Source organism: Pseudomonas sp. S35 (assembly GCF_009866765.1).
Classification (GTDB): Bacteria; Pseudomonadota; Gammaproteobacteria; order Pseudomonadales; family Pseudomonadaceae; genus Aquipseudomonas.
This window is the reverse complement of record NZ_CP019431.1, coordinates 974,932-1,032,602: the sequence shown is the minus strand read 5'-3', so window position 1 is coordinate 1,032,602 and position 57,671 is coordinate 974,932. Positions and strand designations below refer to the sequence as shown.

Sequence of the window (57,671 nt, the reverse complement as noted above, 5' to 3'; positions counted from 1 at the left end):
GCATCGAAACAAGCCAGCGAAATCTACCTTGCAACAGACCCGGATCGTGAAGGGGAAAGCATCAGCTGGCATATCCAACAGGTGCTGGGCATCAAGGACTACCAACGCATCACCTTCAACGAAATCACTCTGAAGCGTGTTGAAGAAGCCCTGGCCAATCCGCGCAAAATTGACCTGAACAGGGTCGCCTCACAAGAGTGCCGGCGTGTACTGGACCGTCTGGTGGGTTACCTGGTGACACAGGAGCTTCGCCGCCTCATGGGCAAACCAACTTCAGCGGGACGAGTCCAATCACCGGCTGTATACCTGGTGGTGTTGCGCGAGCGCGAGATTCGCACCTTCCGCGTTATCAATCACTTTGGCGTGCGGCTCAACTTCCAGGGACCAATGGGGGACTGGTACGCAGACTGGCAACCCGTGCCTGACTTCGCGACCAAGGATTTCCCCTACGTCCAGGACGGGAATCTGGCGCAGCTCGTTGTCGGCACACGCAATGTCGTTGTCGAATCCTGTGACGACCGCAAGGCCGAACGCAACCCTCCTGCCCCCTTCATCTCTTCCACACTTCAGCAAGCGGCGAGCAACGCCTTGAAATGGGACCCGGATAAGACCATGCAGGTCGCCCAGCGGTTGTACGAGCAAGGCGTCATCACCTACCACCGGACGGACAACCCCAACGTTCCAGACGAAGCCATGGAGGATATTAGAACCGTGGCCAGATCTATCGGGGTGGAGGCTGTCGACGTGCGACGTACATTTAAGTCCGCCGAAGGTGCTCAGGAAGGCCACCCCGCAATTACACCGACGCATTGGGCTGATGCCAAGGCTGGTGAAAACGACGAGGAGCTCGCCCTGTACAAGTTGATATGGGTCCGGGCTCTTGCCAGCCAGCTTGAAGCTGCAGTGTTCGATGTGCGTACCGTAAAACTGCTCGCGGTTGGCCCAAATGGTAAGCCGCTGCGATTCAATGCAACAGGTGAAACCCTCTTCCATCCTGGGTGGCGAAAACTGCTGAAAGGCGATGACACTGACGATGAGGAAGATGCAACAGCCAGCAACCCAGTGCCTGCACTCTCACCTAAACAGATTCTCGCTGTGCACAACGGAGAACTGCTGCAGAAGGAAACCCAACCGCCTTCGCGCTACACGAAGGCCAGTTTGATCAAGGAAATGGAGCGCCGCGGTATTGGCCGTCCCAGTACGTTCGCCTCGATCTTGAAGAACATCACCAGCAAAGGCCTGATCGAGGAAAAAAGCCGCAAACTAGTACCGGCCCCACTTGGTGAGGAAACAATCGCCAAGCTGGAAGGTTTCTTCAGTTTCGTGGAGCTCGATTTTACGCGGGAGCTGGAGCGCGATTTGGACAAAATCGCCCAGGGCCAAGACACCTATGGAGCTGTAGTTGCGCGTCTGCATAGGCGACTGGAAGAGGAACTGTCCCAGCAGCGTGGAATGCCGAGTGTGCCCATGGCGTCCGCTCCACGCCCAGACGCTGCAAGTGGCGATTTCAACTGTCCCAAATGCAATCAACCCCTCGCAAGGCGACAGAAGAAAGGGGACGGTGGATATGACTTTTGGGGGTGTACAGGCTTCAAATCGAATGGATGCAGGGTGAGTTTTCCAAACTTAAATGGCAAACCAGATCTCAATAAACCCAGAGGGGTGTGACTTCAGCCATTCCCGATATAAATCACCGTCAACGCCGTTACGCATTAACCCTGGAAGCCCTCCCGCCCTATACCTGACATTCCTCTGCGAAATCGCAGAGGAGGTCATGGGTGAGCGTACAGAAGAGACAATCGGTGTTGGGACTGCGCATCTTAGCGCCGAAGCTCCAGAAGTTCTCAGACCGGCAAATTGAAGTTGCCCAGACCTGGGCTTTGCATTTTAACGTACCGCCCTACCAACTGACGTCATTCATCGATACCTATCTGGGTTCAACCGCACACACGCGGTGCTGGTGCGTCACCCTGCCTTCAACAAGTAATCAAACACGACCAGTTTTGGCCAGAATCGGCGACCACCTCCAGTACTTCGATGGTTATCAGGTGAAGGCCTGCAAAATCACCAGCAAGGACCGCGTCCACAAGAAAAAACCCACCGTATTGGTGGCCCAGCAGCTGCTGCTCAGGTTTGAAAAACGTTGGTATGCAGACGTTCTGCTGACCTCCTTCAGCAAGTCGGCTGGAGAAAGGGCGCAAGCCCTATCGATTGAAGATCTAGGAGGCTTTAATCGCAGAGGCTACGATTCGACGGTGAGCAACAATCGGTATTTCTCTCCTCGAAACCGGTTTTACCTGAAGCAGATTGGCAGCACGCTGAAGCAGTTTTGCCGGTGCCTGGAACAGGAATTACTGTTCGCCATCCGTTCAGCGCAATGCCCCTCCCCCAAGCTCTATAACTGGCTGGCTCAAGGCGACCGCAAACGCCGCATGCAGGCCCTGAAAGCCCAACCGGTACTGATTCCACTTCTGGTACTAGTTGATCAATGGCCGTGGCCGTGGGATGAGCAGCAGCAGGTATACATGACCTGCCCGTGGGACGACCTTCAAGAATGCCGCCCAAACTGGAGCGGGGATGGCTCTTTGATCATCGCGCAAGAGTGCCTGATCGGTCGCATTGCAGATGCAGGCCTTCCGCTTACCGACACGCTGGCGTGGCTGCTACAGACGCCGCGTACTGCAGTGCGCTACTTAGGGCAACAACGGGTATTCGATACCGGCAGTGCATTGACCCGTATCAATCGTGAGGGGCCTGAACGGCCCTGGCATCGACTGCTGCTAGGAGCTTCACTGGGCAATCGACGTCCCCTTAAAAAAGCACACTGGATCACATTCTTCGCCTTGTTGGATAAAATTCCGTATCAACTGCGGGAGCAAACGCAGGACTGGAACAGGCTGCTGTCGGGGTGTCCAACTGATTGGTCGGATCCCAGTTGGTCCAAAATCGCCGACGACTTGCGAGACCTGAACGAGCTCTTCAACAACATAGATGAGAGCTACGGACCTGATGCCTGTGAAGCACTGCAAAAACTCAAAAGCTTCATTGGTACTGCCACCTATCACCAGATCGCCAGCTTGGTGGATGGCTTTCACCTCGCAATGATGGACATACGTGAAGCTCTTGATGCCGCAGATCCCCAAACCAAAACAGACTCTTTAACACCCTGGAGGACGCTGCTTAACTCAAACGACACACTTCTCGTAAGCCCGAATGGGCTGCAAATTGTCGAGCTGAAATGCCCAGCCGATCTTTATGCGGAACATCGAGCACTGGGGCATTGCATTGATGGTTACGACTACAGCGCTTATCGGGGCAACTGCCGTCTTATGTCGGTTCGCGAAAACGGGAAATCGTTGGCCTCTGCCGAAATCCAAATGGATGAGAGCGCATGGGGCGAAACGCTAGCAAAATTGACTCCCAAACACCTGGTGACGATACAACTGAGAGGCCATAAAAATCGTACACCTAAGTCTGGATCCAGGGTTGACCGGGCCTATCAATGGTTTTGGGCAAAGATCAAATCGGGTGAACTCGCCATCAACCTGGAATGGCCAGACCAGACGCTATCCATGTCTCGCTATACAAATCGAAACCGGAAAAAAATGCATGCTCAAGCGTGCGCGAAATGGATCAACCTGCGCCTGAGCAAAACATGAGCCGTCCGCGCCTCATGAATCGCCGGCAGGACCTAGTCGAAAAGGTCATTTTTGACGGCTATGACTTCGGCATTTTGTTGCAGTACGTCGACGGAGCCAATCGGCTGTTTCTCGAACGTGATGGTTTCTACATCCGACGTGCCGAGCATCCCCAGCATCGCTATTGGCGCTTGCCTAAAGGCAAGTTGCTGGATGACCTGGATGTGCTCTTTCACCGTTTAATCGAGTTGTGCGAGAACCGCTTCAACGAAAGCTGGGAGACGTTTTCACATAAAATCACAGCCGCACAGAAAGTCCCAGATCGGCAGGCATTCACTTGGGGGCTGACCTTTCGAATCGCTCCGCTGGTTCAAGGGGGGATCCTACTATCGGGTGACTACCACCCAGGCTTAGTGGCAGTTGCTCGGCGTATGCACGGCGTGTTCCTCGGGCACTCCAAATCATGGCGCATCGATGCCGGTGCGGAGTTGGTGCGAAGCAACCTGATTCTTGAACTTGGTGTGTCAGAGGATCAGTTCGAGATCCTGGACACCATGCAGGAACTGCTGACTGATGGATCCATTGTTCCTGCTGATGAAATCACGCGTATCAGTCTTGGAGGACCTCCCCAAGAACGTTCAGCACAAGCGACTGATGACAGCACCTCAACCGATGTGTATCTCGCGGCCGTGCCCTCCATCGAGCGCACCGAGTTCACCACCGAGCAAATCAATCAGGCCTTGGCTGGATATTCTTTACTGGACCATCAACCGGCGGGCATTCGGCACCTGTTACAGCGAACCAGCGCCTTACTCGCGGATGATATGGGGCTTGGCAAAACACGCCAGGCAATCATTGCAGCTGCTGTCAGAGCCTCTGATAGACCTATCTTGGTCATCACCTTGTCGACGTTGATCATCAACTGGCAACGCGAGATCCAGATGGTGTATCCCAACGCCACAATCGGTCAGCAGGTCTATGATCCATCTTCTCAGTGGATTATCACCAACTACGAACGCCTGGGCGATTTTGTCCTGCATGCAGGCCAATTTGAGGTAATGATCATCGATGAAGCTCACCGCCTGAAAGAGCCTACCGCTGCGTGGACACGTCATGGCTTCGATATTGCTGCCAAGGTGCCGAATCGATACCTGCTGACGGGTACCCCGGTACTCAATCGAGAATCAGAACTTCATACGCTGCTGCGCCTGTCCGGTCATCCTGTCGGAAAGCTGCCCCTTAAAGAGTTCTGCGAACAGTTCGCTGGCAGTCCGGATTTTCGCAAGAATCTTCGCGATGCGATTGGCGATTGGATGCTGCGTCGACGCAAGGATGTTTTACCAGGACTTAAAGGCAAACAGCGGCAAACGTTACCCGTTGAACTCACCATTGAAGAACGCAAGCAATACGATCAGATTCGCCTAGAAGATAGACCTAGCCTCGCCAGGCTGGGATCACTGCGTCAATTACTTGAGCAGGTGAAGGTTCGCGTCGTTATGGATCTGCTGTGCGAACTGGACGCGGAGGACAAAGTTATCTTGTTCTGTGAGTTCAAGGACACGGTAGGAACATTGCGCTCTCGGTGTGAGCAAGCAGAGTACGGGTGCGTTACGGTTGTCGGCAGTGACTCGGTAGGCAAGCGGCAGAAAGCGATCGACAAATTCCAAAGCGATCCTGACACCCGTGTATTTGCCGCTACGACATCTGCTGCTGGCACCGGCAACAACCTCACCGCCGCCAACTACGTCATGTTTTTGGGGCTGCCATGGACACCAGGATTGCAAGACCAGGCAGAGGACAGAGCCTATCGAAACGGTCAGTTGCGCATGGTCGTGGTGAAAATCCCGCTTGTGGAAAACACCATCGACCAGATGCTCTGGCAAATGCTGCTCGATAAGCGTCAGTTAACTCAGGATTTGATTGAACCGGACCTTGCTACAGCTAACAGGGCGGAGCTTTCGGCACATCTGTAATTGCTATATGATGGCACACCTACCGAATCGCAGTCCTGACTTCATTGAAGAGGCTATTAGGTCTATAATGGCAGCTAAGAAAGGCGTCAAGAGGAAGGAACCTATCCTCAAGAAAATTTCGCATACGGATATCATTCCTCAAAAAAAAGGTAATGGTCAGCTGCGAATCGAATACCTGATCAATGAGGCCACTGGTGAGGTTGTCACTTACAGCATGGCCTACATCAATGACTCAATCTGCTCCGTGGATAATGGCCGAGTCATCGGATTTGACAATGCACATGGCGAGCATCATAAACATGTCATGGGCCAATATATCCCCGTCGAGTTTGAGTCTTTTGCAAAAACCATGAAGCTGTTCGAAGACCAATGGCACCAACATCTGGCCAAGAGGAAAAGCAAATGAAGAAAATCATCAGGCACGAATCCCAAACGGATTTTTTCGCCCGTATGAATTCGCTTGCTCACCAGCTTGACCGTGGCGAGTCAGTAGACGCTTGCGAAAGTATCAGCTTTGAAGATGCTGATGAGATGAAAACGTACCAATCAGAACAGCATCGCCAGAAGGTGAAGGCATCTTTAAGCGTAATTCAGGGTGGCGGTGGAGAAAAACAGAAAACCAAGGGTGCGCTCAAGCTGGATTCGAAAGACTTTAAATTTCGTTCACTCGAGTTTCTTGACGCCTCTGTTTTTGAGCGCGTTGCTATGCAGGTATTAAAAGATTATACATTTGCATCAGCTCGCTTGAGAGGCGGCTTAATCGTTAAAGTCTCGCGTGTCGAGGCTGAAAAGACTCAGCCTAAATCACGACAGAAGTGAGTTTCCTCCTTATCAAGCCCACTCAAATGAGTGGGCTTTTTGTTACTTTAGATCGCTGGCAAAAATTACTGATGTGCTATCAGAATCAACATCAATAAATCCTCCCAAGCCGAATAATCTATTTACTGCTGCATCCTAGCTAGCTGCCTGCCACCGTGCCCTCCATCATCAAAGGGGGCCTCTCGGCACATGATCAGGCACGTCACCACGCTCTCGCTGCTCGCGTTAATCGCAAGTTGCACGACCCAAACGGCACAGACACCCAAGCCCGCTTTCGACAGCAGTCGCAATCCGGACATGTTGGCTCCAGACCTCTACCCTAGCGGCGCCGTTCCTGAAAAAGAACCGGTAGTGCGCTATGGCCGCTACACCCTGGTCAGTACCTTGCCAGATTCCGGCCAACGTGACCTGATGGCCCAGATTATCGACATCAGCATCCCTGCCAACATGCACCCAAATGTGCACGATGCAATGCAATACGTGGTGGATCGATCAGGTTATACGCTTTGCTCGGCAGACACTGGGCACGTCAACATCCTTTACACCCGGCCACTGCCAGCAGCTCAGTACAAACTCGGCCCAATGACACTGCGCAACACCCTACAAGTGCTCGCGGGTCCGGCCTGGCAGGTGAAGGTCGACGAGGTCAATCGCCAGGTTTGCTACGTGCTACGCCCTGGTTATCAGCTCCCTGACTCTTCACGGCCTGCATCGACGCATGTTGCTCAACTCAATGCGCACTCCACAGCTCAAACCGTTGCCGCAACCACAGTCAGCAATGATTCAGCCGGCCAAGTAGTAATCGCCGCTGTACCGCAAACAACGCCATTCACAAAGAACACGACGGTCTCTACATCTATAACCAATACATCCTCCCCCAAACCGATGTCCTCTCCTGCTGTGATGCCCAAGGAGGGCGCAACGAAAGAAACGCCTGCGTTGCCGGCGCCCAGTTCTGCCTCGAGCAAGTCCAGCAGTTCGAGTACCAAGTCCGCTGCAGCGGCGACTCCCGCGACTCCAGCCATCGCTGCACCCATTACGGTTACTCCAGCTATTGCAGCCACCGCCGCGGCCAAGCCGCTGGCCCAGATATGGACGGCTTCAACTGGATCATCACTTCGTCAAACCGTAGAAGGCTGGGCTGAAAAAGCGCGCTGGCGACTGATCTGGCAGACCGATGATCTTGATTACCCAATTGACGCACCACTTCGATTCGAGGGCAGCTTCGAAGAGGCCATAAGAGAAATTTTCCCGCTTTATGACTCGGCCCCACGGTCCTTTGTGGTCGACGGCAGTTCATCACAGATGCTGATTTACATTGCAGAGAGGAAAAAATGATGACTGCGCGTCTCTGGATCCGAGGCACAGCAATATCGCTCATTGTGGCTCTAGTGTGTTCCTGCTCTGTTCAGCGAGTGAATGAGTCAGCCAGTCGCGCAGAAAATGATGCGGCGACCGCCTCGCAATACAGCCGGTTTCTGAGAAATCAGCAGCAAGAGCCCGCGCGCGCTACGGTGGTGTTCAGCGACAAACCCTGGGTCTCAAAACAACCGATGGTTACCAAGCGTGGGTTACCGCTGACCATGGATTGCGACATCACCTATCGCCCTGCTTATAACGTTGGAATCGCAGAGATTGCGCGTTACATCACCAGCGAGTGCGGCGTTCCCGTCATCGTAGCGCCTGATGCCATCGATCCAAGCGTCCTTACCAGTGCAACACAAGGGAACCCAGGCCCAACCGCTCCCCCGAGTATGAATCAACCCGACAACCTGTCCAACTTCATGCCTGCTGGTGTTATTGCCAACGTGCCGGGCAATGCACGCTCCATGAATATGGTCGGACAAATTGCTCCCAGCACATTCCCTATCAAGTACAGCGGCAAGCTGTCAGGACTGCTTAATCAATCGACCGCTCAGTTAGGCTTAGCGTGGAGCTATTCCTCCGACGACCGCAGCGTGCATATCACTTACTTCGACACCAAGACGTTCGATGTTTGGGCGTTTGGCGATGACCAGGTCATTGAAAGCACGGTGAAGTCGGGCTTGCTGACCTCATCTGGCAGTGGGAGCTCAGGTGGTGGTGGAGGATCTTCGTCATCAGGTGCGTCGGGTGAGTCCGGCAGTAACCAAAGCACCACTGTCTCAATCAAAACATCACTGATCGGGGATATCGAAAAGAACGTCAAGGCAATGCTGAGCCAGCAACCACCAGGTCGGATGTTCCTTTCTCGATCCACTGGCACCTTGACGGTGAGTGATCGTCCAGAGGTTCTTTCCAACGTTTCGAAATACTTGAACTCGATCAACCGCAGCATCACGCGCCAGGTTCTGTTCAATGTCAAAGTCTTTGAGGTGACCCTCTCTGACAAGGATCAAACAGGCCTGGATTGGTCGGCGGTTTACACCAATCTGAGCAGCAAGTGGGGCTTTTCCCTAAAAAATGCCACCACGGGAGTTAGCACCAATGCGGTCTCGAGCTCGTTCAATGTTTTAGATACTTCAAACTCTCCCTGGGCTGGTTCCAATCTGATTATTAAAGCCCTTTCCGAACAGTACCGCGTCTCAAATGTCCGGTCGCCCTCGGTCACAACTTTGAATTTACAGCCTGCTCCTATCCAGGTCGGGAACGTGCAAAGCTATATTGCATCGAGTTCCACAACCACAACCGCCTCCGTCGGATCGTCCACATCACTGACTCCCGCGACTATCACCAGCGGGTTCAACATGATGTTGCTACCTCGAATTATCGACCAGGACAACCTGCTGCTGATGATCACTTTGAGCATGAGCAGCAGACCCACCTTCACCCCCTTCACCAGCAACGGCTCCAGCGTTCAGACAGTCGATTACGACACCAGGAACCTCTCTCCCAAAGTTCGACTACGCAGCGGTCAAACACTGGTGTTGACCGGTTTCGAGGAGAACAGCGAAAACGCAACCAAGTCAGGTGTAGGTGACCCAGGGTTCTTCGGTTTAGGTGGCAGTCGAATTCGCAGCACAGACCATAACGTGCTGGTCGTGCTGATTACACCTGTTGTCGATAACGACTCCGCAAGCCCTAGCACCCTGAATTTACCGGCTGCCAATGATCCATGGGGTTCTTGCCCTAGCCCAGTACTGCATTGCGCAGGTTTTAAGGGGTAAGCCATGGTTTCGGAAGTGTCTAAAAGCCCGCGCTCTGCTCGCGTCCAGGTACTGCAGCACAGAGGAAAATCGTTTGTCACTGGTCTGCGCTGGCATCCGTTGGGCAGCGTCACCGGTCACATGAAAGAAGCGCGTCAATATGGGCGTGAACACCAGCTAGACATTGTAGCTATTCGTAGAACGCCGGCGATCATTCAGGCAGGTTTTGTAGCGCACAGTGACAGCGTCACCAAGGGCATGTATTCGCTTGCAGCGACCCTGGCTGGACAGTTGGGTGATTCGTGGATTGCGGCCTGGCAGACGGCCCCGGATCTTGACCAGTACGCTTTGGTTGCAGTGTACCAAGGTGGTGTGATTTCAGGCTGTGACATGATCGGTACAGGCGCCGAAGTGCGGCGCAGGGTCGTGCAACAACGCAGTCGCGGCATTCAATTCAGCCATGAGTACCTCCCTCCAGAGTTTGAGATGGGCGGGCATCCTCTGGACGTCGAGGATCTGCTCCAGCCCGAGAAACTCAAACGTGAATATCGACTTCGACCGCTCGTATTTGGGCTCTCCAAGACCGAGCTGGTGCAGCTCTCGATTCTTGCAGCGCTGATCGCAGTCGGCGTCATTGGCTGGGCGCAATGGCAGAGCCATCAGGAGCAAATAGCCAAGGAGGCAGCGTTCCAGGCTGAACAACAACGTCTAGCCGAGTTGGCCAGGCTGCAAAAAGAATCGGGTGTGGAGCAACCTCCCCAAGCGCTTGAACATCCCTGGGCCAAACGTCCCTCTGTTAAAGATTTCTTAGGTGGTTGTAGCAGCGGTATTTATCAATCGCCACTATCCATTAAGGGATGGATGTTCACGAGTGCCGTGTGCGATGGCGCACAGGTCCTGTCCTCTTACACACGCTCGGGCAATAGCACGGCCGACGAACTGATACAGGCCACTCAAGGCCACTATTCTGATAGGCCGGCGTTCTTTGACGAGGGTAATTCGGCCACGTTGAAGCTCGACATTTCCTTACCTGCCGCTGGTGATGAACCGCTTGAAGAAGCGATCGTAATGCTGGCAAACCTATCGTCTTGGCTGCATAGCTTCATGCAGACCCCCACCCTGAAAGAGATGCCGGTTGTTGTGCCCGTTAAACCAGCCATTCCTGGTCAGCCTGCACCACCGCCGCCGCCACCTCCTCAATGGAAGCTATTCGAACTGCGTTACACCTCCGGGCTTACCCCACTGGACTCTTTATCCGGTGCGCCCAGTCAAGGCCTACGCCTGCGTGAAATCAAAACCCAATATCAGGCTGGCCACCTTGTCTGGTCAGTAATAGGTGACCTCTATGCGAAATAAGACGTTGCGCTTGTGGTGTTCAATCCTTGCCTTCGGAGCCCCCATTTGTTGGGCGAGCGAAAACACGCCATCCGGGGTAAACGTCGGCGAGTTGGCCATCATTCAAAGCCAGACGATTCTGTTGAACGCAAAGGCCGAGAAGGCCAAAGCCGAAAGATCCATCAACGGCGAAGACCAAACTGCGACGGCGCAGCCTTCGCCAATGATTTTTTCTCAAGGCTACCTCACGCCTCCGACTTCTGCCTCGGCCCGCAGCGCTGACTCACAGCCTGAGTTGCCTGTTGTAAAAGCCGTCTTCGGCTCAGCAAAGCGTCTACGCGCCACCCTTCTCTACAGCGGTGGGGTTGAGATTGACGCTGATACCTCCTCCAGGGAATTGCCTGGGGGTTACCGAGTGGCAATCCTCACCTTCGACAACGTGACGCTTGAGCGAAGCGGTAAGCGCTATCCCCTCGGTTTTTCCAATACTCCTCCAGTCGTCCCAGGCAACGCCAATAACCCCGCAGTCAGCAACACCGCGTCGGCCCCTGTGCTGCCTGGCTTAATCCCTGGCCAACGCTGAGAGACCAATGCTATGACGATCCCGACCGAAAATCCCCAGGCAACGGAAGTAGGCTCCGACGAGCCTGCTGTGGAAATTCTGATTTCGCACAAAAAGTTGCTGACCGCTACTGGAGGACCGTTTGAACTGAAACCCGAGTTGCGTCAACTGTGTGCGCTGACCAGCGATGGGATTCTGTTTGTGTCTGCCCAACATCAAACGGATGCCTATGTCATGGCATTCGAGGATCAGTTGGAACACGAAAATCATCCTTTCGAAGTCAAGGTCTGCTCCATGAGCACGATCAAGGCTCTGTATCAAGCGAATGAGGATGTAAATGGTAAAATCCTGTCCACCGATACAAAACGCCAAGCCCAGGTAGTACAACTGCTGGGAGAGGCCCACCGGCGCAATGCGAGCGACGTTCATTTTGTCGTTGGCCACGACATCACTCGAGTTTTTTTTCGCATACACGGACTTTTGTGGGAGGCAGAGCAGCATCAGAGCCAGGTGGGCATGGAGCTCTGCTCATCCCTCTACAACAGCATGTGCGATGTAGCTAAGGACCACTATCAGCCGCAGGTGAGCCAGGACGCCAGGGTGAAACGAGCCTATGTCGAACAGCTTGGTCTGTTCGGCGCCCGGGTTGCCACCCGGCCGCTGGTTGACGGCCCCCTGATGGTTCTACGTCTGCTGTACGACGACAAAACCAAAATGACATTTGAGGAGCTCGGTTTTCTTCCCCAGCAGATCGAGGCATTCAGCCGCATCCGTAGTTTGCCTTATGGGGTGAACCTGATTACTGGCCCCACAGGTTCCGGGAAGTCCAAGTCCCAACAAGTCAACCTCAACCTGCTGCATGAAGAATGTGGTGGCACCAAACACATTTTGACCATGGAAGATCCGCCTGAATATCCAATCATGGCCAACCAGTCGCCACTGGGTCCTGGTGAAACCTGGAACGCAGGTATCACCAACACCATGCGGCTGGACCCCGACATTCTGATGTACGGGGAAATCCGGGATCTTGAATCAGCCCAAGCGGCGTTCCGTGGCGGAATGACCGGTCACTTGGTACTTTCGACACTGCACACCAACAATGCCGTAGCCGGCCTGCAGCGTCTGATCGACATGGGGGTGGATCGCTACCTGGTCACTGACCCGGCCTTGATGACCAGCGTCGTGAATCAGTCTTTGCTGCCTGAGCTATGCCACCACTGCCGCATACCTGCATCTGCAAATCTGGACCAGCTCAGCGCTTCACTGACGCAGCGCTTGCAAGACCTACAGGCCATCGAGCTGATTTACCTGAAAGGCCCGGGGTGCCCACACTGCAAAGGTTTAGGCGTCGGTGGCCGCACCGCAGTTGCTGAAACACTCCTTACCGACCTCAAATTTATGCAGGTTTTCAATAAGCACGGTGCGAGTGCAGCACGTCGCCACTGGGTCAAGGAAATGGGCGGCATTACCAAAACTGCCCACACCATAATGAAACTCAAGCAAGGCCTGGTAGATCCGCGCCACGCGGAAATGATGGTAGGCCCACTGGACTTTGATCGACAAACCTTGGAGCTCTCTCATGATGAGTGACTTCAGGGGGATGCTGAATCGTTGGGCAGAAGTCTTCTATGCCAAGCAGTTCGGCAAAAACGAGCGAATCCAATTCTACGAGAGCCTCATGGGAATCCTTGAGGATGGTGTGTCACTTGAGGACGCGCTGCACACGGTCGCCAGAGCGTTCAGCGATAACGGTCAGAAATTGCACCCCGTATCTCTAGCCTGCAGAGACATCGCGCAATCGGTAAAAGACGGAAAATCCCTTAGCATTTCCTGCGAAGGCTGGGTTCCCTACGACGAGAACTCACTGATCGCCTCCGGTGAAGACACGGGCAACCTGGTGCAGGCTTGTCGTGACTGCGTGAGGATCATTGAAGTACGCCAACGGATCAGCAAACTCGTGGCCTCGGCCACCGTGTTCCCATCCGTTGTGTGGAGCGTCATGGCGGCTCTGCTGTATGTGATCGCCGTGTGGATGGTGCCCTCCATGACACGTCGGTCTAACCCCGAAGCCTGGACGGGTGTACCGGCGTTTCTGTACGCCCTATCAAATTTCGTGACCCACTACGGTCTGGTGACCTTGATCGCGGTCGTCGTCTTCATCTTCGTATCGATCATCACCCTACCGGTGTTTTGCGGGCTTCAGATCACGGCGGCCAGCCCGTCATGGAAGCTGCAGTTGAACAAGTTGCTCCAGGTCTTGAGAGTCCGAGCAGAGCGCCTTCCCCCTTGGTCGGTCTACAAGGCACTTCACGGCTCCATCTTTTTGCTCAACATGGCCGTGATGTTGCGCTCCGGCATCAACCAGCTCGATGCACTCACCTCTCTTCAGCGCAATGCTTCGCCCTGGCTAAAGGAGCGGCTGACGGCCATTCATTACGGCGTCAGCGCTGGCAAAAACTTCGGTACTGCGCTGAAGCTCGCGGGTCATCAATTTCCAGACCCCATGGCCATGCATTTTCTTGAAGTACTTGCCATACGCAAAGGCTTCGCAGAGTCGATGGAACGGTTTTCCAACCGCTGGCTGGAGCAAACCCTCCAGCGCGTCGAAGCCATCGCTAAATCGCTCATCGGTGTGTCCTCCATGGCCATGGGGATCATGATGATTCTGGTGGTGATCGGGATCTTCCAGCTGGCCGGCACTGTGACTGAAACGCTTTAACCCAAACTCAAATGAGGTACTGAAAATGCCAAAAAATATTCGCCAAAACCAAAGAGGTTTCCTTTCCCTGGACGGAATGTTCTGGCTGATGCTGATTGCGGTGGCGCTCGGCTTCATCGTCTTTATGGGGTACAGAACGTTCGGCAGCTCGGACGTCACCATCGAACAGAGCAACCTCGGTACGTTGCTCAGCAATACCAAAAGACTGAAAAGTACTACGGGTTACGCCACTGCCGGCACCAACCTGGCGCCCTCCTTAATCAACCTCGAAGCTACCGGCGGCATGAGCATCAACGGCAATGCCCTGTCCAACCGCTGGAACGGTGCTGTGACCGTAGTGAGCAACGGCATGACCTTTACGATCACCGAATCCAACCTCCCGAAAAATGCCTGTATCACCCTCGCCTCAAATATGGCCAAGGACAAACAGACGACGACGGCAATCAACGGTGGTACTGCCATTGCTGGAGAAATCACTGCAGTGGCAGCGGCTACAAGTTGCTCATCGGACGCCAATACCATTGCCTGGACTTCGTATTAAGGAGCCCTGTGTGAGCGTGATCTCCGATGCTGAATTCGTCGACCTGTACCTAGGCGAGGGATTTGCCGATGCCAAAGGTCTTCCTGGGCATGCGCGAAGAGTTGAAGCACCAGTCGAATGGCGTGCGGACCTCGAGCGCTTGCGGCTGCAGTGTCAGGAAAAGCACGCTGCTACTCAGGATCCTGAATTCGCTTTGATTGAAGATGGCGTAGTCCTACGCGTAACCCAACTACTGGATTTGAACGGTAAACCAGTATTCGTCCTGAGCAAGTCATCGGTTCAGATCCGACCATTGGACATGCTAGGCCTGCCAGATTATCTGCAGGATGCATTGATGAGCGACTCTGTACGCGGCCTGATCTTCATCTGCGGAGAAATGGGCACAGGAAAGACTTCAAGCGCGGCCTCCCTTGTAAAGGCTCGCCTTGAGGCCTGGGGTGGAATTTGTGTGGCTGTAGAGGATCCCCCAGAACCCTATCTGAATGGTCGACACGGTGAAGGGCGCTGTATTCAAGTTCCAGTTTCTCGCCGTATGGGAGGCTACGAGGAGGCGTTGATATTGGCGCTGCGCACGAGAGCTGACTTGCTGTTTGTCGGGGAAATTCGCGACAGCTCGACCGCGGCTCAAGTCATCCAGGCATCAATAAATGGTCATCTCATTATTTGTACAGGCCATGCTGGCAGCGTCACTCAAGGCATTGAAAGAATCTCGGCCTTGGCCCAGCCCTTGCTGAATAACGCCCGAGAGTTGCTTTCCAAAGGCCTAGTAGCGGTCATTCACCAGTCTCTGTCTATGGGGACTGATGGGAGCCGTCGACTTACGTTGCAGAGTCTGCTTTTCACTGACCCTGACGGACCGGGCATTCGAGAAAAAGTCCATGCAGGGAAGATCACCCTACTCGAACAAGACATCGCTCACCAATCCTCTAGGAGCCTCTGGAATGACCAGTAAAAACAAACAGCGGGGGTTCTTGAGCCTGGATATGGCAATCGGATTGATCGTCTTTTCCGTCGTCGTCACCTTGGCGACAATATGGCAAATCAGGCAAATGGACGGTCAGGATTACCGCATTGCCGCAGATCAACAGAGAACCATCTCTGAAGCAGTGGCAAAATACATGAAGGACAATTTCAATGCCTTATTGAACAACGCTACAGCGACCGTACCAGCGCAAATTACCGTTCCGATGCTGATCAACACCAGCTATCTTCCTGCAGGTTTTAGCTCCACCAATACCTTCGGGCAGACCATTCTCGGCCTGGCCCGGAAGCCTAATCCCAACCAACTGGAGGTGATCGTCGTCACCACAGGTGGGCAAACAATCCCAGAAATGGGCATTCGTGTCATCGCTGAAAATCTAGGCGGACCTGGTGGTTTCATTTCTTCAACCAACCCTAACATCGTTCAGGGTGTACGCGGGGGCTGGCAGGTAGCGCTAAGTAATTACTCTATCAACCCTGGTCCAGGTCATACCGCCAGCGCATTGTTCCTGATGGATGGCCAACTCGCCAATGACTACCTATATCGCAACGCGGTGCCGGGACATCCCGAGCTCAACACCATGAACACCGACCTCAGTTTAGGCGGCCACAATATCAACAATGCGGCTGCAATTACGGCTACCGGCAATGTGACCACAGGCGCTGACGTCAATGCTCGAAATGTGACAGCGACGAACACTGTATCCGCAGCAACTGCGAACGTCACTGGCGAGACCTACACAGGGGGCTGGTTCAGAACTCGAGGTGATACTGGCTGGTACAGCGAGAAATGGGGTGGAGGCATCTACCAGTCCGATTCTGACTGGGTGCGTGTCTATAACAACAAAGGGCTCTCTACAGGTGGGACAGTTGCTGCTGGACAGGTCACCTCGACCGGCACCATTAGTGCCAACGGCCGTCTCTCGACCAATGAATTTCTATCGATCGGTGGCCAAGCGACAGAGGGAGCAGCGTGCAATGACAACAGGCTCATGGCAAAAAATGCGGCGGGCATACCACTTTCGTGCCAATCCGGGGTGTGGACTATCACCGGGGCAAAATTCAAAAACTACATCTCCGGCGCCTGCCAGGGTTACGGCGGATGGAATCCAAACGTTTGTGCTATTGCTGACTCAACTTGGACTATATGTACTCTCTCTGGTGCTGCGGCCGTTGGTCAAGACGAGTCCGGTCAAGTGTATCGGGACGGAGCTGGGAACTGGTTTCTTTACGCGGTCAGAGCTGGTTGGGCTGGGGTATTTTATTGGCAGTGCCTAAAATAGTGTTTGCACGAATACTTTTGCGTTTTGTTTGTTGATATTCATTCATATGCGTTGAGATCTGGTCGTAAAACCAATTTTCCTATGCTGCTGACAGGTACTTGCTTGATGGACCACCTTGAGAATGGCACTGAATATAATGATCATCAGCTGCAAGCATGGCTAAATTCTAGAAGCCGGATTTGCTCAAGCGCATTATGGGCTCCGGCCCTTAAGGGCTTAGAAGCCTTCGAGGTAGGAGATCACACCTATCGCCTTACCCCATTAGGATCAGGACGATATAGAGTTATATGCGTAAAAACCTCTGATATTATTTCAGCAGCCCACAAAGTAAGAAAGACCACTTCCTTTGCAGATCGACACCCTTTGAAACTTACAGCAATAATTATAACTACCTGCATTATATTATATTACTCTTTACTTTTAGCTCGGCAAATACGAGCTTAGCTTTCGAACTCTGAGGGCCTGACTATTGTCGTCAGCCGACTATAGTCCGAAGCAGCAAAATCTGTTGTAGCCCGACCTCGTATTTTCCCAAGACGATCTGGTTGAGCTTCGGTGACAATTACGTCTGACACTCTTGAGGCTCAGTCATGTCGCTAAATTGGGCAGTTCTCACAATCCTGCTGATCGCTGTGGGTTTGTTCAATCAACAGCAAAAGCAATCCGAACAAATCACAGACTATGCGACCCTCGACTCTCTGAGTCGCAATTTGCTCGTCTATAGATCCGCAGCAGCTGAGTATGCGAAGGCAAACGCCGGGTATACAGGGACGCCGGCTGATGAAGCACTCAACCTGCCAGCATGGTTTTCAAAACCTCCAGGGGTTATGACCTACATATCTGCGGGACAAAGCTATACCTACTTTGCGGGTACGGCACCTCCAGGATTACCTGCAGCTTTGGTGGAGCGAACCCAGTCGATCACAGTAGGAGTGAACCGAGCAGGAGTGTTGATTTCGCCCAGGTCGGGAAAAACAGACATCATTCTCCCCAACGTCATTCCTGAAGGCGCAGCCGTGGCAGTCAACTGACTTGATTAGCGTCTTTGTATCCGGTGCGAGGTTGCATATACCTCGGGCTCTCAACATAATGAACGCGACAAAGTTTCCACCCCGCTGGCTACTGGCGGTCATCAGTAGCGCCCGGTGATGCGGCGTGCCTCATCATCAACCCTAAAGCACGCATAGCTCCGGGAAGGGCGTGCGGACCTGATTCAAGGCTCTCCCTGTGTCTCCCTGTCCAAGCCAGACACGCAGCCGTCTAACTCGTGAATTGCGAGTTCATAGGCACATAGGGCTTTGTTGAGGTTCGAAGCACCGTAGTCTAAGGGCCACACTGGTGTTGTGGCCCATACTTTTTAAAGCTCACACAATGGGTAGCCTGATCGTCTTGCAAAGGATGATCAGGCTACCCATTGGTAGCCGCTTTTCCCTGCCGGTGGCCCGCCGGCGAAACGCAGGGCTCCTTTTGTGCGCGGATGCGTGCCTTATGTTTGCTGGCCTCAGCCACGATAATCGGCCAGGTGTAGGAAGTGAGATGTTTAGATCACAGCCCAGGGATCGATGACTTCTCAATCTCTCACAGGTGGTATTTTTTTCTGAAAGACGTGTCTTAACTACAACCGAGGGTGACTGTTGACCCAGCTACTCTCGGTAGTTTCTCCTGTTCAGTTAAATCTGCTTTTGCCTTCCCCCGAATTTCCCCTCCCGCTTGACACATCACTTCCCCCCTTCGATGATATGAGCGTGTTTTGCTGACGTTGTCAGCATCATGCCCAGGCAGTCAGGATCTTGAAGACTGCGATACGATTTTCGTGTCTGATCCGCCCAAGACCGCTGAGCTTCTGGTAGCGCGGTCGGTCGGCAACTGTCGATAGAAGCACCTTAAGCAACTCACCTCGCGGGGAATCACTTCCCCAACAGGGCCAGTGTGTTCTCCGCACTTAACCTGCAGGAGAATCACCATGTCCAAACTCGCTTACAGCTTGGGTTTCGCGATCGGCACTGTCACGCGTAGTTTCCTGCGCGCCATGAGAAAACCTAGCGCTGCGCCTACCGCTATCCATGCCAAAGCAGGTCCATTGCTTCCTCCACCTTGCGTACCCGATCGCCTGGTGCGTGAAATGGATCACCTGCCAGCATTAGCTCGTAAAGGTGTTGATCTGAACCATTGGTACGCGGCAAATACACGAGTGGTCGAAAAACCCGCTCGCCGGTCTCGTAAGAAACCCATTGCGCGATCACTGACATCTGCAACTTGCTAAGCCGCTTATCCTCTCCCCGTAGGAAGCCTTCCCGTTGGGAAGGCTTCATTGGAGTTTTTACGGGAGGGGCTTGACAAGCGGCATTCGTATTTTCATGATCTGCACATGTATCGCTGACGTTGTCAGCAACATGCCCAAGTAGTCTGGATCCGAGAGACTACGATGCGGTTTACCGCATTGATCCATTCCCAAGATCGCCATAGCTTCCGGCAGCGCGGTCAGTCGACTAAGTCGATGGAAGCACCTTCCCCCACCCATGACGGGCCTACCCCGTCAGGGCAGGCCTCTCAATTTTTTGGAGGTCTGATGAAAACCGAACTGGCTCTCTACCAAGCGCTGATCTCGATCAACGTATCGGAACAGAAAGCTAATGCTGTCATTGAGGCTTTGGAGACCGACATGCTCACGCTACTCGCCACTAAAGCTGATATCACTGCTATTCGTGCTGAAATCGCTCAGCTCGAAGTAAGACTCACCATTCGCATGGGTGTCATGTTGTCAGCCACCACTGGTGTGCTGATTGCTGCCATGAAACTCTTGCACTAAGCAAACTCCTTAGCTCTACCACCCTCGCGGGGAATACTTTCCCCCAAGGGCGAAGTGTTTCTCCGCTTTCTGTTATTTCGAAATTGGAGAATCATCATGAGCACTACTCAAACCAACGAAGCCAAATTCTTCGACCTTCACACCACTGGTATCGGTTACCTCAACCGTATCCGTGAAGTGAAACCTCGCGGCAAAGGTAAGCCATTCATGGCTGTCACCGTTGCGGCGCTGCGCGGTTCTACAGATGAAGCCGAGTACTCCTACATCGACTGCAACATTGTCGGCGCCGAAGCTGAAAAGCTGATTCGTCGCAGCCAAGCGGCCGTTGAAGCAGGAAAGAAGGTCCTTGTGAGCTTCCGTATCGGCGATATCTGGACCGATGCTTTTACCTATGAGAAAGGCGATAAAAAGGGTCAACCTGGAGCAAGCCTCAAAGGACGACTTTTGTTTATCGGCTGGATCAAGGTAGACGGGCAAACCGTTTATGAAGCCAAGCCTCGTGAAGTTGAAACAGTTGCTGAACAAGGCGAAGCACAATCTGAAGCACCACTCGAAAGCGAAGAAGCAATCGAGCCAGTTGCGGAGGAACAACCGGAGCCAACGCCTGCTAAACGGCAGCGTAAGGCATCTTGATTCACTCTGTTGCAAGGCACCCTTCGGGTGCCTTTCATCATCCGAAGGGAACACCGCCCTTCTGGGTACGGTGATTCTCATACATTGGAGACTCACCATGATGAACACGTTATTTACACAAGCTCTTGACATACGCGTTGCTTATGCAAAAGCAGTGATCTTTGAAAATAAGATTGATCAGATTATCTATGTGATCGAGGCTCATATCCTAGGCGCCGACGCATACCGCGCCGGCCTGCCCAACGTACCCGAGTTGTTCAAGACCGTTCCCTCGCTCAATCGAGCTTGGGATAAGGGAGTACACGCGGCCATTAATGGCAGAGTTTGTTCACGCTTGACTGAAGAAGAAGGGTTCCTGATAGCAGAAGAAGTGCAGCTACTCGCGCTTGGGCCTGACGAGGAGTGTCGAATGCTGCCTGACGGCAGTTCAGATCAAGTCTTGTTGGACGTGAGACTTGACCGAAATGAATCGTCACCTGGCGTTTTCTCCCTCGACTTCCGAGTCCAAGAGATACACATTTCTTGCCCATGTGACGACGAGTACTGACAGGATACAAAGCCTAAATCACCGTCTTAATACCCTATACACACCCAACGGGAAACCACCTCCCGTATGGGCCAGGTGGTTTTCACACCTGGAGTCGACCATGAAAAAACTTTCTCACCTAGTATCGCCTGATTTGCTCAAGCTACCGGTCGTGTTGACCCCTAGGGCCTGGCAAGAAGCGGTACATATTGAAAACCAACAGGATGCCTCTGTTATCAGTCAGCGACTGGGCGATGTTGTCCTGGAGGCCTACCGAGAGCTGCATTTGCAACCTGACAGCGACCTGATCCATTTCGGCCTCTATCGCCTGCTGCCTGACGGCAACAGCTCAGATCGAGTCTGGTTGGACTTGAAACTTGACCGAATTGAATCGCCACCTGGCGTTTTCTACCTCTACATCTCACTCAAAGAAGAAATGCACACTTCTTGCCCATAACCGCTTCGGCATTCACAGCACTCCCCCAAGCCCGACATTTGTCGGGCTTTTTTCATTCATAGCAGTGTGGAGCTGCACATGATCAACATCCCAGGCCAACTGGCCATCCGTACCATCAGCGGCCGTAACGGCGACTTCAACGTAGGACGACTTTCAACTTCAATCGGTGAGTTCGTCATCAAAGACGCGCTCCTCGATCAGTACAATGAGGGTAAATACCGAGGCGATTTCCTGATCACAGAAATTCGCCCTTCGTACTACTCGACATCGGGTCGGCTAGTCGTCGAGATTCGTGCAAAACTCGAAAGCATGAGCTTGGACGATGTGGATAAGTTGACAGCGGAAGACGCTGCCACGCTCTCTGCGAGTGAGCCCGACCCCATTGATGAAGAGACCTCTTCAGCGCCGCCAAGGCCTCTCCAACAACGTAAAAAGCTGGCGTCGCCCAAGGGAGCAAACGGCGCTGTCGAACCATCTGCAGCAGAGAATGCCCCCTTTGGAATGCCTCTGCCGAACATGACCAGCAGCGCAGAACAAGATGCGGACCTGTTCGGCACAATCTGGCCTCTGGGCGATACCGTCAAGCTTGACACCACCGTTGATCGTCACCGCTTACGTCAGCAATGCACTCGCTTGGGCGAGCTCGGCTACGTGCTGGATTTCAAACTACAAGTCTGGACGATCTCCAATTTCTGATTGTTCCAACACCCACCCTTGAGGGGCTCCCTCATGGGCGCTCCTTCGCATTTACGGAGCACTATATGAACCCAATTTTCAGCAACCTGACCGCTGCAGTTCTGAACAATATCGACGATCAACTTGCCAACAACGAAGTATCGACGGATGAGGAACTGTGGGATTTCTTCATAGAAGAGCTCGACATGACGGCTGAACAAGCTGATGCCGCCGTGGCACTCCGCTCCCAGTACCTGGGAAAAATCTTTCTGACTAAGCACAGCCCTCTGTTTCATAACGACACGGTTTCGTTCGACCCGAACGATAAAACGTTCAAATCGGACGTAGAGCTGTTTCCCAAGCAATAACACTCACTGATAACACCCCCGAGGGGCTCACCGCCCCTCCGGGCGGGTTCCCTCTTCATAATGGAGGTTCCCATGCCCAGCCCTACCCCGCTCTTCCCAATCGAGGAGTGCAATGACCTATTCGTCGACGCTTGCGCGTGTGACGAGCAACGCAACTTGGTGTTTCTCTCTGCATGGGGCCGTGACACGGCACTGCAGGAGTTCATGGCCAGGCTGACCCTCGGCGCTGCCGAGGATGGTCTGAGTCAGTTTCACCTTGTTGTGGACGGTCGAAGTCTCCCCGTCTTTCCCAACATCGATCTGCTGGAAAAACGCACCACGCGTCAAATGCGCGGGACTTTGTTCGGCAGCTTGATTCACCTCTGGTTGTTCGACCGACGCTGCGTGCAGCCGGATCGAGCCAACCACTTCGCCTACGCCCTTCTTGAGAACGGGCAGTCACCTCATCAAAGGCTTTGGCCGTTGATCCAGGACACCTGCCCTTTACCACTGCTGCCACATTGGCAGAAGCCGGTGATGGACTGGCTCACCCAACACGACATGTTGCAGCTCTTGCCCGGAACATCCGGCGCTGTCGCGGCATGGCGTTTGTCGTTGCAACTCGACGTCCTCGAACCTGCTTTAGGCGATCTCATTCGCCAAGGGCAACTCTCAACCCACGCTCAGTTTTGAGCCTTGATTCAGGAGCCTCATCATGGCCTTGATGTTCCCACGCTTGGCGCGCAACTTCGCTCGCAATGGCTACTACCCCACTGACGAAATAACGCTGGAACGGACCCTGCAGGCGTTGGCACCCTCTCCCACTGGCAAGATGCGGATCTTTGATCCCTGTGCTGGTGAGGGTGTTGCGCTGGCTGAAACGGCTCATGCGCTCGGACGTGACCGCGTAGAGACTTACGCAGTCGAGTACGACCAGGAACGTGCCAATCACTGCAAGAAACTGCTGGATCGCGTGCTGCATAGCGATCTGATGGACACCATGATCAGCCGCCAAGCCTTTGGCCTGCTCTGGCTCAACCCGCCCTACGGTGACTTGGTCGCTGACCATGCAGGTGCGTCACAGTACCAAGGTAACGGCCGTCGGCGCCTGGAGAAGATGTTCTATCAACGGGCGCTTCCACTGCTGCAGTACGGTGGGGTCATGGTGCTGATTGTTCCGCACTACGTGCTGGACGATGAGCTATGCGGATGGTTGTGCAACCACTTCACTGAACTGCGGATCTACAATGCCGCTGATCCAACCTTCAAACAGGTGGTGATCTTCGGTGTTCGTATTCGCCGCCAGGACCTGGCTCGACCGCAAGAGGTCAAATACGTACGCGCACGCCTCCAGGCAATTGGCGCCGGCACATTGAGTGCGGAAGCGTTACCAACGAGTTGGCCATGGGAGCCCTACAGGGTTCTCCCGACATCCACTGAGCTGGAACACTTCTACCGTATCAGCCTTGAACCTGAACAGCTCAGCGATGAGGTCAAACGCCTTCGTGGCATGTGGCCGGACTTCACACTGCATTTTGGTCAAAGCGGCGCTCAGCCACGACCTCCCGTAAGGGAACTCTCGCGTTGGCACTTGGCGTTGGCCTTGGCTGCCGGCGCGATATCCGGCGTGGTGACATCCAAAACCGGTCGCGTATTGGCACTCAAGGGCGACACCTACAAAGATAAGGTCCGCAAGACCGAGTTCACCGAAGACCAGGACGGCAACGTCTCAGAGGTAAGGATCCTGACAGATCGTTTCGTACCCATTATTCGGGCATGGGACATGACGCCAGGCTCCACCAACTTCGGCAAGGTGATCACCATCAGTTCATCGGCGGATCCACAGACTGGGCCTGAAGAACCAGAAGCTACTCCCACTCCTAACCAAGCACCGCGGATGATATTTGAACCCGGACGCTTAGTGATGACCCACTCGGTGCAATACCTAGTAGAGCAAGGACATCTCGACCCTAGCCTTTACTTACGACGCCATTTCTCGGGTGACTGGGGAGAACTGCCCGATGAAGACTGGACCAGCAATCAGCGCGCACTGACTACCGGGGAGCGATTGTTTTCCAGCTACAACGTCGATGCCGGCGATGAAACACGGTTGTGGATCATCACGGAAGCGGACCGGAGCAGCACGACCGTGTTGCTGCCATCGGACTACTGACACTTATAAGGTATTTCCTTAACAGACCCCAGGGTATTCACCATACCCGTCGGGGTGTCGTGCATGCCCTGTTTCATTCCTTACGGAGAAACAAACATGAACGACCTATCACACACCGCATGCCCACCTTTGACCATCAGTTTGACCGAATTTATCGACGAGTTCGGTGATGAGTTGCTGGATTCACTCAACCGCTCTAACCCACCGGTTTACGCTGGCAACATCAACGAAATCCGGCAACGGATCATGAACACGCTCAAACGCCAACCGTTCCCGGCGCAAGCCGAGGTTGTCCAGGCCGTAACCGCACTGCTGCTGGACCACAACGAGCAGGCCGCTGTCATCAACGCCGAAATGGGCACAGGTAAAACCATGATGGCCATTGCTGTTGCGGCCGTGATGCACGGCGCTGGCTACCGCCGCACCCTGGTCGTATCACCTCCTCACCTGGTCTATAAATGGCGGCGAGAGATTCTTGAAACCATCCCAGATGCTCGGGTTTGGGTGCTCAACGGCCCCGATACCCTAGTCAAACTGCTCAAGCTGCGTGATCAACTGGGAGATCCCTACGATGGTCGGCAAGAGTTCTTCATCCTAGGGCGCGTGCGCATGCGGATGGGGTTTCACTGGCGTCCCGCGTGCTGGTCACGTCGCTCAGCCGGCGGACACCGCTTTGCAGGCTGCCCAGATTGCGGCCGTCTTCTGGAGGATCTAGAAGGCAACAGGATCACTGTCGAAGAGTTTCACCGAGAGGAACGCCGTCAAAGCTGCCCTCACTGTCATGGCCAACTCTGGACGCTGATGCGTCCAGGCAAGGCCGAAAACGGAACACGTCGAGCAACCATACTGAAGTCGATGTGCCGAATTCCGACCATCGGCCCAATACGTGCAGACAGATTGCTGAATGACTTCGGGGAGGATTTTCTCGCCTCGATGCTGATCGATAACGTCAGCGAATTCATCAATCTAATGGACGCCAAGGGCAACTTCATCTTCAGCGACCGGCAGGCCAAACGCATGGAGCGTGCCATGGCCAACATTGAGTTTGGCTTTGGTGAAGGCGGCTATCAACCTACGGAATTCATCAAACGCTACTTGCCTGATGGATATTTTGACCTGCTGGTGGTGGACGAAGGGCATGAGTACAAGAACAGCGGCTCTGCCCAGGGCCAAGCCATGGGAGTGCTGGCAGCAAAAGCACGTAAAACCGTGCTGCTGACGGGCACGCTCATGGGGGGCTATGCCGACGATCTGTTCTACCTTCTGTTTCGTATCCTTACCTGCCGCATGATCGAGGACGGTTACCGACCAAACTCACGCGGCAGCATGGCACCTGCAGCCATGTCGTTCATGCGTGATCATGGCGTGCTGAAGGATATTTACAGCGAGCGGGACAATCAGTCGCACAAAACCGCCAAGGGTAAAAAACTCTCAGTGCGTACAGTGAAAGCTCCGGGTTTCGGCCCGAAAGGTATTCACCGTTTCGTATTGCCGTTCACCGTCTTTTTGAAGCTCAAAGACATCGGTGGAAACATCTTGCCCGATTATCAGGAGGAACTGGTCGACGTACCCATGGCATTGGATCAGGGATCGGCTTACCAGAAGCTAGCCGGAACATTGGCTGTTGAACTTCGCCAGGCACTTGCTCGCCGGGATACCACACTTTTGGGTGTGGTACTCAACGTGCTGCTGGCATGGCCTGACTGCTGTTTCCGGCCGGAGGTGGTGAAACACCCCCGCTCCAAGGAAACACTGGCATTTGTTCCTTCGATTTTCGCAGACGATGAACTGATGCCGAAGGAGAAGGCGCTGTTGGACCTGTGCCTATCGGAGAAAGCAAAGAATCGGAAGGTTTTGGCTTACTCCGTGTACACCGGGACGAGAGACACCACCAGCAGACTCAAGCGGTTGTTGGAACAAGCAGGCTTAAAAGTGGCAGTCCTTAGAGCCTCGGTCGACACGTCCAGGCGCGAGGACTGGATCCTGGATCAGGTTGATCGCGGCGTCGACGTGCTGATCACCAACCCGGAGCTGGTAAAAACTGGACTGGATCTGCTCGACTTCCCGACCATTGCGTTCATGCAGACCGGGTATAACGTCTATACCCTTCAGCAGGCAGCACGGCGGTCATGGAGGATCGGGCAGAAACACCCGGTGCGGGTGGTGTTTTTTGGCTATGCGCAAAGCTCGCAGATTACCTGCTTGCAGTTGATGGCCAAAAAGATCGCGGTGGCTCAGAGCACGTCGGGAGACGTACCGGAGTCTGGTCTCGACTCTCTAAATCAGGATGGCGACTCCGTAGAAATGGCACTTGCTAGACAATTAATTGCTGTATGACCACAAGGCCACCTTCGGGGTGGCCATTTTTATGCCATCACTGTCACTGACCCAGAACCGGCATTCGGTCGGATCAAATTGACGTGGCATCAAGCAAACAGTTAACTGGCTATCCATACAGTTAAATTCAGGCCAGGTTATGAGCGCGACCCTTCTTGGTCCCATTTCCACAGGTGGCCATTCTCTACCGATGTATTCCAGCCAGGTCTCGGCCGGCTTTCCATCGCCGGCGGCCGACCACCTAGAAAAATTAATATCGCTGGATGAGCTTTTTGAGATCCGAGCGCCGCACGTGTACTTGGCGAAGATTTCGGGCGACAGCATGCAGGGAGCCGGCATTTTCAACGGTGACCTGGTGATCGTCGATCGAAGCAAAACGGCTCGCCATGGCGATATCGTAATTGCAGCCCTCAACACCGAGTCCGTTTGCAAGCGCCTTCACATGCGTGACGGCCAGGTAGTGTTGATGGCCGAAAACCCAAGATTCCCGCCCAGACACGTGATGGAAGGGGACGAGTTGGTGATATGGGGCGTGGTCAGCTACAGCGTGCGCGACCATGAGCATTCATCATGAGCGCCCTCGATCCTACCTTGCCGGTCTTCGCGCTCGCGGACTGCAACAGTTTCTATGCCAGCTGCGAGCGTGTTTTCCGGCCAGACCTGTCAAGCACGCCCATCGTCGTTCTGAGCAACAACGATGGTTGCGTCATTGCGCGCAGCTACGACGCCAAGCCCTTCGTTAAAATGGGCGCACCGTATTTTCAAATCAAGGACACGTTGCGGCGGCATGGGATCGTGGCGTTCAGCAGCAATTATGCGTTGTAGTAGGTTAGGTGGAATGCTTTTTCTTGAGCTACGCTGAACGCCTCTGGCGTTCTGGGGAGACTCCCATGACTTCCACCTCCTCCTATGCCGTGATGCTAAACCGCTACCCCAGTGTTGAAGAGTGGCTGCAACTGCTCGGTAACCTGGGCCGTGCACCGGCTACGCTCGATGCGTATGCGCGGGGTCTGGCGCATTACCTGGGCTACTGCGAAAGCGCTGGGTGGGACGCTGAAGCCGTAACCTTCGAGCAGATCACACTCTACATCCGCCAACTTCTCCCCGGTCAAGCCAGTGCGGTGGCGAATGCCACCCTGCACCAACGTCTCAGTGCCCTCCGTTTGTGGTATGACCATTTGGTCTTCCAAGGGCTTCGCGAGCAAAACCCCATACCGCGTGGGCAACACACACGTCTGCTCCACCCACCGACTCACGCAGGCTTTACCCGGGGCCTGGTGCCGCGTCTGGTCAAACTCCCCTACCTCTTCAACGATGAACAATGGCGGCATTTCCTGAGCATCGCTGCCAGCGCGTCGGTGCGCGACCGACTGATGCTCTCGCTGGCGTATTGCGGGGCACTGCGCCGTGCGGAATTGGTGGCCTTAAACATCGAAGACCTGGACGTAGCACACCGACTGATCTCGGTGCGGGCTGAAACCACAAAGGGCCGACGTAGTCGGGTGGTGTGTTACAGCCCCGGCATTGCCCCGGTCTTGATGGCCCACCTTCAGCAGCTTCACCGTGCAGGGTGGACAAAAGGACCATTGTTTCGCTCCGATTCAGACCGCAACCGGGGCGCGGGGCTGACACGCTGGACCTGGAGTAAAACAGTAGAGTCCTGGGCCAGGCAGTCGGACCTTGACGGTCTCAGCACGCACACCTTCCGCCACCTGCGGTTGACGCATTTGGCTCGCGCAGGCTGGAAGCTTCATGAGCTCACGGCCTACGCCGGTCATCGCGATCCGAAAACCACCCTGATGTACCTGCACTTATCCGGCGCGGACCTGACCGCGAAAATGGCGAAATCAGTGGGTAGCTTGGATGAGCGGTTGTTCAGTGAGCTCTTTAGTTCGGAGTCATTGTCATGAACCTTGCATCGGCAGCGGATTATGTAGCGTTTGATGCGGGTCGGTATACGCGGCAAGAGGTACTGTCCGATGATGAGCAGGCCGTGCTTTCTAATCACCTTTACCGTTCTGATTGGCCTTTTCTGCAATCGATCATGCCGGGGCTTATAAATCCCCTGATTGACCTCGTCGTCTACAGTGGAGTTTCTGATCGATTGGCCGCGCCGTCAGTGGCGGCCATACTTTGGCAGGTCAGCAAGATAGGCAGCCCTTATTGGGTCTGGTCAGACATGCAATGGCTTGACTTGCTCAACACCCGAGCAGGATCTCGTCCTTACCTGGCAGCGGTCGCTTACCACTTGGGTGGTTTTCATACGCCCCAACGCATCGCGAAATTTCGCCAATCGGCGATCTACGCATCCTTTATCTTTGGTCACACCATATTCGAATCTGAACATGGGCGTTTAAGCCAGGTGTTGAAATCGCTGGGATATGAGGCACGTCACCTCAAGCAATTTCTGAGCAGTGTGCTCGGTGCACTGATGTTGGAAAACGGCGACCCGCGGCTTGAAACCTTCACTGAGGCGCTTTTGCTGAAAGGTCAGGCGCATCGAAGCGATGGTGTGGCCAGGTTGGTTGGAAAAGTTTCACACGGACTTGCCGCACTGGGGATTTTGGAAAAACCATTGCGCATGCGCGGCTACGTGAGCTGGCGCACAAAAAGCATTGAGGGCATTGATCCCGGCTGGGTCGAGTGGTGTCGTCGGTGGCGAGACACATCGACTTTGCGTCCCCGCACTCGGGAAAGCAATTACAGTTTTATCTTGAGAACCGGTATTTGGCTCGCGCGCGAGCAACCCTGGGTCAGCTCCCCTGTCGATTGGGGCCTGTCGACTTGCGCGGCGTTTATTGCGGCGGTAGATCGCATGACGGTTGGTGAATGGGCCCTAGCGTCGGGCCGAGGTACGAAACTTAAGAGACTTGGCCTCCCAATCGCACCGAATTCAAAAGGGGGCTTTTTGCAAGCCGTACGACGCTTTTTTATCGACGTTGAGCTGTGGAGCTGGGGAGGGTTGAAATTCAGTCCTCGGCACCATCTGGCGACTCCTCAGTCCGTGGCCTTCAATTCAGGTATCAACCCTCGCGTCATTGACGATTCAAGCTGGCTCAAATTGATCTGGGCCAGTCTTAATTTAGAACGCAAGGATTTGCTCTCGGAAATTCATTACCCGCTGTCCATGGTCCAAGCAATGGCCGTTGTATGGACCCATTCTGGGCTGCGCAGCAATGAAATTAGGCGACTTGCCATCGGTTGCGCCCATACTCAGTCGAGCGATGTCATTCATGAGGACGGTACCACCGTCCCTGCAGGAACCTTGTGCTACCTCGACATTCCGGCCAGTAAGACCTTTAAAGCCTTCGTCAAACCCGTAGCAGCCGTGGTCAAGGATCGCATTGACGGCTGGCTGCTGGAAAGGCCCGTCAATCAAGCACCGCTGCTGGATCAGCGCACCGGTGAAAAAGTCAGCTACCTGTTCCAGTTTCGCGGTAAACGCATGGGAGCTGGCGTCATCAATAGCACGATCATTCCCATGCTTTGTGCCAAAGCCGGTGTGCCATTGGAGGACAGCCGTGGCCGCATCACCAGCCACCGTGGTCGGGCCTCTGCGGTAACGGCGCTGGCCAGCGTTCCACAGGGCATGTCACTGATTGAATTGATGCAGTGGTCGGGACACAGCTCACCGAGTTCGACGTTGCATTATATTCGGATCCGACCCACCAAGCTGGCGGCCTCTTTTGCCAAGGCCGATCAGATGTCTCATTTGATTTCGGTTCTGATTGATCACGACGTAATTGCGCGTCAGGCGCAAGAGCCCTACGCATTTTATGACTTGGGCGACTCATATTGCTCGAACCCGTTTTGGAGCAGTTGCCCGCATCGCATGGCCTGTGCCGGGTGTGATTTTAACCTGCCGAAAGCAAGTGCAAGGGCTCAAGCGCTGGAAAGCAAAGCTTCAATTGGGCGTTACCTGGAGGCGGTGCCGTTGACAGCGGATGAACAGGCCATTGTGGAGGGCGATTTGGAGAAACTGAACGGCCTTATTCGAAAACTGGACAATGTTCCAACGCTTGACGGGCGCGCCCCAAATGAAATCGAAACAAAAAGGTGCTGATTTTTAGGGGAGCCCTGAAAAAGACTTAATGATTTGGCAAAACGCCCCAACGCCAGTCGCCGAGCTTTTCGATGATGAAACATATGATCTTCGCCGACGCCGAGTACGCCGGAAAACGCAAGCAGACCGTAAGGAATTGTTCCTGATCGAGATAATCAGATGCTGCCTTGGAAGGCCTTTATCGCCCTGATCGCGCCACGTTATCCAAAGGCCGAAGGTGGTCGTCCCACCTACCCACTGATGGCGCTGCCGCGTGTTCATCTGATGCAAAACTGGTTCGGCTACAGCGACCCGGCGATGGAAGAGGCGCTGTATGAGACGACCATGTTGACGCCGATGGCGAATTGACCCAGCTACTGAGATGTCAATGCCGTGACAGATGCATTGGCGACTGTTTATTTCTCAGTTCATCAAAGCTTCCTCAATGACGTAGTGGTGAGCAAGTCTGGGTAGTCACTGAGGATTGACTGGGCGCCGTTGGCTAGTAAATAGCGGGCGCGGTCCGGGTTGTTGATGATTGCGACGGCGAACTCCACGCCGCTGGCCTGAAGCCGTCGCAAGTGGTGCTCGTCCAGCATGTCATCGAACACATGCAGCACCTGGCAGCCGTACTCCGCCAGCAGACTGGCCGGATCCGCCGGGGCGAGCAGGCTGGCGAGCCCCAGCGGGACTTCTGGCCATAGGCGTCGAGCGGCGCAGAGCGAGCGCACCGAAAAACTGGAGACAAACAGCTGCCCACGCCCTTGCGGCCACAGCCGACGTAACAAGGGAATCGCGGCCTCGGCAGTTTCCACGTCATCGCCAATCGTCGGTTTGAGTTCGACCTGCAAGCCGAGGCCCAGGCGCAACGCGCACTCCACCACTTCCTGAAAGGTCGGGACCTGGGTGCCGGCAAAGGTGGGGGAGAACCAGGAACCAGCATCGAGCTGCCGGATCAGCGCCAGGTCATGCAACGCCACCGCGCCACGCCCATTGGTGGTGCGCTCCAGCATGTCGTCGTGAATTACCACGAGCTGGCCGTCGCGGGTCAATTTCACGTCGACTTCCACCCACCGGGCTCCCAAGCCAGCCGCTATTTCCAGGGCCGCAAGAGTGTTTTCGGGGGCGTAGGCGCTGGCGCCGCGATGGGCAATCAAAGCACTACGCACGACAGGGTTTGCTACAGGCATGGGCGCTCACTGTTGACTAGGGGCAGGGGACTAAGGAAAAAGGGAGACGGCGACCGCTGGCAGCGTCGAACAGCACCGCGTCGGCGGCAGCAAACTCTAGCCCTACGGCGTCTCCGGGTTTCAGGTGTAAGGGGCTAGGATGGCTGACCAGAATTGGCTCTCCGGCCAGCCGACAATGCAGCAATCTGTGGCTGCCGAGCTCTTCGACGCTGTGCAGGCTCGCCTGCAATGCATGCGCGCCGAACCGTACGCTTTCGGGGCGAATACCCAGCAGTAGGGTGGGCGATACCGGGAGTTCAGCGGGCAGTTGCAACGCTAGCCGCTGTCCGTCATTGAGGATCAGCGCCCCGGCGCCTTCGCGATGGACTGCAAGGAGGTTCATCGGCGGCGTGCCGAGGCAACGGGCCACGCGAGTCGATGCCGGCTGACGATAGAGCACCTGTGGGGTGTCGATTTGTTCGATACGGCCACGGTCCAGCACAATGATCCGGTCCGCGAGAGCCATGGCTTCGGTCTGGTCGTGGGTGACGTACAGAATGGTGCAACCAGTTTGCTGGTGCAGGCGGCGCAACTCCAGGCGCATGTCCTGGCGCAAGGCGCTGTCGAGGTTGCACAGCGGCTCATCGAACAGCAACACCGGCGGCCGTCTCACCAGTGCGCGGCCAATTGCGACACGCTGGCGCTGACCACCGGACAGTTGCGCTGGCTTGCGCTCGAGTAACGCGTCCAGGGTCAGGGTGCGGGCGATCTCTTCGACGCGGGCGTCGCGTTCTGCCTTGGGAACGCCGGCCACACGCAAGCCATAGCCGATGTTGTCGCGCACGGTCATGTGTGGGTACAGCGCGTAATGTTGAAACACCATGGCGCACTGACGTTGGGCAGGCGGTAAGCGGGTAACGTCCTGGCCACCGATCAACACGCGCCCGCTGTCGGGCTGCTCAAGACCGGCGACCAGGCGCAACAGGGTCGACTTGCCACAGCCGGACGGTCCCAGAATCACGTTGAACTGACCGGCCGAGAGTTCCAGGTCGAGTCCGTCAAGCACCGCTGGGCCGTGATTAGCGTATCGCTTCGTCAACCCTTGCAGGGTGACATCGGGAGCCTGTTTGAGGGATACGAGCGCGTTCATTTGTTGACTCCGACGAGGCCTTTGGCGAACCAGCGTTGCATCTGCGCGATAACCAGGATCGGTGGGATCAGGCTGACAATCGCCGCCGCCATCAGCAGGTTCCATTCTGGCAGTTGAGTGCTGTCGGTTGGCGCGAAACTCGCGATGCCCAGCACCAAGGTCCGCATTTCCGGGCGATTGGTTGCCACCATCGGCCACAGGTAGTCTTTCCACGCACCGATGAACACCAAGGTGCCGAGCGCGGCAAAGTTGGCTTTCGACAGCGGCAGCAAGATGTCGAAGAAAAAACGCCAGGGGCCCGCGCCATCCAGGCGCGCGGCTTCCACCAGATCGGCGGGTAGGGTTTTGTAGAATTGGCGAAACAGGAAGGTGCCTGTCGCCGAGGCCATCAGCGGCAGGGCTAGTCCTGGGTAGCTGTCGAGCACGTTCAGGGTGGGAACCGGTAAGCTGGTAATACCCAGTGCGTGTAGCAGCGTTCGCAGCGGGCCTAGCAGGTCGCCGGCTACCGCATAGGTCGGGATGACACGAACCTCCACCGGCAACAACAGGGTGCCCAGCACGGCGAAGAAAATCAGCGACGTGAAGGGGCCGCGAAAGTACACCACGGCAAACGCCGTCAGTGCCGACAGCGTCAGTTTGCCGATGACCACTGACGTTGCCACCAGTAAGCTGTTGCCCAGCAGGCGCAGCAGGTCGATACGCTGCGACACTTGCGCCATGTTGTGTAGCCATTGATCCCCGGGCAGCAGTGGGATGCCTTGGTTCAGCAGATGCGCATTGCTGACCGTGGCCGCACACAACGCCAGGTACATCGGGCCGAGGGCAAAGGTCATACCCAGGGCCAGCAGCCCATAGGCCAATGCATTCAGCAGCGGGCTGCGCTCAACCATGAGCACCTCGGCGCCTAGAGCGCCAAGCCATGAAGCGCCATTGCACCAGGCTCAACGCGCCAATAAGCAGCAACATCAACACTGACAAAGTCGACGAGCCGGCCAGGTCCATGCCGGTGAATCCATCCTGATAAATCTTGTAAGCCAACACCTGGGTGCTATCGCCAGGGCCGCCCTTGGTCAGGGTATCGACTAGGCCAAAACTGTTGGATAGGCTGTCGAGCAGGCCGACGATAAACACAAACACCAGGTAGGGCGCGATCAGCGGCAGTTGCATATCGCGCAGACGCCGCCAGGGACCGGCGCCATCCAGGGCCGCAGCCGCCAGGCAATCTTCGGGCAATGTTTGCAGGCTGGCGATCAGCATTATCAGGTTGAACGGCACCTGGCACCAGGCGTAACCGACCACCAATAACGTCATGGCTTGCCAGGGTTCGGCATGGGGCGCCCAACTGCCGGGCACGAGGTGGTTGAGCCAGGCCAGTGGGCCGAACAGTGGGTTGGCGATCACCTGGACGATCATCCCGAGGGTCGCGCCAGAGACCGCGTAGGGCCAGATAAGCAGGTTGCGGGCCAACTGGCGCCCGCGCAATTTTAGCTCAAGGCAGGCCGCCAGCAGCAAGGCGATCAACATCGCCAACAGTGTAGCGCTCAGGCTGAAAATCCAGGTCGCACGCAACGCCGCCAACACCCCGGGGTCGTTCAGCACACGCACATAATTGGCCAGCCCGGTAAACCGCTCGCCGTTACCGAACGGCTGTATGCGGTGCAACGACCACCAAAACGCTTGCAGGCTTGGCCAATAGAAAAACAACAGCAGCGCGAGCAACTGCGGCAGGGCAAACAGCAGCGGCAGATAACGCTGAGGGAAACGCGCACCATCGCTCATGGCTGCGCCCTGCAGAGGAGCTCAGAGCGTTGGGACATAGCGGTAGGTCTCTTCGAAAGTGGTCAGCAAGTCGTTGCCGCGCTCTACGATCTGCTGCACGGCTACGTCGGTGCTGCTGTGGCGGGCCAGGGCGTTTTGCAGTTCCTGGGTCCAGATCAGGCGCAGACGGGTCAGAAAACCTGTGCGCAGTGGCGTGCTGGTTTGCCCGTCTGCCCGCCTCAGGGAGGACAGGCCCACTGCCACTGCGGAGTCGGACGGCTGGCTGGCCAGGATCAGGGCGGCGGCCTGCTGAGTCACCGGCAGGTAACCGGTTTGGCGGCTGAACGAGATCTGCACCGCGGGTTGGCGAAGGTAGGCGAGGAAGGCGGCTACCGTGGCATAGGCCTCTGGCGATTGCCCGCGCAGCACCCAGAGTGCGGCGCCGCCAATAACCGTGGCCTGGCGAGGGAAGCCCTGGTACACCGGGATCGGACTGATCACGACGTCATCGATCTGCCCGCTGGCCAGCAGATTCCACGCGCCGGTGGAACTCAGCAGCAGCGCGCAGTCGCCGGCGGCAAAGGCCAGCTCCTGACGGCCGCTGCGGGTCGCGGCCTGGTTGACCAGGCTGCCTTGGGCGACCCAGCGCGCCAGATCGGCCAGCAGTCGCGGGTGCGGACCGCTGTCGAAGCGATAACGCGCGTGCAGTCCTTCTGTGCCATTGGCAGCACTGGCCACAGGGACCCCCATCGCCGCGCTGCTCTGCTCCAGCCAGATCCACGGATTGAAGTCCGTCACTGCCGGGCAGGTCAGGCCGTGGCGTTTCAGCGCTTGCAGTGCCGCGTCGAAGGCTTCCCAGGTAGCAGGCGGTTCGCTGATGCCCGCAGCGGCCAGTGTGGCGCGGTGGCTGTAGAGCACCGCGGTGGACACGGCGAATGGCTGGGCCGCTAACTGGCCATCGCGATCAGCGTAATAGCGCTGGACCGCCGGCAAAAAATCGTGGGGGGCGTTTTGTTGGTGCTGTTCGGTCATGACCTGTTGCACGGCCATGCTGGCGCCTCCCAGCAGCATATCGAGGGTCGCGACGTCATAGATTTCCACCAGCGCCGGGCTGTTGCCGGCGCGGTAGGCGGCCACGGTTTTTTGCAGCGTCTGTTCATAGCTTCCTTGGGCCACACAACGCAGAGGTCTCAGCCCGGGGTGGCTGGCGTTGAAGTGCGAGCACAATCGCTCGATCACCGCCCCGGCGGCGCCGCTGTGTCCGTACCAGAACTCCACGGGCTCAGCAGCACCGGCCATGACCGGCCTGAGCAGCAGGGCGAGGAAGACCGCGAGGAGGACACGCATGATCGGCGACCGTGACAGGGGAGCCTCATTTAATACAACCAATGTGTAATATTTGTGACGGGGCCTCCTCGACTGACAGTTAACGATCAGGACGCGCCACAGTGCTGATCGTCAGGCGTCTGCCTGGCGGCGTTCAACACTTGGAGTGTGGTAATCGATAGCGCACCTGCTACTGCGCATTCTGTAGCCGGTAGTGAAAGGTATTGCGCACCCCGATGACTTTGACCGGATGCCCATCAGCCTCTTGCGGGCTATAGCGAAAGCCGGCGGCAGCCTTGAGTGAGGCCGTGCCGAAATGCGAGGCGTCGCATAGCCCTTTGACCAGGCGCGGCGCCGTTGTCGTACCGTTGGGCAGCAAGTCGTATTCCACGGTGCAGTCACCTTCCAACTCGTTTTCCAGCGCCGCCGTCGGGTAGTCCGGGGCGGTTTTGACCAGCGGTACGTATTGCTTGCCCGCGCCTGCCGGCACGTCAGTTGGCGCTCCGGAACTGGCGGCGGGTTGCGCGGTTTGCGCTGCCGCTGCAGCTGCCGCTGCGGCGGGCGCCGGGTTCGGGTTGGACAGCGCGAGGGATGGTGTTTGCGCCGGTGGTGTCGCACTGCGCTGCGGTGCAGGTTTTACCGGTGGTCGTGCTGCGGCCTTTTCGCGGGCCTGGATCTGCGCTTGCTCCGCCAGATGGCTGGCTTCCAGCTGTGCCTGCTGTTTGGCCGCTTGCGCCTGTTCGGCCGCCTGCTGACGCTGTGCTTCGGCGGCCTGTGCAGCTGCGCGCGCCTGGGCCGCCGCCGCGATGGCCGGGTCCGCTGCGAGCCCGGTGTGGATCACCACGGTTTGCTTGTCCGGTTCAACGGTCTCGGGAACCGACTGGGCGTTACTCAGCCACAAGGCCAGCAGGTGCACGGCGACCACCAGCGGCACCAGCACCAGCGCCAGACGCGCCGAGTTCGGTGACACGCTGCGTGATGGGGGCGTGCGCAACGGCGGGAGCAGCCTCAGGTGCGGCGTTGCGACGGGGAAGGCGATGGCAGCGGTTCTCACCGTTTCATCGCCCGAATGCACGTTGAAGCGGCAGCGCACCCGCTGTTCTGGCAGCACGGCGGTGGCCGGGGCGAACGACAGGCCGAGTTCTGGAAGCTGCAGGGCTGGTTTCATGGTGTGGCATCCGGCGTTTGCGAAATAAGCCCGACATTGGGCACGCCGGCTTGTTGCAAGGCGCCCATCAGTTCCATGATCCGGCCATAGCTGACCGCGCGATCACCGCGAATCAACACCGCCGTATTGGCTTGATCGCCGAGCGCACTGCGCACTTGCTCGCCGACAGTCGGCAAGGCCAGGCTGACACGCTCGTCGTCGCCACGGTTCAGGTAGTACTGGCCATCGGCATCGATACTGACCACCAGTGGCGGATGCTCCGGGGTGTCAATGGCCTGCGCGCCAAGGCGCGGCAGATCGACATGCACCCCTTGGGTCATCAGCGGCGTGGCGACCATGAAGATCACCAGCAACACCAGGACCACGTCGATGAACGGCACCACGTTCATCTCGCTGGAGATCTTGCCCCGCGAGACCGAGTGGAAGGAGCCTTTCTGATTCATGCTTTCTCCCTTGCGGCAACGCGCAGGTTGGGCCGGGTGTGCAGGCTGGTCAGCAACAAGGTGTGCAGTTCTTCGGCGATGTCGGCCAGGCGTGTCTGCAAGTCTGCGACCCGTTTGGACAGGCCGTTATAGGCAATCACGGCGGGAATGGCGGTGAACAAGCCAATCGCGGTCGCCACCAGGGCCTCGGCAATCCACGGTGCCACCGTGGCCAGGGTCGCCTGGGACGTCGCGCCGAGGGCTTGGAACGATCCCATAATGCCCCACACCGTCCCGAACAAACCAATATAAGGGCTGGCCGAACTGATGGTGGCGAGGACCACCAAATGGCGGTTCAGGCGCATGCCTTCGCGGGACAGGGCCAGGCGCATGGCGCTGCCGACAGCTTCCATGGTCACCGCCGGATCGATGTTGCTGTGGCTCAGTTGGCAAAAGTTGCGAAAGCCGTCGCGGAACACCTTACTCACACCTGTTGGTTGCTCCGGCAGGTCTTTGTACAGCTGGTTGAGGTCGATGCCCGAATGAAAGCGCTGTTCGAACTCGGCCAGGTCGCGGCTGTCCAGACGCAGGTCCAGCCCGCGCAGAAAAATCAGCAGCCAGCTCAAGGCAGAGGCCAGCAGCAGGATCATCATGACGGTCTGAGCAACCGGGCTGGCGCCTTCTATCAAGCTGACGATGGACATGGAAGATTGCATTGAAAAGTGTCTCCGTGTGAATCAAAGGGTGTGGGGTGCGATGCGCGGCCTGGCGCATCAGAGTTTGACTTTCATCCCGAGCCAGAAGGATTGCCCGAAGCTGTTGCGTTCAAGCAGGTTGTTGTCCGCATCGCGAATCAAACGTTTCTGGTCGGTGAGGTTGCGGCCCTCGGTGTAGACGGTCACGTTCGAGGTGAGTTGGTAGCTCATTTGCGCGTCGAGCTGGCCGTAGCGCTCTTCGAACTTGTCCTGGAGTGGGTTCTGGACACTGAGGCTGGTACGGCGATCACCAACCACGGCGTAACTGATCTGTGATTTGAAATCGCCGAGGCCGTACATCAGCGTGGCGTTGTATTGCTGCTTGGGCGCGCCAATCAACTGGCTGGCGCGACGCGACGAGCCGTCGGCCATCGGCACGTCCATCGAGCCGTCGAGCCAGGTGCTGTTGAGCTTGATCCCCAACCCGTCGAACGGGAACGGCAGGAAGTCCAGGCGGTCCTTGATCAGGTTCAGCGACAGGCCACGAACCTGCGCGGCCGAGGTATTGAGCGGTTGCGAGATGACGGTCTGGATACCGTTGCTGTCGGTGCTGCTGGAGCTGCCGACGAAGATTTCGTTTTTCAGGTCTTTTTGAAACAGCGCCATGGACAACAGGGCGCCCTGGCCGAAGTAGTAATCCACAGCCAGGTCGTAGTTGTTGGAGGTGATGGGTTTTAGGCCCGGGTTACCGCGGTTGATATTGATCTGCCCATCGACTTGGGTGACGCTGTTCAGCGGCACCACATACTCAGGGTTCGGACGCCCCAGGGACTGGCTGAACCCTGCACGCAAGCGTACCGATTTCGTAAGGTCGTAATAGGCGCTGAACGAGGGCAGCAGATTGTCATAACGCCCGGAGTTGCTGCTCGGGTTGAGCACACCGTTGTTGTTCTGATAAGCCGAGGAGTCGAACTGAGTGTGTTCATAGCGAGCGCCGCCGAGGATTTCGAAGCGCTCGCCGCGATACCGGAGCAAGCCGAAGCCGGCGGCGATATTTTCCTGGTAACTCAGGTCGTTCTGGGTGCTGAGCAGCGCGCTGTTGGCCTGGTCGAGATGAAACAGCCCTTGGTTGTCGGCGAAGTAGCGGTTGGTGGCCTTGTAGTAATCAGCCGCATTATCAAACGTGGTGGCTGGCAGGCTGCTCGCGCTGTTGGGCAGGTAGGTTTGCTGGTCGATGTCCTGGCTCACATCCATCCGCCGCCAGCTCGTGCCGACCTTGGCACCCAGGCCACGGTCTTGAGGGTCGGTGTTAAAACCGTAAGTACCTTGCCATTCTTTGATGGTTTGCTGGCGTTCGAGCTTTTCTGGCTGAATGTTGAACAACTGGTAGTTCGCTGGATTGTTCATTGCCGATGGGTTGGCGGGCGTGATGGTCGACATATCACGGTTTTCGGCATCTTGTTGGGTCAGGTCGTACTGGTAGCCGAAGTTGGAGCTGTAGCCGGAGCGGAACTCGAATTGACCGTCATCGGTGCGTCGATAGGTGCTGCGTGCCGCGTAGAGTTTGCTGGTCAGGCGCTGCTGTTCGGTGGGTTTGAAGTCGATGTCCCAGATGGCCAGGTCAGTAGCCGTGGTTTCCGGGAAGTAGTCCACACGGTAACGGTTGCGACCCTGGCTATAGCTGCCGCCGCTGGCCGTGATGTTGCTGGGAGAACGGCCTTCAAGGATGTTCAGGTAGCGGTACTCGTCGGAGTCGTAGCTGTAGTGCGCCCCGAGCAGTGACGAATAGAGGTTTTCATTCGGTTTGTACTCCAGGCGCCCCAGCAAGCTCCAACGATCCAGACGGCTGGTGTATTGCGCCTGGTCACGACGGTTGAGCAGTGGGGTACCGCCCGCGTTGTAGCTAAAGGTACGCATGTCCTTTTCCTGATCGCGGCTGCGGTCGGAAAAGCTGCCAGCCAGCATGTAGCCGAACTGTTTGTCTTCACCGAAACGGTCATTGATCCTGCCGTTGATGATCGCAGACGGACTGCTTGGGCCACCTGTGACGCTCATGTTGCTGTAATGCCCGGCCTTGGCATCGGCGACCGCCTGAAAGCCGCTGTAATCGAAAGCACTGATCGGTTGCAGATCAACGACACCGCCAATCGCCGGTTGCAGATTGGGGGTCAGGCTTTTGTAAACCGCCACACGTTTCAGGGCGATACCGGGGATGGCTTCGAGGTCGGTCTGGCGACCCAGGGCGAACCAGCCATCGGGAATCATCGCGCCATTAAATGTGGTCGTGGTGAATCGCGACGGCAGGCCGCGGATGGACACAAACCGACCTTCGTCCTCGTCGAACTCAGTGGTCACGTCTGGCAGGCGTCGTAGCGAGTCCGCCACGTTGAGGTCGGGTTGTTGACCCATTTCATCCGAGGAAATGAAATCGGCGACTTGCGAGGTATTGCGTTTGGCGCGGATTTCTTCGCGGTTCTGTTTGACGTATCCCGTCACCGTGACGCTTTCGGCAGGTGCGGCATCGCTTTTCTCGGTGCTTTCTTGGGCCACCGCCGGGGCGATCAGTGACAGCAGCATCGCACTGGTCACTAGCGGGTGCGGGGTATTGTTTTTGGCAAACATGATGGGTTTCTCGTGGAGACCAAGACGGTGTGCCTTTTTTACGCTTTAAGTGTGAAATAAAAATGACGGTGGAATTTTCCTATCAACCCCCGAATTTTCAGTGGGAGTGGCTGTATATAAGCGCTTTTGCGCTTAAAAGAGCGTCCTCGTGAATCGCGGGTAAAGCGAAAGCGCGTAAAAATATGAAACTGTCATAATTTTAAAACCTGAAGTGTGAAAATATGATTGCACTCAGGTGATGCTCAGTCCGCGAAGGGTTTGAGCACTGCTGCAAAAAGATTGAAGGAGGCGTTTCTTGTTCAACTACAAGCTCAACGAAGGGATGCAGGTTACTGACAACGAGCGGTTCATCCTGGATGTGATTCGCCGTGAAGGCAGTATCAGTCAGTCCCGCGTCAGTCAGTCGAGCCCACTGACTCAGCAATCTACTCACCGGATCATCGGTGGGCTGCTGGGGCGAGACTTACTGCAAGCGGGACCTCCGTTGCCCGGTGGCGGGCGCGGCAAGCCGTCGCCGAGCCTGCAACTGGCGACCAAAACCGTGTTCAGTGTCGGGATTGCGATCAACACCGATTGCGCGATCATGTCCCTGACGGCCCTCAACTGCGAACTGGTGGAGGAGGTGCGTTTCCGCTTTCCGCCCCTGAGTCGCCAAAGCACCCTGGAACGACTGCAAGCTGCCCTGGAGCGGATCTGTTCGCGCAATAGCGTGGACCGCGCCAGCCTGGTGGGCATCGGCTTTTCAATGAACGGCTACTTTGTCGCTGACCGTCGCCAGATCAACGCACCCGAGCCGCTGCGCGATTGGTCGCTGATCGACTTGCAGCCGCTGCTGGAAGAGACCTTTGGCCTGCCGGTTTGGCTGGAGAACAGCGTCAGTGCCGCCGCCGTGGGTGAAAGCCTATGCGGCGCGGGGCGCTGGGCGCGCTCCTTCGCCTACCTGGGGTTCAACTACGGTTTTGGCGGTGGGTTGGTGATCGAGGGCAAACCATTTTTTGGCGCCAACGGCAATGCCGGCGAACTCAGTTCGATATTGACTCGGGACGAGCAGGAGGTTCGTCCGGCATTGCGCTATCTGCTGGAAGTCCTGCAGGAGCAGGGGGTCGATGTCGACTCCATCGAAGATATCTGGCTGCGCTTCGACTCGCGCTGGCCCGGCGTGGAGACCTGGATCGAACGGGTGATGCCGTGCCTGAATCGCATCATCAACGCCCTCAGCGGCATCCTTGATCCCCAGGCGATTGTGTTCGGCGGCCAGTTGCCCGTGGCGCTCGGCGAAGCCTTGATGGCTCGGGTCGAGTATTGGGGCGGCGACCGCTACGGCGTCAACGCCACTCGCCCGCGCCTGGTCATGGGGCAGCAGAGTTGTGACGCAGCGGCCCGTGGCGCTGCATTGATTCCCTTGCGCGCCTGCTTTTTCGTTTGAACTAAGCCTTTATCTGTTAACCGATCCTTTATCTGGAGATGTCGTCATGCATCCCTTGCATTGCCTGCTTGCGCTCGCAATCACCTCAACGGCTTTCGCCACTCAGGCAGCAGAACGGCTCTACGCCTGTGGCGATGATCAGGTTCGCGAGTACCAGGTGCAGGCCACCGCGGCCACCGAGATATGGCGCTGGAGTGCGGCCGATACCAAGGACCTGCCTGCGTCTTACCGTGACAAACTACTGGCGCATATTGATGAATGTAAACCTGTGAGCGGCGGCCGCGAAATCCTGGTGACTTCCTCTACTGGTGGCGTTGTGTTGCTCGACCGGGCGTCAGGGAAGGTACTGTTTCGGGCGCAGGCGCCGATGGCGCATTCTGCGGAGTTGCTGCCCAACGGCTTGATTGCAGTGGCTTTGTCGATTGATCCCAAGGGCGATCGTCTTCAACTGTACGACCGCAACCGCAACGAAACGCCGCTGTTCGAGGTCCCGCTGCCTTCCGGCCATGGAGTCGTCTGGGATAATGCGCAGAGTCGGCTGCTGGCGTTGTCCCACGATCTGCTGCAATCGTTCGCGGTGACCGGCGATCGCACGGCTCCCTCCCTCAAGGAGTTGGAGCGCTGGACATTGCCGGGGCGACGTGACGGCCACGACTTATCCTCCCTTGGCGATGGTCGCTATTGGGTGACCACCGACGATGGTGTGTGGCTGTTCAATCCACAGAACGGCGCGTTTTCACCTTTCGAGCCGTTGGGTTCATTCTCCAGAATCAAGGCCGTGAGCGTGCTCGGCGAGCGCCTGGCCTGGGTCGAAGTAGAGGAAAACTGGTGGGCCTATGGGTTTCATCTGGCCAATCATGACGGGAGCGCGGCCGTGCGTTTTCCGGTGAACGATTTGCATCTTTATAAGGTACGCTGGATTCGTTAATTCGAGGCTGAAACACCGGTGCGGCGGATATTTGTGATGCGCTGCTTGTTAGAGTCGCTGTGGAGGGTCAACAGTGGCATGAATTAAATTGTCGGTTCCCGATTGATTTTCTATTCCACATAAATGGTCAGCTTTCAGAACGCGTGATGACGCTGATCGAAGCCATGGTGTGTGACAGTGAGGTCTATTCAATTGATAAGAATAAGTTGCATACTGCGGACGCCCAAAGTAAAGGGGGCACCTATGGACATTGACGCTTGTTCTTACAGAGAGATCTCTTGGCTACCGTCGAACACATTCACTTCAGTCCGCATGACCTTTCTGTCAAAGATCGCGTGATTACCTACTCGCTGAATAGCTCCCGTGTAGTGATCGAAGGACTACCACAAATATTTTGGGAAGACGGCTTGCCCTGGAGAGAAGCCAATCTCTGGGCTATGGAGAGAGTCACCAATGGTGAGGCACTCCTTAAGACCGTTTCTAGCAACCTGAACGGGCTGTTGAACTACGCGAAGTTTTTGGAGAGTCGCGGGCTTCAATGGTTTGCGTTTCCGACTCGAAAGGCTGATCGATGTCTTGTTCAGTACCGGGTCCTGCCACGGCTTCCGAGTACATGCGTAACTGCATCAGTTTCTACAGGTGGGTCAGGAGGCGTGGCCTTCTAAACCCGCTATTGCCGCTGTGGAAAGACAAGCGCTATTTCATCAAATACTTTGACCAGGTCGGCTTCGAGCGAACGCTAGCTGGCACCACCACCGATCTGGGTATTCCAAACCGAAAACGCATTGGGGTCACTTTGGAAGGTGGGCTGCTTCCTGTGTCAGCGGTTGATCGAGACGCCATTCTTGATTTCACAAAACAGAACGCCTCACTCGAGCTTTATCTGATGTTGGCTCTAGGTTTCTTTACGGGTATGAGACTGGGAACGATCTGTGACCTTCGTATCGATACGTTGGAGCGTGCCTTACCTGATCCGTCTGCTAAAGGTCTGCTTCTGATATCCGTAGGGCCAGGTGCGTCCCCGCCCGTGCATACCAAATTCGGAGTAACTGGCCAGGTATGGATTCCCGAAGCTTTGTGTTCAGAACTCTTGGAGTACGCCAAGAGTCTTCGCAGGTTGACTCGCGAGGCATCTGCTGCTGGCGAGCATCAAGACTTAGTTTTCTTGACACGTTTCGGAAACCCTTTTGGACGTCGCAACAGTGATCAATCTTCGGCCATAAACGTTGAGATGTCATCGCTTAGAAAATTAGGCATCGCGTCGGGCATCAAAACGCTCAGGAAGTTTCGCTTCCACCAATCCCGATGCACCTTTGGAACTGAGTTAGCTAGGCTCGCTTTAGCAAATTGCACTGATGTGGCGATAGTGATTGCGACTGTCAGCAATGCATTGCTTCACGGTCGAAATTCGGAGGCTACCACCTTCAAATACATCAAATTTGTGCAAGCCGCACCTGCTAAGCAGGCCATTGCGAACAGCTTCATGACTGCGTTTACAGGGATTTCTTCAATGCAGGGAGCAAGCGATGAATAATCTGACGTTTTCAGACCTGACGTTTCCAACGCTTGAGTACGCGAAAAATGAGACGCCCTGGGATATGGCACCACTTTTATACAACGGTGGTGCTAAGGCAAAAGTGAAGACTGTACGCAGTGAAATCACATCAGGTGCTTTGGGTGATCTCTTGCTGGAGCGGGTAGAGCTTGTGAAAGGGCTCCATGATTGTTTGACCGATGATCTTGCCGGCGGAGGAAGCCGCTTTTCGGCGAATAACAAGATCGGCGCGTTGAGGAAGTTTTTTCAGTGGGTGGATCAATGCGGGCGTCCGTTGAGTGTTGATTCGGTCGCGGAAGCATACCTGGGGTGGGCTGAGCATCTTCTACAGCGTCACCGCGTGGAAGAATATCTAACCGCCGGATCGTTATACGACACGGCAAGTTTAACCGCGACAATGCTCGACCGAGTTCTGGGTCGAAGCTCGACGCTTCTCTACAGCACCCGAATTCGCAAACCAAGAGGCAACGGAAGTGAACTGGTCAAGTAATCTTGGACACCGATTACGGTTCACGCCGCCAACCTTTCCTTCATGACCGGCGACCGGTAGTCGTTATAGCTGTGAGGCCTGCTGATGTTGTAGCGAGAGACATAGCGCTGCACGTCTGCTCGGGCCTCATGTTCCAGTTTGTAGCCCGTTTCAGGCACCCACTCTGATTTCAAACTGCCAAAGAAACGCTCCATCGGGGCGTTATCCCAGCACTCGCCTTTACGGCTCATGCTTTGCCTAAAACCCTGTTTGAGCAGCTCGTTTCGAAACTTATGACTGGTGTACTGACAACCTTGGTCAGAATGAAACAACACATTCTGGGGATGGCTGCGTAGCTCAACCGCCATGCGTAGCGCTTCGCAGGTCAGGTTGGCATCAGAAATCATCGAGAACGACCAGCCCACGATCCTGCGAGCGTACAAATCCAGAACGGCGGCGAAGTACATCCACCGCTTGCCGACCTTGATGTAAGTCACGTCGCCACACCACACCTGATTAACCGCCGTCACATCAAATTTCCGCTTGAGCACGTGTGGCGCCACTAAGGCCTCCACGCCCGGCGATTTGTACTTATGGCGCCTGCGCTGACGACTAGCGATGCCAGCTTCGCGCATCAAACTGCGAGCCATATAACGTCCGATACGATGCCCTTTGGCTTGTAGCTCCTTGGACAATGTACGTGCGCCGGCCGACTCTCTGGACGCCTTGTGGTGCCTGACCAGCGCGGCCTTGAGCTTGTCCCGTTCAGGATTTGCTCTGCCTTGGCGCTGGCGCCAAGCGTAGAAACTACTGCGGTTGACCCCGAACGCCCGGCAACACCTTTTAACGCCGTACTGCTCGTCCAGCTCATCGATCAACGTGAATGATCTTTGGCGTCCAAAAGCAGGAGAGCACTGGCCTTTTTTAGGATTTCGATATCCAGGTCTTTCTCTCTGAGCAGAGCTTTGAGCCTCTGGATTTCTCGTTGATCAGCGGTAATCGCCTTGGCCCCTACGGGAGTCGAGCCCAAGCGTTCTTTTTGCACTTGATCGACCCAGCGACGCAGCGCTGTGGGGCCGATATCCAGGCTGGCACAGACTTCGGTAACTGGCTGACCTTCATCCAACACCATGCTGGCGGCCTTGAGCTTGAACTCACTCGAATAAGATTTACGCATATCCAAACACCTCAAATTTGGGCGCTATCATAGCGCCCGATTGAAGTGTCCAAAATCATTAGGCCAGTTCAAAGGGCAGGTAATGGGAGTACTGGTAAGCAAAGCTTAGAAGATAGCTTTTTATTCGGTCAATTCATTGCCGACCTCTGTATGGCCCTTACCTATGAAGTCGTGACGGGGCCACTTCCCATCCAAGTGGAATTGCGGTCGGGTTCCACGCTACCTATCTGGTGCCGCCTGCGCGATACAGAGAAGGATGCGTCACGAGGGATTCGACCTCGAACCAAATTCCAGATTGCGGACATCCTACGAAACCGCGAACTTCGGAACTCTGACGTTTCAATCGAGACTCGATACCCGGCAGTGAACCTACGAATTGAAGCCGAACTGCTTATGTTCATAGCACAAACTGGCATGAATTTGTCACAGGCGCATCAGCTTCGAATCGACCAATACCATTACACGAGTCATCTTGACGGTTACCAAGTCAGGTCTTACAAAAAGCGCCGCCAGGGTGAAGTGCTGTTTGAAGTGTTCTCAAGCTACAAGCAGTGGTTCGAACGCTACATCGAGTGGCGAAACACGTGGTTTCCAGACGATCTAGAGGGACTTCTTTTCCCTCTCGTGCGTCTTGGGGGACGTCTCGTTCTAGAAGCTCCCCAGTTCACAGCTATCACGCGCCTCTGCACATATTCCGGTATTCAATTCGTTCGGCCTCGTAAGCTCCCGGGTGCGCGTATCAACTGGCTGTTACGTGAGTCGCAACGCCCCGAACTTGTGGCAGAAATCGCACAGCACACCGCTGAAACTTTGATTCGTGTTTACGCCGAGCCCAATCCGCAAATTGCTATGATTGAAATCAGTCGATTTCACCGGCAAACAGATCCCGTCGTTTGCTCGCCTGCTCCAGGTACTTGTGTGGCGCCGGTTCCAGAATCGGTCGTGGATGCTCCAACTAATGCTCCTGATCCCGATTGTATTAATGCAGCGGGTTGCCTTTTCTGCGTCAATCATCGGGATATTGAAAGCGAGGATCACGTCTGGTCTCTGAGTAGTTTGCGAATGCTCAAGAGCTTGGAGCTAGTTAGGTATCGTCCGGCGTGCACGGACAGGTCTGAAGAGGCTGATCATCCAGCGATGCTTGCGGTCGAGCGTCTGAGTGCGAAGCTACGGTTCTTTCATGAAAGTAGCGAGGTGCGTCGGCTATGGGTTGAAGAGGCACTGGCTCGCATAGCTGAGGAGGACTATCACCCAGCTTGGGACGGATTTATTCGACTTGCGGAAGTTACAGCGGGGCTTTCCCTATGAATATGCTCTCGACATTAGGGCTTTCTATCGAGTCGCCTCTCGCCGTTCCTGGGGCATCGAATTACCGTCCAGAGAGCTGGCCTCCGCAGCCTGATTGGCCAGTCGTAATTGATGCGCTGGGTAACGTCGTAAGCCGCTGGGGCGATCCAATTTGGAGGCTTGATCCATGGGCCAAGAAGGCAGTGACCCTGAATTTTGGTGATGGACCAGCTAAAAAATCAGCGGCGCCAATCAGCTCAACGAACGCAAATTTGCTTCGAGTCATCACAGGCTGGTGGCTATACGGGCCGTACGGCGCTCGTGGCTACAGATCTCTTAAAACGCGTTTCGATCAGATGCGACGGCTGTTTGTTCTTTGCGAAGAGGCAGGAATCCTTGCCAGCGAACTAAGCCATTTTCCAAGCGTATGCCAACGGATACCTGCCTTTCTTTCTAGCTCAAGAAAAACCGAGTTTCTTTCGTTAATGCATGAGCTTTACGCGTCCAGAGATTCCGTAGGGTTTACGCTGATGGATCAAGGCTCTCTAACCCGCCTGGCTGCGCTTTTTCCAACTCACCATACAGCTCAAACACCTTACATTCCTCCACGCATTTGGCGCTATCAAGTGACTAGGCTGCGAGAGTGCCTTGATGACTTCCTATCCCATCGAGAACAGGTTGAAGCTTGTTACCGGTTCTGCTTCGCGGCTTACGAACATAACCAGAGGGTTTCGGAGAGAACGGCGTGCGTAAATGCCCCGCCTTTTTGCGGCTATAACATGCAGTTGTCAGGCACTAAAACGGGGCTTCGTTTTCTCGGCGCGTTTGCGGATACCGCGAAACGCTTCGGCATCTTTGAGCTACTTGAACGTTGGGTAGGGCACAGTGGTGACTTGCAAGTAAGAGCGCTGACTAGCTATCTGAAACTGGTCAACGGCGTGGGATTGGCTTACATCCTTAACTTCAGTCTCATGCGGGTCGAGGAAGCATGGAATCTTCGAGCCGGGTGCCTTGACATCGAGCACGACAAGAGCTTCGGTGACATTTTTTTGTTACGTGGGCAGACGACAAAAACGCTCTCTGATAGGGACGCCATTTGGGTCACATCCCCATCTGTGGCGGTCGCCGTGAAGGCGATGGAGGTTATTTCTCTGTTTCGCTCACTACACGCACCTCACGAAGCCGAGAGAGTTCTCGCCGGGCGTTACTTGACCGATTTTTCTTACGAGCCCTGGAGTTCGTTGCGCAATAAAGGTAATCACTCACTGAGGCCGAGCATCCACTCATATTCCGACTTTTTGGGGCGGTACGGGAAGCTCTTCGACTTAGAACGTTTGCGTATCACGACTGAGGATTTGGAATTAGCCCGGCTAGCTACCCCTTCATTACCGGAGGAGTATCAAGCGGGCGCTGTATGGCCGTTGGCTTGGCATCAGCTGCGTAGAACTGGGGCAGTGAACATGCAAGCTTCCGGGCTCGTAAGTGATGCTTCGCTTCAGTACCAGCTCAAGCACGTCACACGAGCGATGAGCCTTTACTACGGACAAAATCACTCGCGGATGCGTCTAGAGGAAAAGGCTCACACTCTGTACGTTCGCACAATGTACGAGACGCTTGGGAGAGAGTTACAGCAGCTTACGAGTGAGCGTTTTATCAGTCCCCATGGAGACAAACGAAAGGCTGAGATTGTTCGGCTGATTTCGCCAGAGGATGCGAAGAAGATGATTGGTTTGGCAAAGAAAGGCGCAGTCGCCTGTCGCCCGATCATTCTTGGCGTTTGTGCGAGTCGAGAGCCTTGTCCGTACGGCGGAATTGACAACATTGCCCATTGCGGCGGCGGTGATTCAGTGGATGCAAAACCTTGCCCTGATGTGCTGTATGACTCAGAAAGATTGGGTACGTTGGATGATCTTGAACATGTACTCAAAGAACGGCTTGCTACTGCTCAGGATGGGAGTCCGCTAATGGAATCGTTAATGGCTCAACTGCGAAGCGTAGAAAGCTTCCGTCGTGTCGTAAGGAGCGCAGATGGACGTTAAACTCCCTGCTCGCCGCAGCGCGGCGGATCAATATCGTGATGCTTTTGAGCGCCTGAAACTCAATAGGCCACAGCTTCTACCTAAGGGGACACCGGTCACTCAGAACAACGTGGCCAAAGAGGCCGGGAGCGACCCGTCGGCGCTTAAGAAATCACGTTTCCCGAGTCTCATCGCAGAGATAAAGACCTACGTGGAACAACATGCGGAGGAGCGACCTCCTTCGTTGAACAAGGTAAATCTTCTCGCCCGGCAGAAAAGCCGCGCCCTGCGTGATCGGATTGAGCAAGTTGTCCGGCAGCGCGATCAACTCGCAAGCTTATTGAGCGAAGCAGATGCAAAAATCGTTGAGCTGTATGACCGTATCGCTGAGCTTGAGCGGCAGTTGCCTGCGTCAAATATAATTTCGTTGGATCCGCGCGGGTCGAGAAAGCTTTGAGATAACAGCGCGTAGGGGTGTGTACCTCAAGCTTGACTAGTGACCACATCGCGATGTTAGGAGAGTTGGCATAACTAAAATTGTGGTACGGTCCTACGCTGCTGCATAAAGGGTGCATGGAGCGCTCACCTCAACAGAGAGGGAGCGCCATCATGCAAGTAGGTGTTTATGGATGACGGGATTGCCACCGCGTGAAAATTCTCTCGTATAACCCGGGCCATGATGGCGCCATTGTACTGCTTCAAGATGGACATTTGATAATGTCTATCGAAGCGGAAAAAAATTCGAACTATCGGTATTCATCACTTGCTATTCCGGATGTTTTGGATGCAATCGGTGAGCTAGAAGACATCCCTGATGTCATTTGTGCTGGGGGGTGGTGGCCTCGTGATCATAATGAGTATCTATATGGCTCCAAAACGAATGTCGGATATCGTGGTGTATCCGATAACGATGTCATCGTAAGCCAAAGACGTTTCCTAAAACGAGATGTGAAGTACTTTTCATCCTCACACGAACGCGCACACTTACTTTGCGCCTTTGGCATGTCTGCTTTCCCAAAAGGAACTCCTTGCTATGCCTTAGTGTGGGAGGGCGGCATCGGTGCTTTTTACGAGATTGATTCAGAACTGAACATCATACTGGTTGCCGACGTTCTAGGTCAGCCGGGTAATCGATACGGTCTGCTCTATGGCCTAGCCGATCCGACCTTTCCAAAAAATGGAGCGTATCCCCGGAACTCAGATGCGGGGAAACTCATGGCGCTGGCATCATGTTCGAATCGGAGCACGCCTTCCGTTGAAGAGAAGAAGTTGCTTAATTTTCTATTAAGTGGCCCGTACCAAGCACTCGACTCTTACGAGGACATTGAAAGCGCGCCTCACTTCAATGTCGGCCTGGAAGACCATGAGTTTAGAAACTTTGCAGGAATTTACAGCGATGCGATATTCGATATCTTCTATCGGTTCGCGAAAAAACATTTGAAAAAGAAGCTTCCACTAGTTATTTCCGGTGGATGCGGGTTGAATTGCGACTGGAACACGAAATGGAAGGAGGCTGGTCTTTTTTCGGAGATATTCGTGCCTCCGGTCGCCAACGATTCTGGCTCCGCCATAGGCACGGCCGTCGATGCGCAGTTCCGCTTTACTGGTAATCCTAAGATCGAATGGGATGTCTATGCTGGGTTGGCGTTTGGTACGCTCGGCGCATTCAATGCTGATAGATATGACATCCGAAATGTCGATTCCGCTGCAATCGCCGATATGCTGGCGAGCGACCTCATCCTCGGATGGGTAAGCGGCCGATACGAGATCGGCCCACGCGCACTTGGCAACAGGTCCATCTTGGCTGCCCCGTTCCGAGATAGCACTCGAATCCGACTGAACGAGATCAAGCAGCGCGAACAGTTCCGTCCGATTGCACCTGTATGCCTCCAGGATGATGCTGAGAGATGGTTCGGATGCACACACGAAAGTCCGCACATGCTTTTCACTCATCGTGCAACGACGAAAGCTCTAGCAGCCGTCACGCATGTGAACGGGACGGCCCGTATCCAGACCGTCACCTCTAAAACCAACAAAAGACTTCATGACTTGCTTGTTGCGTTTAAAAATCGCACTGGGTACGGAGTGTTGTGTAACACGTCCCTAAATTTCAACGGGAAAGGCTTCATCAACAACATTGCTGATCTCGATGCCTACAGCGTTGAGCACGGATTGGACGGGTTCGTGGTTGAAGGGCGGGCATATCTGCTAAAGGTTTCCCAGCGATATCAAGCATACAAGGCGGTCGCGGACTCTTCAGTTTTGACGACCCGCTAACTGGGCGAAGACTAGCGGTAGTTGCGCCACGTGTCACGCCGGAAGGGGCATCAGTCGGACGCCCCAATCCGATGTATGCCCCTTACTGAGTAAGCGAACATTATGGATTCATACCCACTGGGATTCGAGGAGGACGATCGTCTGCGATCCGCCTTTATCCGAAACCTCACGCTGCATCAGCTGAACCGCTCGGCAACTTCGAATGTTACCGGATCGAACCTGGCTTCGAGTATTCCGAAGACACTCGTACAGTACTGGCACGATCCGCATGATGTGCCGGAAGACGTTCAAGCCTGTATTAACAGTTGGAAGAGGCTAAGCGCGGAGGGCTTTGCATTCCGGATGTTTAACGACGTATCCGCTGCCGAGTACATTACTGAGTGGTATGGAAAGTCGGAGCAAGAGGCATTCGCCCGATGTCGCCATCCGGCAATGCGCTGCGACTATTTGCGGATGTGCGTCTTGGTTGCAGAAGGTGGACTTTATGTCGATGCAGATGACGTACTGCTTGGAGACAACTGGAGAGACCTTTTCCATGACAGCGCGCTTAAGGTCCAGCCGCTTTGCTACGACATCCCATCTAGCAGCATGGTGCCGGCGTCAGAGATCTGGCGAAGTGATCTGCCGACAGACGAACGCATCTTTTATGTCAACAACGATCCAATAGCTGCGCCAGCCCATCACCCCGTACTGAAGCGAGCGCTGTCTCGCTCGACCGAGAAGCTTTTAGGCAAAGCTCGTTTCCCAGAGATCCAAGAGACGACTGGTCCCGGAAATATCACCGCTTCTTTAGCCGCGCACGCACGTGATCTGATGATTAGGGGGGCACCTCTCGACTTCGAATTGTTAAATGACTGGGAGTCAATTGCGCAAACACGTTGGGACCTTTCCTACCGTAACGACGCCCGCAACTGGCGCAACATGGACTCCCATTGAGGCTATCTGGAGTAGGAAGTTTCGATGAATCTTAGGGACGCCTCGGGCATATTGCGTGGGATAGCATTTCGGTTGCTACGTGCCATTGCTAGCATTTTTCCGGGTGGGAAAATCTCGGCTTTTGGTACGGGCGAAGGACTGATCAACTCGATTTTAATCATCAACCTTGACCGGCAACCGCGGAGATGGCGGCGTGTAGTCCGAGAACTCAGGCGGTTCCGCACGGCCGACGATGTTTCCCTTGCCTCTATAGCTCGACGATTCGCGGCAGTGGATGCTCGCGACGGCCGCGCCGTCGCCGCAACTGCCGATGTCGACTCGACATACCGCATTGGTGACCAACTATACGTCCAGCCGGATGCAAGGCTTGAGGAGTGCTTTCCCATCAACGAGCCGATAAAAATGACGCGGCAGGAAATTGCTGTAGCGAGGTCGCACGTGGAGGTTTGGAAGACCATCGCATGCGGGGCAGACAATTATGTGCTGGTGCTCGAGGACGACGTTTGGTTCACAACAGGTGCAGCGGAAGCAATCTCCTGTGGCTGGCGTGCCGCCATTCAACACTGTTGGGCAGAAGGAGGTCCGCGTTTGTTGTATCTGTCCTATGAAGATGCCGGGGGAACAGCAGAACGTGTTGACCTCTGCGATGCTCTTTTCCGACCGGTGCGGGGACTTTGGTTTCTCTCCGGCTACATCTTGTCGCGTGAGGGTGCGGCAGCGCTGCTACGGGCAATGCCCGTTATTGGCCCTGTGGACATGTGGTTAAACTATCGCTTTGGTGAGCTCGGTGCACTCGCCCTCTCCTCGCCTGTGATATTACAGCGACAGGACAGCGGCTCGGACAATTCCTATTCCGTGCTTCCTTACCTAGCGCGAGCGGGGATTGTTGATGCAGGCTCGGGCCCTATGGCACCCGAACGGGCGGGGGCGTTGTCGGTGTTGGCCTGGACCACCCGCGGTGAGCATGAACCGCTCGCAATGGCTTTGTCGATGTTGGGGTTGCGAGTGCGGGTGTTCGATGGTGATGAAGACGCAATTCGACCGCAAGACTTGTTGGAGCTTTTCGAGATGTTCGACGCTCTCGTTGACGCTCCACTAACGCCGGAGGCCATGGAAGCCATGACCGCAAGGACTGACGTAAGATTTCTTATGGAAGCGAAGGCAGTGTTTCGGTGCGAGACACGGCAGGGGGCTCTACCGCCTTCGCGCATCGCGATTCTGTCGTATGACGAGTCAGAGAGTGGATTGTGGGAACCGATCTGCAGTCTTCTCAGACTCACCGAGCCCGTGCAGTCTTTCCCGGTTGGAACACCACGGAGCCTGAGGATGTTTCGAGTCGGTAGAGAGGACGGCGCGCACCGGATTGCCCCGTCGCATCCCCAGCAGATTTCTTTGCTAGATGAGTCACCTTGGGTCCTCTCGGCAAAATATGGGTGGCAGCCGAAAGTACCCTCGAATCGCCCCATAACACCTGTAGGGGAGCTGCTCGTTTTCTCCGAAATGACTACAGCGACCTCGTCTTTTTCCGCGCTCATCGAGACTTTTCCGGGGAATTTGGTCTCGTTTTCGCAGGATGCTCTCGTTCATGATAAGGACGGTGCCCATCTCATCGTCAGCAAGGTTGCCAATGGAACCAGGCAGTACCGTTCGGGAGCCTTCGCGTCAAAACGACTGTTCGGATACGGTCGCTTTGAGGCTGAGATAAAAGCCGCCAGCGGATCTGGCCTCATCACTGGTTTTTTCCTTCACCGAGATGCACCGAGGCAAGAGATTGATGTAGAACTGGCAGGAGATGATCCTCGAAGCATGCTGGTAAACGTCTACTTCAACCCAGGTGACGATGACGCAGCAATGAACTTCGGCTATAGGGGTTCGCCTTGTCGTATCGACCTCGGCTTCGATGCTACTTCGGACTTCCATGTCTACACGGTTGACTGGCGACCGGACCGTATCATGTGGTCAGTGGACGGCCATGTCGTGCATGAGCGTGTAGGCTGGGACCCCACTCCAATTCCACATCTTCCAATGCGACTCCACGCAAATCTCTGGGCTCCTCGGTCCGAAGAGCTCGCAGGACGACTCGATCCCCATCTCTTGCCAGCGACAGCGCGTTTCAAAAATGTCTCGGTGTGGGCGTGACTCCAATCGTAGTTACACGGTGGCGTGTGCAAAGTAAGGTTAAAACCCTCTAGCTGGAATTAGTCGCACCAGGTCCACCCAAGCCGCCCGTACCCAAAGATGGATTCTGACCTAGGAGTTGATGTGTATGCGTGCGTAATTGCATTCCACTTGACCACCCGTTTGCAATGCCACTGACCAGTCAATTGCATTCGACCTGACCAGGCGTATGCGTTGGACTTGACCAGCACGCTAGGAGTCTTTCACCGGCAGAAGTCGGCCAAGAGCAGACTTCAGCTATCTACCAGGCGATATAGCGCTTGAGCGTGGGATGTCGCTAGCCCTGTACGCTGCAAATTTCGGCGACTTTGCGAGCTGGGAAGCGCGGTTGCGGCGATCACAAGACTGCCGTGTTTTTTTGCTTGCTCTACCCGATGAGATATCAAGGCTCCATGGTAGCCCTGGCCTCGTGCATTTTTTCGGGTGGCAGCCGTCCCAAGGTAGGCAACTCCATTGCAGGCCAGGTACATCAACGCTCCTGCCACGACCTTTCCATCAGCTTTAAGAACGTAGATTTTCAGACGTTCATTTGACATCAGTCCTGCGAACGAAGCCTGGCTCAACTGAAGATGCTCTGGCTTGGTATGAAATCCACTCGCATGCAAGGTTGCGAACTCAGGAAGCGTTTGTGAGGTGGCTTCTTCGATTTCGAATGAGTGGTGATTCAAGACCACATTTTCGATGGTGCACGCGAGTTGCAGATGCGTCCACCCCCTCAGACGCTCCAGCCGCCTCTCACCCACCAAAGCGTACTGCTTCAAAGTCGAGGCCTTTCCGATAAGAGGCATTACTGTCGAATACTCTGCTGATTCCTTGAGCAAGCTCAGTAGTGGCTTGGGTCTGTCAGTACTATCGCCGTAGATGCGATTGAGCATCGGGCTAGGTGATGCCTTCACCTGAAAGCATGGAAAAGCTTCGTTGAAAAACACACGAGCACCAAAAGGGTTTCCACTTATCCGAGACAAACTCTCGACGCGGGCACACAAATACTCGCTTTCTGCGGCCTCAATCGCATGAGCCATTCCGACATTCATGTGCATAGTCCTTATTGCATGATGTCCCAGAAGGGTAGCGGCAAATTCAACAATACACACCTCCAAACACACAGCTGGTAGATAACCTGCTCCGGTGTCCCTTTGGGATCGATAACTGCCTGTCGCGAAGGGCTGCAATCGGCCAAAAGCTGACGTTAGCTAGCGACCGGTTGAATCTACAGCCATAAGCGGACAGTAACGATGTATCACAAGAAGCAATGATGGTGGGAAAGGTTTGTGGGAGTTCGAATCGCTTCTTCATCGCCACATTCAGTAAGCGCAAACTACTGCTTTCCTAGAGAAAGTTTGGGTTTTGTGGTTTTTGGCGTCTGAAAAAAGGCCATATGGTTCTGATATGGGACTGGTGCGCTATTTGGGTGCGGAAAACAAAGCGTCGAGATTGATTGGTTGAGCATGATCCGGCTGCAATGGACTAGTCTCTGCAGACGCCTCGATCAAGGACTAATCCATGCCAAATAATTCAGACTCCAACATCGCCACGGCAGACGCTCTGCTTCTGCACAACCAGCATGCCCTGGGTGCAGCAATAGAAGAGGTCACTAGATGGTTTTCAGAAAATGGCGAAGAGTCCCTCTAATGGAGATAGCCGCAATGCTTTAGGGTCAAACACGACGCGGTTGCACGTCAACCGCGTCTAAGATCTGATGTTTAAGCCGCAGGACTCGTCAACCAGCTACTGCTCAACGTTGCCAGTAACGAAGCATCTGAGATAACGCCCGATGCCTTCGGATCAAATCCGGGATGACTGCCACTGAACCCTGCCATTGCCTGAACCAACTGGTCAACCTGCGTCCCCAGTAGATAGTCCGTATGGCTTCCACCGAGGGCGATCCTGTCCAGCCGGCTGACGGAGTTGTCATACCAGCCCTGCACAGTGATGTCGGTATCGCTGCCCAATAGTTGCACGCGCAGATCATTACCCGCCCGCTGAAACCACAGCGACTCACGGGACTCGTTGTCGATGCGCAGGGCACCCCGGGCTTCTCCTATCCCATTGATAAGAGTGTCGTGCCCCCGCCCTCTGGCAATTACATAGTGGTCATAGCCACCACCGCCGATCAGCAAGTCATTGCCCCCTCC

The 57,671-nt window shown here is 55.3% G+C and carries 47 protein-coding genes and 5 pseudogenes (2 of these 52 only partly in view); 40 read left to right on the top strand and 12 right to left on the bottom strand.

Features of this window, described 5'->3' with window-relative positions; translation table 11 throughout:
- From topA to PspS35_RS04410, 30 genes and pseudogenes are all read left to right on the top strand, one after another.
- Nucleotides 1-1,668 carry the 3' portion of a type I DNA topoisomerase gene (gene topA / locus PspS35_RS04555; RefSeq protein ID WP_159932938.1) on the top strand. The gene continues 231 nt to the left of window position 1, outside the view, so 1,668 of the gene's 1,899 nt are visible here — the last part of the coding sequence; its start codon lies beyond the left edge, outside the window; its stop codon occupies nucleotides 1,666-1,668.
- 110 nt (nucleotides 1,669-1,778) lie between these two features.
- Entirely contained in the window at nucleotides 1,779-3,659 is a 1,881-nt protein-coding gene (locus PspS35_RS04550) for a hypothetical protein (protein WP_159932937.1), read from the top strand.
- Complete coding sequence (locus PspS35_RS04545; protein WP_174244784.1) at nucleotides 3,656-5,611, top strand: DEAD/DEAH box helicase; 1,956 nt, start codon at nucleotides 3,656-3,658, stop codon at nucleotides 5,609-5,611. The genes PspS35_RS04550 and PspS35_RS04545 overlap by 4 nt, the downstream gene beginning before the upstream one ends.
- Before the next feature lie 67 nt (nucleotides 5,612-5,678).
- Complete coding sequence (locus PspS35_RS04540; RefSeq protein WP_051421953.1) at nucleotides 5,679-6,017, top strand: DUF6516 family protein; 339 nt, start codon at nucleotides 5,679-5,681, stop codon at nucleotides 6,015-6,017.
- Nucleotides 6,014-6,430 (top strand): hypothetical protein, encoded by a 417-nt coding sequence (locus PspS35_RS04535; protein ID WP_033897285.1) that lies wholly within the window; start codon nucleotides 6,014-6,016, stop codon nucleotides 6,428-6,430. Before PspS35_RS04540 ends, PspS35_RS04535 begins: the two co-directional genes overlap by 4 nt.
- 189 nt (nucleotides 6,431-6,619) lie before the next feature.
- Nucleotides 6,620-7,768 carry a TcpQ domain-containing protein gene (locus PspS35_RS04530; RefSeq protein ID WP_159932936.1) on the top strand — a complete coding sequence of 383 codons (1,149 nt, stop codon included), beginning with the start codon at nucleotides 6,620-6,622 and terminating at the stop codon, nucleotides 7,766-7,768.
- The gene (locus PspS35_RS04525; protein WP_159932935.1) at nucleotides 7,768-9,576 is read left to right on the top strand and encodes a PilN family type IVB pilus formation outer membrane protein; all 1,809 of its coding nucleotides are present in this window, start codon (nucleotides 7,768-7,770) and stop codon (nucleotides 9,574-9,576) included. The genes PspS35_RS04530 and PspS35_RS04525 overlap by 1 nt, the downstream gene beginning before the upstream one ends.
- A 3-nt stretch (nucleotides 9,577-9,579) precedes the next feature.
- Nucleotides 9,580-10,911, top strand: a complete 1,332-nt coding sequence (gene pilO2 / locus PspS35_RS04520; RefSeq protein WP_033897288.1) for a type 4b pilus protein PilO2 — start codon at nucleotides 9,580-9,582, stop codon at nucleotides 10,909-10,911.
- Nucleotides 10,901-11,473, top strand: coding sequence for a type IV pilus biogenesis protein PilP (gene pilP, locus PspS35_RS04515; protein WP_033897289.1), 573 nt, complete (start codon nucleotides 10,901-10,903; stop codon nucleotides 11,471-11,473). The genes pilO2 and pilP overlap by 11 nt, the downstream gene beginning before the upstream one ends.
- Nucleotides 11,474-11,485: 12 nt before the next feature.
- Nucleotides 11,486-13,042 carry an ATPase, T2SS/T4P/T4SS family gene (locus PspS35_RS04510; RefSeq protein ID WP_159932934.1) on the top strand — a complete coding sequence of 519 codons (1,557 nt, stop codon included), beginning with the start codon at nucleotides 11,486-11,488 and terminating at the stop codon, nucleotides 13,040-13,042.
- Nucleotides 13,032-14,171, top strand: coding sequence for a type II secretion system F family protein (locus PspS35_RS04505; protein WP_159932933.1), 1,140 nt, complete (start codon nucleotides 13,032-13,034; stop codon nucleotides 14,169-14,171). The genes PspS35_RS04510 and PspS35_RS04505 overlap by 11 nt, the downstream gene beginning before the upstream one ends.
- Nucleotides 14,172-14,196: 25 nt before the next feature.
- Nucleotides 14,197-14,712, top strand: coding sequence for a type 4 pilus major pilin (locus PspS35_RS04500; protein ID WP_033897292.1), 516 nt, complete (start codon nucleotides 14,197-14,199; stop codon nucleotides 14,710-14,712).
- Nucleotides 14,713-14,722: 10 nt separating this feature from the next.
- A complete protein-coding gene (locus PspS35_RS04495; protein WP_027606787.1) occupies nucleotides 14,723-15,664 on the top strand; it encodes an ATPase, T2SS/T4P/T4SS family in 942 nt (313 codons plus the stop codon).
- Nucleotides 15,654-16,976 (top strand): shufflon system plasmid conjugative transfer pilus tip adhesin PilV, encoded by a 1,323-nt coding sequence (pilV, locus tag PspS35_RS04490; protein ID WP_033897293.1) that lies wholly within the window; start codon nucleotides 15,654-15,656, stop codon nucleotides 16,974-16,976. The genes PspS35_RS04495 and pilV overlap by 11 nt, the downstream gene beginning before the upstream one ends.
- 590 nt (nucleotides 16,977-17,566) lie before the next feature.
- The gene (pilM, locus tag PspS35_RS04485; RefSeq protein ID WP_033897294.1) at nucleotides 17,567-18,007 is read left to right on the top strand and encodes a type IV pilus biogenesis protein PilM; all 441 of its coding nucleotides are present in this window, start codon (nucleotides 17,567-17,569) and stop codon (nucleotides 18,005-18,007) included.
- Between the two features lie 932 nt (nucleotides 18,008-18,939).
- The gene (locus PspS35_RS04480; protein WP_082461427.1) at nucleotides 18,940-19,239 is read left to right on the top strand and encodes a hypothetical protein; all 300 of its coding nucleotides are present in this window, start codon (nucleotides 18,940-18,942) and stop codon (nucleotides 19,237-19,239) included.
- Between the two features lie 306 nt (nucleotides 19,240-19,545).
- Nucleotides 19,546-19,785 carry a hypothetical protein gene (locus PspS35_RS04475; RefSeq protein ID WP_033897295.1) on the top strand — a complete coding sequence of 80 codons (240 nt, stop codon included), beginning with the start codon at nucleotides 19,546-19,548 and terminating at the stop codon, nucleotides 19,783-19,785.
- A gap of 96 nt (nucleotides 19,786-19,881) precedes the next feature.
- Complete coding sequence (locus PspS35_RS04470) at nucleotides 19,882-20,418, top strand: STY4534 family ICE replication protein (protein ID WP_074843790.1); 537 nt, start codon at nucleotides 19,882-19,884, stop codon at nucleotides 20,416-20,418.
- Nucleotides 20,419-20,515: 97 nt separating this feature from the next.
- Nucleotides 20,516-20,965: a hypothetical protein gene (locus PspS35_RS04465; RefSeq protein ID WP_159932932.1), complete on the top strand. Its 450-nt coding sequence runs from the start codon at nucleotides 20,516-20,518 to the stop codon at nucleotides 20,963-20,965.
- Nucleotides 20,966-21,065: 100 nt separating this feature from the next.
- Complete coding sequence (locus PspS35_RS04460) at nucleotides 21,066-21,401, top strand: hypothetical protein (protein WP_033902860.1); 336 nt, start codon at nucleotides 21,066-21,068, stop codon at nucleotides 21,399-21,401.
- A gap of 78 nt (nucleotides 21,402-21,479) precedes the next feature.
- Nucleotides 21,480-22,097, top strand: coding sequence for a DUF3275 family protein (locus PspS35_RS04455; protein ID WP_033902861.1), 618 nt, complete (start codon nucleotides 21,480-21,482; stop codon nucleotides 22,095-22,097).
- A gap of 65 nt (nucleotides 22,098-22,162) precedes the next feature.
- Complete coding sequence (locus PspS35_RS04450) at nucleotides 22,163-22,444, top strand: hypothetical protein (protein ID WP_159932931.1); 282 nt, start codon at nucleotides 22,163-22,165, stop codon at nucleotides 22,442-22,444.
- 72 nt (nucleotides 22,445-22,516) lie between these two features.
- Nucleotides 22,517-23,116, top strand: a complete 600-nt coding sequence (locus tag PspS35_RS04445; RefSeq protein WP_033902863.1) for a hypothetical protein — start codon at nucleotides 22,517-22,519, stop codon at nucleotides 23,114-23,116.
- Nucleotides 23,117-23,138: 22 nt separating this feature from the next.
- On the top strand, nucleotides 23,139-24,596 hold the full coding sequence (locus PspS35_RS04440; protein ID WP_159932930.1) for a DUF6094 domain-containing protein: 1,458 nt from the start codon (nucleotides 23,139-23,141) through the stop codon (nucleotides 24,594-24,596).
- A 96-nt stretch (nucleotides 24,597-24,692) separates the two neighbouring features.
- A complete protein-coding gene (locus PspS35_RS04435) occupies nucleotides 24,693-26,933 on the top strand; it encodes a DEAD/DEAH box helicase (RefSeq protein ID WP_159932929.1) in 2,241 nt (746 codons plus the stop codon).
- Nucleotides 26,934-27,072: 139 nt separating this feature from the next.
- Complete coding sequence (locus PspS35_RS04430; protein WP_033901324.1) at nucleotides 27,073-27,507, top strand: S24 family peptidase; 435 nt, start codon at nucleotides 27,073-27,075, stop codon at nucleotides 27,505-27,507.
- Nucleotides 27,504-27,755 (top strand): annotated as a pseudogene (locus PspS35_RS04425) (DNA polymerase V subunit UmuC); the annotation flags it as partial. The gene PspS35_RS04430 and the pseudogene PspS35_RS04425, both read left to right, overlap by 4 nt.
- 68 nt (nucleotides 27,756-27,823) lie before the next feature.
- Nucleotides 27,824-28,843, top strand: coding sequence for a tyrosine-type recombinase/integrase (locus PspS35_RS04420; protein ID WP_159932927.1), 1,020 nt, complete (start codon nucleotides 27,824-27,826; stop codon nucleotides 28,841-28,843).
- Nucleotides 28,840-30,996, top strand: coding sequence for a tyrosine-type recombinase/integrase (locus tag PspS35_RS04415; protein ID WP_159932926.1), 2,157 nt, complete (start codon nucleotides 28,840-28,842; stop codon nucleotides 30,994-30,996). The genes PspS35_RS04420 and PspS35_RS04415 overlap by 4 nt, the downstream gene beginning before the upstream one ends.
- Nucleotides 30,997-31,070: 74 nt before the next feature.
- Nucleotides 31,071-31,326 (top strand): annotated as a pseudogene (locus tag PspS35_RS04410) (transposase); the annotation flags it as partial.
- A gap of 80 nt (nucleotides 31,327-31,406) precedes the next feature.
- Here PspS35_RS04410 and PspS35_RS04405 read toward each other — a convergent pair.
- From PspS35_RS04405 to PspS35_RS04365, 9 genes are all read right to left on the bottom strand, one after another.
- The gene (locus PspS35_RS04405; RefSeq protein WP_122737102.1) at nucleotides 31,407-32,165 is read right to left on the bottom strand and encodes a glycerophosphoryl diester phosphodiesterase; all 759 of its coding nucleotides are present in this window, start codon (nucleotides 32,163-32,165) and stop codon (nucleotides 31,407-31,409) included.
- Between the two features lie 16 nt (nucleotides 32,166-32,181).
- Nucleotides 32,182-33,294 (bottom strand): ATP-binding cassette domain-containing protein, encoded by a 1,113-nt coding sequence (locus tag PspS35_RS04400; RefSeq protein ID WP_122737103.1) that lies wholly within the window; start codon nucleotides 33,292-33,294, stop codon nucleotides 32,182-32,184.
- Nucleotides 33,291-34,184 carry an ABC transporter permease subunit gene (locus PspS35_RS04395; RefSeq protein WP_159932925.1) on the bottom strand — a complete coding sequence of 298 codons (894 nt, stop codon included), beginning with the start codon at nucleotides 34,182-34,184 and terminating at the stop codon, nucleotides 33,291-33,293. Before PspS35_RS04395 ends, PspS35_RS04400 begins: the two co-directional genes overlap by 4 nt.
- Nucleotides 34,177-35,073, bottom strand: a complete 897-nt coding sequence (locus PspS35_RS04390; RefSeq protein WP_122737105.1) for a sugar ABC transporter permease — start codon at nucleotides 35,071-35,073, stop codon at nucleotides 34,177-34,179. Before PspS35_RS04390 ends, PspS35_RS04395 begins: the two co-directional genes overlap by 8 nt.
- A gap of 21 nt (nucleotides 35,074-35,094) precedes the next feature.
- A complete protein-coding gene (locus PspS35_RS04385) occupies nucleotides 35,095-36,399 on the bottom strand; it encodes an extracellular solute-binding protein (RefSeq protein WP_159932924.1) in 1,305 nt (434 codons plus the stop codon).
- A 169-nt stretch (nucleotides 36,400-36,568) separates the two neighbouring features.
- Nucleotides 36,569-37,546 carry an energy transducer TonB gene (locus PspS35_RS04380; protein ID WP_159932923.1) on the bottom strand — a complete coding sequence of 326 codons (978 nt, stop codon included), beginning with the start codon at nucleotides 37,544-37,546 and terminating at the stop codon, nucleotides 36,569-36,571.
- Nucleotides 37,543-37,989, bottom strand: coding sequence for a protein TolR (tolR, locus tag PspS35_RS04375; RefSeq protein ID WP_110620667.1), 447 nt, complete (start codon nucleotides 37,987-37,989; stop codon nucleotides 37,543-37,545). Before tolR ends, PspS35_RS04380 begins: the two co-directional genes overlap by 4 nt.
- Nucleotides 37,986-38,684 (bottom strand): protein TolQ, encoded by a 699-nt coding sequence (gene tolQ, locus PspS35_RS04370; RefSeq protein WP_159932922.1) that lies wholly within the window; start codon nucleotides 38,682-38,684, stop codon nucleotides 37,986-37,988. Before tolQ ends, tolR begins: the two co-directional genes overlap by 4 nt.
- 57 nt (nucleotides 38,685-38,741) lie before the next feature.
- Nucleotides 38,742-41,285 (bottom strand): TonB-dependent receptor, encoded by a 2,544-nt coding sequence (locus PspS35_RS04365; protein ID WP_159932921.1) that lies wholly within the window; start codon nucleotides 41,283-41,285, stop codon nucleotides 38,742-38,744.
- A gap of 322 nt (nucleotides 41,286-41,607) precedes the next feature.
- On the opposite strand from PspS35_RS04365, the gene PspS35_RS04360 reads away from it, so the two are divergent.
- From PspS35_RS04360 to PspS35_RS04345, 4 genes and pseudogenes are all read left to right on the top strand, one after another.
- Nucleotides 41,608-42,711 carry an ROK family protein gene (locus PspS35_RS04360; protein WP_164420284.1) on the top strand — a complete coding sequence of 368 codons (1,104 nt, stop codon included), beginning with the start codon at nucleotides 41,608-41,610 and terminating at the stop codon, nucleotides 42,709-42,711.
- 46 nt (nucleotides 42,712-42,757) lie between these two features.
- The gene (locus tag PspS35_RS04355) at nucleotides 42,758-43,639 is read left to right on the top strand and encodes a DUF6528 family protein (RefSeq protein ID WP_159932920.1); all 882 of its coding nucleotides are present in this window, start codon (nucleotides 42,758-42,760) and stop codon (nucleotides 43,637-43,639) included.
- A gap of 257 nt (nucleotides 43,640-43,896) precedes the next feature.
- Nucleotides 43,897-45,173, top strand: a pseudogene (locus PspS35_RS04350) (site-specific integrase).
- Nucleotides 45,166-45,684, top strand: coding sequence for a hypothetical protein (locus PspS35_RS04345; protein ID WP_238785984.1), 519 nt, complete (start codon nucleotides 45,166-45,168; stop codon nucleotides 45,682-45,684). Before PspS35_RS04350 ends, PspS35_RS04345 begins: the two are co-directional and overlap by 8 nt.
- A 20-nt stretch (nucleotides 45,685-45,704) precedes the next feature.
- Here the strand turns inward: PspS35_RS04345 and PspS35_RS04340 are convergent.
- Nucleotides 45,705-46,840, bottom strand: a pseudogene (locus tag PspS35_RS04340) (IS3 family transposase).
- A 72-nt stretch (nucleotides 46,841-46,912) separates the two neighbouring features.
- On the opposite strand from PspS35_RS04340, the pseudogene PspS35_RS04335 reads away from it, so the two are divergent.
- The 6 genes and pseudogenes from PspS35_RS04335 to PspS35_RS04310 form a co-directional block, all read left to right on the top strand.
- Nucleotides 46,913-48,148, top strand: a pseudogene (locus PspS35_RS04335) (site-specific integrase); the annotation flags it as partial.
- Nucleotides 48,145-50,166 (top strand): hypothetical protein, encoded by a 2,022-nt coding sequence (locus PspS35_RS30195; protein WP_238785981.1) that lies wholly within the window; start codon nucleotides 48,145-48,147, stop codon nucleotides 50,164-50,166. The pseudogene PspS35_RS04335 and the gene PspS35_RS30195, both read left to right, overlap by 4 nt.
- Nucleotides 50,156-50,602, top strand: coding sequence for a hypothetical protein (locus PspS35_RS04325; RefSeq protein ID WP_060765380.1), 447 nt, complete (start codon nucleotides 50,156-50,158; stop codon nucleotides 50,600-50,602). The genes PspS35_RS30195 and PspS35_RS04325 overlap by 11 nt, the downstream gene beginning before the upstream one ends.
- Before the next feature lie 260 nt (nucleotides 50,603-50,862).
- On the top strand, nucleotides 50,863-52,422 hold the full coding sequence (locus PspS35_RS04320; protein ID WP_202982118.1) for a carbamoyltransferase C-terminal domain-containing protein: 1,560 nt from the start codon (nucleotides 50,863-50,865) through the stop codon (nucleotides 52,420-52,422).
- Between the two features lie 102 nt (nucleotides 52,423-52,524).
- On the top strand, nucleotides 52,525-53,358 hold the full coding sequence (locus PspS35_RS04315; protein ID WP_159932918.1) for a glycosyltransferase: 834 nt from the start codon (nucleotides 52,525-52,527) through the stop codon (nucleotides 53,356-53,358).
- Nucleotides 53,359-53,382: 24 nt separating this feature from the next.
- Nucleotides 53,383-55,497, top strand: coding sequence for a family 16 glycosylhydrolase (locus PspS35_RS04310; protein ID WP_159932917.1), 2,115 nt, complete (start codon nucleotides 53,383-53,385; stop codon nucleotides 55,495-55,497).
- Between the two features lie 272 nt (nucleotides 55,498-55,769).
- Here the strand turns inward: PspS35_RS04310 and PspS35_RS04305 are convergent, their stop codons facing one another.
- On the bottom strand, nucleotides 55,770-56,570 hold the full coding sequence (locus PspS35_RS04305; protein ID WP_159932916.1) for a GNAT family N-acetyltransferase: 801 nt from the start codon (nucleotides 56,568-56,570) through the stop codon (nucleotides 55,770-55,772).
- 669 nt (nucleotides 56,571-57,239) lie between these two features.
- Nucleotides 57,240-57,671, bottom strand: partial view of a calcium-binding protein gene (locus tag PspS35_RS04300; protein WP_159932915.1) — the 3' end only. It continues 5,571 nt past the right edge of the window; only the last 432 of its 6,003 coding nucleotides appear in the window; its start codon lies beyond the right edge, outside the window — the gene reads right to left on this strand; its stop codon occupies nucleotides 57,240-57,242.

Excerpts from the sequence above, each read along its gene's own strand:
- PspS35_RS04345 (WP_238785984.1), top strand. The coding sequence starts at position 45,166 with ATGAATAATCTGACGTTTTCAGACCTGACGTTTCCAACGCTTGAGTAC.
- PspS35_RS04325 (WP_060765380.1), top strand. The coding sequence starts at position 50,156 with ATGGACGTTAAACTCCCTGCTCGCCGCAGCGCGGCGGATCAATATCGT.
- PspS35_RS04480 (WP_082461427.1), top strand. The coding sequence starts at position 18,940 with ATGTCCAAACTCGCTTACAGCTTGGGTTTCGCGATCGGCACTGTCACG.
- PspS35_RS04455 (WP_033902861.1), top strand. The coding sequence starts at position 21,480 with ATGATCAACATCCCAGGCCAACTGGCCATCCGTACCATCAGCGGCCGT.
- PspS35_RS04465 (WP_159932932.1), top strand. The coding sequence starts at position 20,516 with ATGATGAACACGTTATTTACACAAGCTCTTGACATACGCGTTGCTTAT.
- PspS35_RS04525 (WP_159932935.1), top strand. The coding sequence starts at position 7,768 with ATGACTGCGCGTCTCTGGATCCGAGGCACAGCAATATCGCTCATTGTG.
- PspS35_RS04540 (WP_051421953.1), top strand. The coding sequence starts at position 5,679 with ATGGCAGCTAAGAAAGGCGTCAAGAGGAAGGAACCTATCCTCAAGAAA.
- PspS35_RS04470 (WP_074843790.1), top strand. The coding sequence starts at position 19,882 with ATGAGCACTACTCAAACCAACGAAGCCAAATTCTTCGACCTTCACACC.
- pilP (WP_033897289.1), top strand. The coding sequence starts at position 10,901 with ATGCGAAATAAGACGTTGCGCTTGTGGTGTTCAATCCTTGCCTTCGGA.
- PspS35_RS04440 (WP_159932930.1), top strand. The coding sequence starts at position 23,139 with ATGGCCTTGATGTTCCCACGCTTGGCGCGCAACTTCGCTCGCAATGGC.
- PspS35_RS04305 (WP_159932916.1), bottom strand. The coding sequence starts at position 56,570 with ATGAATGTCGGAATGGCTCATGCGATTGAGGCCGCAGAAAGCGAGTAT.
- tolQ (WP_159932922.1), bottom strand. The coding sequence starts at position 38,684 with ATGCAATCTTCCATGTCCATCGTCAGCTTGATAGAAGGCGCCAGCCCG.
- PspS35_RS04400 (WP_122737103.1), bottom strand. The coding sequence starts at position 33,294 with ATGAACGCGCTCGTATCCCTCAAACAGGCTCCCGATGTCACCCTGCAA.
- PspS35_RS04380 (WP_159932923.1), bottom strand. The coding sequence starts at position 37,546 with ATGAAACCAGCCCTGCAGCTTCCAGAACTCGGCCTGTCGTTCGCCCCG.
- PspS35_RS04430 (WP_033901324.1), top strand. The coding sequence starts at position 27,073 with ATGAGCGCGACCCTTCTTGGTCCCATTTCCACAGGTGGCCATTCTCTA.
- PspS35_RS04500 (WP_033897292.1), top strand. The coding sequence starts at position 14,197 with ATGCCAAAAAATATTCGCCAAAACCAAAGAGGTTTCCTTTCCCTGGAC.
- PspS35_RS04545 (WP_174244784.1), top strand. The coding sequence starts at position 3,656 with ATGAGCCGTCCGCGCCTCATGAATCGCCGGCAGGACCTAGTCGAAAAG.
- PspS35_RS04530 (WP_159932936.1), top strand. The coding sequence starts at position 6,620 with ATGATCAGGCACGTCACCACGCTCTCGCTGCTCGCGTTAATCGCAAGT.
- PspS35_RS04365 (WP_159932921.1), bottom strand. The coding sequence starts at position 41,285 with ATGTTTGCCAAAAACAATACCCCGCACCCGCTAGTGACCAGTGCGATG.
- PspS35_RS04360 (WP_164420284.1), top strand. The coding sequence starts at position 41,608 with ATGCAGGTTACTGACAACGAGCGGTTCATCCTGGATGTGATTCGCCGT.
- PspS35_RS04460 (WP_033902860.1), top strand. The coding sequence starts at position 21,066 with ATGAAAAAACTTTCTCACCTAGTATCGCCTGATTTGCTCAAGCTACCG.
- pilM (WP_033897294.1), top strand. The coding sequence starts at position 17,567 with ATGTCGCTAAATTGGGCAGTTCTCACAATCCTGCTGATCGCTGTGGGT.
- PspS35_RS04385 (WP_159932924.1), bottom strand. The coding sequence starts at position 36,399 with ATGCGTGTCCTCCTCGCGGTCTTCCTCGCCCTGCTGCTCAGGCCGGTC.
- PspS35_RS04510 (WP_159932934.1), top strand. The coding sequence starts at position 11,486 with ATGACGATCCCGACCGAAAATCCCCAGGCAACGGAAGTAGGCTCCGAC.
- PspS35_RS04435 (WP_159932929.1), top strand. The coding sequence starts at position 24,693 with ATGAACGACCTATCACACACCGCATGCCCACCTTTGACCATCAGTTTG.
- PspS35_RS04505 (WP_159932933.1), top strand. The coding sequence starts at position 13,032 with ATGATGAGTGACTTCAGGGGGATGCTGAATCGTTGGGCAGAAGTCTTC.
- PspS35_RS04310 (WP_159932917.1), top strand. The coding sequence starts at position 53,383 with ATGAATCTTAGGGACGCCTCGGGCATATTGCGTGGGATAGCATTTCGG.
- pilO2 (WP_033897288.1), top strand. The coding sequence starts at position 9,580 with ATGGTTTCGGAAGTGTCTAAAAGCCCGCGCTCTGCTCGCGTCCAGGTA.
- PspS35_RS04320 (WP_202982118.1), top strand. The coding sequence starts at position 50,863 with ATGTCTATCGAAGCGGAAAAAAATTCGAACTATCGGTATTCATCACTT.
- pilV (WP_033897293.1), top strand. The coding sequence starts at position 15,654 with ATGACCAGTAAAAACAAACAGCGGGGGTTCTTGAGCCTGGATATGGCA.
- PspS35_RS04395 (WP_159932925.1), bottom strand. The coding sequence starts at position 34,184 with ATGGTTGAGCGCAGCCCGCTGCTGAATGCATTGGCCTATGGGCTGCTG.
- PspS35_RS04405 (WP_122737102.1), bottom strand. The coding sequence starts at position 32,165 with ATGCCTGTAGCAAACCCTGTCGTGCGTAGTGCTTTGATTGCCCATCGC.
- PspS35_RS04420 (WP_159932927.1), top strand. The coding sequence starts at position 27,824 with ATGACTTCCACCTCCTCCTATGCCGTGATGCTAAACCGCTACCCCAGT.
- PspS35_RS04390 (WP_122737105.1), bottom strand. The coding sequence starts at position 35,073 with ATGAGCGATGGTGCGCGTTTCCCTCAGCGTTATCTGCCGCTGCTGTTT.
- PspS35_RS04315 (WP_159932918.1), top strand. The coding sequence starts at position 52,525 with ATGGATTCATACCCACTGGGATTCGAGGAGGACGATCGTCTGCGATCC.
- PspS35_RS30195 (WP_238785981.1), top strand. The coding sequence starts at position 48,145 with ATGAATATGCTCTCGACATTAGGGCTTTCTATCGAGTCGCCTCTCGCC.
- PspS35_RS04415 (WP_159932926.1), top strand. The coding sequence starts at position 28,840 with ATGAACCTTGCATCGGCAGCGGATTATGTAGCGTTTGATGCGGGTCGG.
- PspS35_RS04450 (WP_159932931.1), top strand. The coding sequence starts at position 22,163 with ATGAACCCAATTTTCAGCAACCTGACCGCTGCAGTTCTGAACAATATC.
- PspS35_RS04355 (WP_159932920.1), top strand. The coding sequence starts at position 42,758 with ATGCATCCCTTGCATTGCCTGCTTGCGCTCGCAATCACCTCAACGGCT.
- tolR (WP_110620667.1), bottom strand. The coding sequence starts at position 37,989 with ATGAATCAGAAAGGCTCCTTCCACTCGGTCTCGCGGGGCAAGATCTCC.
- PspS35_RS04535 (WP_033897285.1), top strand. The coding sequence starts at position 6,014 with ATGAAGAAAATCATCAGGCACGAATCCCAAACGGATTTTTTCGCCCGT.
- PspS35_RS04475 (WP_033897295.1), top strand. The coding sequence starts at position 19,546 with ATGAAAACCGAACTGGCTCTCTACCAAGCGCTGATCTCGATCAACGTA.
- PspS35_RS04445 (WP_033902863.1), top strand. The coding sequence starts at position 22,517 with ATGCCCAGCCCTACCCCGCTCTTCCCAATCGAGGAGTGCAATGACCTA.